Below are 57197 nucleotides of genomic sequence, written 5' to 3' on the forward strand. Positions count from 1 at the left end.
CCCTGCGCGTCGCGGATCGCCACGGCGACCGCGCTGATGCCGTCGATATATTCCCCGTCTTCCACCGCAAAGCCGTGGCGGCGGATCTGCCGCAGGCTCTCGCCCAGTTCCCCCAGCGAGCCGATGCTGCGGCCGTTGAAGGCGGTGAGACCATGTTTGGCGACCACCTCGGCGATGCGCGCCTCGGGCAGCCACGCGAGGATCGCCTTGCCGAGCGCCGAGGCATGCGCCGCCCCGGCGAGCCCTTCGGTATAAGCGGCCAAGGGAATGGCGTTCGGCGTCGCGGGCAGGGCCGAGGCGGTGACAGTCAGATCGCGGCCCTGGAACACCGTGAAAACGCTGGTCAGATCGGTGCTGTCTGACAGCCGCCGCAGCCGCGCCGCCGCCGCGCTTTCCAGATCGAGCCCCGCCGCACCACCGCCGCGCGACAGCCGCGAGAGCCTACGCCCGAGGTAATAGACCTTAGGGTAGGGATTGCGGCGCACGTAGCCGCGCCGCACCAGCGCGTCGAGCAGGTTGAAGCAGGTGGTGGTGCGCAGCCCGGTCTGCTGGGCGATGTCCTTGAGCTTCATCGGAGTGCGGCTGGCGGCGATGGTCTCGAGGATGGCGAAGGCGCGGTCGATGGACTGGATGTGCGAGGGCTCGGCCTCCTCGTCCGGGTCCGGGCCATCGCCGAACAGGCCGCCGAATTGGCCCGCCCGTTCCTGCTCTTCCATGCGGATGATCGTGCGCGCCGGGGTGATGTCCTCGGGTTCGATCCGCCATTCCTTGCGCATGCGTTCCTGCCTTGGCTCCATCCGGTTCAGCGCCGCCCCTGATGGCAGTTGAGCCACAGACCGGCGGCGCAGGCCAGCATTCCCACGAGGCACACGCCGGGCCAGCCGCCCCATGTCCACGCCAGCCCGCCGGTCACCGTGCCCGCCGCCGCGCCGCTGAAGCGCACCACCATATAGACCGTATTGAGCCTGCTGGTGGCGCTCTCGTCCAGTTCCAGCACGCGGGTCATGCTGCTGACGTGGCTGATCTGCATCCCCAGATCGAGCAGGATCACCCCGGGCACGATCCACAGGATCTGCGCCCCGGCCATGGTGAAGACCGGGAAGGCCAGCGCCATCAGCGCGCCCGACAGCGCCAGCGTCGCGCGCAGCGACAGGCGGCGGGTGAGCGGTGCGCTGGCCATGGCCCCCAGCACGCCAAGCGCGCCGACGAGGGCGAAATTGCCGACCATGCTGGCGGTATAGTGCTGCGGCAGCGCGGCGAGATGGAAGGCGAAGGTCGACCAGAACAGGCTGAAGGCGCCGAACTGCAGCGCCGCCGCCAGCGCCAGCCGCCGCAGATCGGCATGGGCGCGCCAAAGCTGCGGCAGGCTGCGCAGCAGGCCAAGGTAGCTGCCGGTGTAATCGGGCGGCATCGCTGGGATGGCGCGGCGCAGCACCAGCAGCAGCCCCAGCATGACCGCTGCGGCCAGCAGATAGACCGCGCGCCAGCCAAGCAGATGCCCCAGCCAGCCGCCGACGAAGCGCGACAGCACGATGCCCAGCAGCAGCCCCGCCATGACCCGCCCGATGGCGCTGGCGCGCTGCTGCGGCGCGACGATCTTGCGCGCCACCGGGGGCATGATCTGCGGCACGATCGAAACCAGCCCGATGGCGAAGCCGGTGATCAGCAGGCCCGGATAGTGCTGCATGGCGGCAAAGCCGAGCAGCGCCGCGCAGGACAGCAGCAGCATCACCGACACCAACCGCCGCCGGTCCATCCGGTCGCCGAGCGGCAGGATCAGCAGCAGCCCAAGCGTATAGCCAAGCTGGGTGAGGCCGGAGATCCAGCTTGCCGCCCAATCGGCGACGCCGAACGCGCCGCCGATCTCGTGCAGCAGCGGCTGCGCATAGTAATTGTTGGCCACCACGATCCCCGCCGCCGCCGCCAGCGCCCAGACCGCGGGCGGCATGGGTGTGGGCATGGGGGTTGTGGCCGCGGTGCCGGAGGCGGGCACGCTTTGGCTCTGCCCGCTCATAGCACGCCGGTCTGCTGGAAGAGCGCGCGCACCTCGTCGACGATCTCTTCGAAGCGCGGATCGCGCCGGGTCTCGCGGCGGCGCGGCTGCGGGAAGTCGATCTGATAGTGCTTGAGTATGCGGCCCGGACGCGGGCTCATCACCACCAGCTGATCGGCCAGCGCCACCGCCTCTTCGATGTCATGGGTGATGAACAGCACGGTCTTGCCCTGCTCGCTGCAGATGCGGTTGAGATCGGCCTGCATCTTCTCGCGGGTCAGCGCGTCGAGCGCGCCAAAGGGCTCGTCCATCAGCAGCACCGCCGGATCGGCCAGCAGCGCGCGACAGATCGAGGCGCGCTGGCGCATCCCGCCCGAAAGCTCGGTGGGATAGGCGCCGCCGAAATCGCCAAGCCCGGTCTGGTCGAGCAGCGCCTGCGCGCGGGCGCGGGCGGCCTGCATGTCCTGCCGCTTGACCTTGGCGGGCAGCAGCACGTTCTCGGTGATCGTCATCCACGGCAGCAGCACGTCGCTCTGGAACACGATGCCCACGTCATGGAAGGCGCCGTCCAGCGGACTGCCGTCGATGGTGACCGTGCCGCGCGTCGGCGCGGCGAGCCCGGCGACCAGCGACAGCAGCGTGCTCTTGCCGCAGCCGCTGGGGCCGAGCACCGAGCAGAAGCTGCCCGCGGGAATGTCGAGCGACACGCCGTCGAGCGCGGTGACCACCGTGTCGCGGCGGCGGAACTCCATGCCGATGCCCTGCAGGCTGATGGCGCCGCTGGGGGCGGAGGGCTGTGCGGGTGTTTGCGCGGGTGTCGGGGATTGCATCAGGGCACTCATTGTTTCGGCTCCTTGTCGTGCAGGGCGCGCAGCGGCGCGGGCAGCAGCAGAAGCTCGAGCGCCACCACGAGGTAATAAATCACCCCGCCCAGCACCGAGAGCATCACGAGGCAGGAGAACAGCAGCGGGATCTGCAGGTTGTTGTTGGCGACCATCTGCAGATAGCCCAGCCCGTCGGTGGCGGCGATGAACTCGCCGACGATGGCACCGACCACGGCGAAGGCCGAAGAGATCTTCAGCCCGGCAAAGATATAGGGGCTCGCCATGGGGATGCGCACGCGCCAGAAGATCTCGGACGGCGAGCTGCCCAGCGAGCGCATCAGCCGGATCATGTCGGGCGGCGTGCGTTCCAGCCCGGCGATGGTGTTCACCACGATCGGAAAGAAGGCGATGGAAAAAGCGATCAGCACTTTGGGCAGCAGACCAAAGCCGAACCACACCACAAAGACCGGCGCCAGCGCCACTTTGGGCACCGCCTGACTGGCCACCAGCAGCGGATAGAGCGTGCGCTCGAGCAGCGGCGAGCAGGTGATCAGCACCGCCAGCGGCAGCCCGATGACGATGCCGAGCACGAAGCCCAGCATCGACTCCCAGAAGGTGACGGCGGTATGGCCCAGTAGAGTGGGCCAGTTCGCATAGGTCGCCACGGCGATTTCGGCGGGCGAGGGCAGCACGAAAGTGGGGATGGCAAACACCACGCAGGCCAGTTGCCACGCGGCGATCAGCACCGCCGCCGCCAGCACCGGCGGTGCCCAGCGGTCGAGTTTCAGGTCGGTCACGCGGCACCCCCGATGCGGCGGGCGGTGCATTCGATCTCGACGTCGTCCCCCTGATTGAGCCCGGCCACCTCAAGGATGGTGCGGGTCGGCAGATGCGCCCCGAAGGCCGTTTCATAAAAGTCGTTCACCGCCGGGCGCAGACCCGCCATATCGGTGACATAGGCGCGGGTCGACAGCACCGATGCAAGATCGCTGCCGTGATGCGCCAGCGTGCGCTGCAGATGATCGAGGATCAGCGCCATGCGCGCCTCTAAGGTGGCCGCGGGCAGGCCGGTCGCGGGGTCGATGCCCCGCAGGCCGGAGATGAAGATCAGCCCGTTCCACTCGACCGCGCGCGCCCAAGGCCCGGTCGCCTCGGGCACGCCGTCGATCTGGAAGGTTCTTTGGATATCAGTCATTTGGGGGATCAGTCGTTGGTCACGAAGGCATTGGTGTAATAGCTGCCGGGGGCCTCGAAGGCGTCGATCACGCCGGTGTCCTTCAGGGTCTCGAGCGTCGCCTGCCAGCCCTCGTCGCTGCCGACGAAAAGTGCCGAGGGCGATCCCTCGGCGAGAAAAGCGTTAAGCGCCTCGACCTGCCCGATGGTCGCCTCGGGCATCAGCTGCTCGGGGTAGGCGGCGACGGCGATCTCGGCGGCATCGGCGGGATTGGCGCTGACGAACTCAAAGCCTTCCTTGGCGGCGTCGAGGAACCGGCGCACCACCTCGGGCTGGCTCTCGATCATCTCGCTGCGCGCGACCAGCGTGTAGCCGATGATCGGAAAGCCGAAATCGCCGACCGCGATGTGATCGAGGCTTTCGCCGGCCTTCGCCTCCAGCACCGGCAGCTCGTTGGTGATGAAGATGTCGGCCAGCACGTCGACCTGACCCGACAGCAGCAGGCCAAAGCGCGCGCCGGGGTTCACCGCCACCACCTCGACTGCGTCCTTGTCGATCTCGTTCTTGGCGGCGAAGGCGTCCCAGATGTTGTTGAAGGTCGAAGAGGCGGCGATCTCGACCTTCTTGCCCTGCAGATCGGCGGGCGTGGCGAGCGTCACGCCGGGGCGGGCGACCATCCCCATCGAGTCGACCTTCGAGACGGTGGCGATCGCCTGGATCGGCATGCCGCCGTTGATCGCCTGGATTACCTGCACCGAGGGGACATAGGCAAAGTCATCCTGCCCGGTGGCGACCGACTGCAGCGCCAGCGTCGCGCCGCTGCCTTCCTTGACTGTGACGTCGAGGTCCTGCTCGGCAAAGAACCCTTTGCTGGCGGCGACGACGAAGGGGGTGAACTCGCCCTTCATCGTCCAGTTGAGGCGCAGCGACAGCGCGTCCTGCGCCATGGCGGCGCTGCCGGTGACCGTGGTGGCCAGCGCCACGGCGGCGCAGCGGGCGGCGCGTCTGATCTTGGTTTTGCGGGTGGATGTTGGCTGTGACATGGAACCTCCGACGTTGCATTTTTTGTTGCGTCGGGGGCAGGCTCGGGCAGGCGGGCAGGCCGCCGCCAGAGAAATTCGGCGGATTTGCGCAGTTTCCGGCGGCGGAAGGAAAAACTATTCCACAATGCTGAACCCTGCCAAAGCTTCGGCAGAGCTGGCGGTTTTGCATGCAGCAAAAATGCGCTGCCCGGAGGTCTTGGGCCTCAGCCGCGCCGCGCCATGGCGCCGATGATCGCCGCCGCGACGCGGAAGCGTCCGCCCAGCGACTGGCCGATCAGCGCGGCGACGCCGGGGTCGGGCCTCAGTTGACGCGCGGAATCACCCAGTCATTGACCGCAGTCATTGCGCGGCCTGCCGGGGGGCGTAGCCTGCGTGGGCAGCTGCGTCAGGGGCGCGAGGCCGCCGCCGCGCATTGTGGCATCGTGCATCCAAGGGGGGAGAGCGCCATGAGTGAGCCATTGACCCATCCCCGACGCCTGAAAAGTCCTGACCTGAAAATCCCCGCCGCGCTGTTGATTGCCGCGCTGCCCTGCGCCGCTGCGGCGCAATTCGTGCCGTCCGAGGAGTCGATCACCGAGCTCTACCACGGCAAAACCTATTCACCCTACGCGCAGCGCGCCTTTCCAAGTCAGGTGTTCTGGGGCGACACCCATCTGCACACCGCGCTCTCGGTCGATGCGGGGCTTTTCGGCAATACGCTGGGGCTCGAGCCCGCTTATCGCTTTACCCGCGGCGAAGAGGTGACCTCGGCCACCGGGCTGCCGGTGAAGCTGGGCCGCCCGCTCGATTGGGTGGTCATCGCCGATCACTCCGACATGATGGGCTTTTCCATCGACCTCGCCGCCGGGGCGCCGAACATCCTTGCGGTGCCCGAGGGGCAGGCGTGGTACGACGGGTTGCAGGCGGGCGGACAGGAGGCCGCCGATGCGGCGCTCGATCTCATCACCACCTTCGCGCAGGCGGAGCTGCCCGAGCAGTTCCTCGAGGATTACGCGCCGGGCTCGAAGGTCTACAACACCGTCTGGGGCGACGTCATCGAGGCCGCCGAGCGGTTCAACGATCCGGGCAATTTCACCGCCTTCATCGGCTATGAGTGGACCTCGCTCGACAGCGGCAACAACCTGCATCGCAACGTGATCTTCCGCGACGGCGGGGCCAAGGCCTCGCAGGTGGTGCCGATGGTCACCCAGCCGCCCTATGGCAGCACCGATCCGCTCGATTTGTATCAATACCTCGAGGATTACGAGGCCAAGACCGGCGGCTCGGTGCTGGCGCTGTCGCACAATGGCAACCTGTCGAACGGCATCATGTTCCCCTTCGAGCAGCAGTTCACCGGCAAGGCGATTGACGAGAATTACGTCGAGAAGCGCGCCAAATGGGAGCCGCTCTATGAGGCGACGCAGATCAAGGGCGACGGCGAGGCGCATCCGCTGCTCAGCCCCGATGACGCTTTCGCAGACTATGAGACATGGGACGTGGGCAACCTCGATCTCAGCGCGGCCAAGACCGACGAGATGCTCAAATACGAGTATGCCCGCGAAGCGCTGAAGATGGGGCTGCAGCTGGAAGAGAAATTCGGCACCAACCCCTATAAGTTCGGCATGGTCGGCTCCACCGACTCGCACACTTCGCTGCCCGCCATCGAAGAAGAGAATTTCTTTGGCAAGGCGGCCTCGGCGGAGCCTTCGCCGACGCGGATGGAGCATCCGTTTGCCAAATCCGACAAGGGCACCTTCGAGGGCTATCAGCTGGTGGCCTCGGGGCTGGCGGCGGTCTGGGCCAAGGAGAACACCCGCGAGGCTATCTTTGACGCGATGGAGCGCAAGGAGGTCTATGCCACCACCGGCCCGCGCATGATGCTGCGTTTCTTCGGCGGCTGGGAGTTCACCGAGGACGACCTGCGCTCGCGCCAGCCCGCCTTTATCGGCTACGAGAAGGGCGTGCCCATGGGCGGCGATCTGCGCGCCGCGCCCGAGGGGGCCGAGGCGCCGACGTTCATGGTCTATGCGCTGCGCGATCCGATCGGCGCCAATCTCGACCGCATCCAGATTGTCAAAGGCTGGATGGATGCCGCGGGGGAGAGCCATGAGAAGGTTTTCGACGTGGCGTGGTCGGACGGGCGCGAGATGGATGCGAACGGCATGCTGCCCGCGGTGGGCAATACCGTCGATATCGCCGCGGCCACTTGGTACAACACCATCGGCGCGTCAGAGCTTGCCACGGTCTGGACCGACCCCGAGTTCGATCCGGCGCAAAAGGCTTTCTACTACGCGCGCGTGCTGGAGATCCCGACGCCGCGCTGGGTGGTCTATGACGCGCAGCGCTTTGGGGTGGAGATCCCCGAGGCCGCTGAGACCACCGGACAGGAACGCGCCTACGGCTCGCCGATCTGGTACACGCCGTAACTTCAGGCTCCCGGCCCTCGGTCCGGAGGTTTCTTTGGTCCGGGGGTTTTCTGGGGCGTCCCGTGTCAGCCGCGGGCGCCCCTTTTTATGCGCGGGTTTATGTGCGGCGAGGGCGGACGGCGGCTCAGCGCAGCGACAGGTCCAGCAGCCCGCCGCCGAACAGCCGGTCGCGCGAATGCTCTAGGTGGATGCGCATCTCGGTGCGGGCGCGCTCGGGGTCCTGCGCGCCGATCGCCTCATAGATGCGGGTGTGCTCGTCCAGCACCTCTTCGAGCCCCTTGCGCCCGTCGTTCATCAGCGACTCGCCGTGCAGCTTCATCCCGACGTTCACATGGTCGCGCAGGGCGCGGAAGGTGGCCTCGAAATACTGGTTGTTCGAGGCGCGGGCGATGCTGCCGTGGAACATGAAATCCGCGTCCTCGCGGTGCTGCAGCGATCCGGTGGCGGCGCGCAGCAGGTCCAGCGCCTTTTCGATCTCGCCCAGAAGCTCGGCATTGCGGCGCTCGGCGGCCAGCGCGGCGGCCTCGGTTTCGAGATTGATGCGGAACTCGTAGCAGCGCTGGATGTCGGCCAGCGTCTCGACCTTGGAAAAGCCCAGCGGGGCCGGGGAGACATTGGCGCGCACGAAGCTGCCCGCGCCCTGACGCGAGACCACCATGCCCTCTTCGCGCAGCTTTTCCAGCGCGCTGCGCAGCACCGGACGCGAGACGCCGAATTCCTCGGCCAGCTGCATTTCGGCGGGGAGTTTTTCGTTGGCGGGATACTCGCCGTTGACGATCCGCGCGTGCAGCGAATGGTACACCTTGTCCGCAAGGGGCATTCGCGTCTTCGTTTTGCCTGTCGCCATCAGCCCTGCCTCGTCCTGAGCGTAAAGGGATTAGTCGCTCGCCAGCATTTTTACAAGTTTGACCAAAGTGTCGGGGGCGCCGAAGCCGCCGGATTTGGTCACTAGTGTGAATGTATCGCCGCTGGCGGGGCGCGAGACCGGCACACCGGGCAGAGCCTCGCCCAAGACGTCCAGTTGTCCGATCCCCAGATCCGCCAGCAGCGCCGCGGCGCTCTCGCCGCCGCAGGCAAACAGCGTGGCGGGCTGCAGATGCGCCTGCGCCGCGGCGATGGTGCGGGCAAAGGCGGCGCCCGCCTCGGCGCCGGGGATCACCGTCTCGCCCGGGGTCATGCGGATCACCAGCAGCGGCGCCTCGGCGGGACCGGGCAGCGTGGGGCTGGCGCCATTGGGCGCGGGCAGCAGCGGCACGTCTTGCAGCGCCTCGAGCTGCGCGCCGGTCACCGGATCGCGCGAGCCGATGGCCAGCAGGGCAGGGCGGGTGAGCGGCAGCGGCGCGGAAGCGGCGGGCGTAGGCGTGTCGGGGTGTGGCCAGAGCCGGGTCGCCAGCGCCTCGGCCAGACCCGCGGCCCCGACCAGAACGGCGCCGTCCAGCGTGTCGGGCAGCTGCGCGTCCAGATCCTCGGCGCTGCGGGTGTCGGGCACGGCGATGGCGCGGCCAAGGCGCGGGGCTATGGGAATGGGCGTGTCCACCCCGGCGCCGGTGACCGCGCCGCCAAGGCAGTGCCGTCCGAGCTTGGGGATCGCCGGGTTGACCACCAGCGGCGCGCCGGGGGCCGCCAGCTCTGCCAGTTCCGCGCCGATATGGCCCTTGAGGCGGCTGTCGATCTTCTTGAAAAGAATGCCGTCTTGGCCCGACAGCGCGCCCGCCACCTGACGCGCGATTTGGATCGCCTCGGCCTCCGGCCCGTCGCGGGTGCCGGTGGCGACGGCGATCACCTCGGCCTCGGAGGCCAGCGCCTCGGGCAGATCGGCAGGGCGGCAGGCGACCCGCACCCGCGCGCCACGCGCCGCGAAAGTGGCGGCGCTGTCGAGCGCGCCGGTCAGGTCGTCGGCGACGATATGCACCCGTTTGCGCATCTCTCCTCCCTCGATGCCCTTGACCCCGCGCCGGTCAGTAGGCGCGGCGGTAAATCTCCTCGATCTCCCCGACCGACAGATCGCGCGGGTTCCAGTCGAGCAGGCGGCGGATCGCATGCGCCTCTTCGGCCATGGACCCCAGATCATCCTCGGCCACCCCATGCGCGCGCAGCCGCATGTCGAGCCCAAGCGCGGCGCAGAAGGCGGTGGCGCCCTCGCGGATCGCGGCCTCGCTGCCCGCTTCGAACCCCAGCGCCTTGGCGATCAGCGCGGTCTTTTCCGGCTGTGCCTCGGCGTTTGCTGCAAGAACATGCGGGAAGATCAGCGCGTTGGCGATCCCGTGCGGCAGTTTGTAGCGGGTGCCGAGCGGGTAGCTGAGCGCGTGGCCCGCGGTGGTGTTCACCGGCCCAAGGCAGATACCGCCATAAAAGGCCGCCAGCGACAGGCCGGCGCGGGCCTCGGTGTCACCGCCGTTCTCGACGGCGCGGCGCAGGTAGCGGCCCACCAGTTCAATCCCCTGCAGCGCATAGCCGTCGATCAGCGGATGGGCGCGCTTCGAGGTGAACGCCTCGGCGCAATGGGCCATGGCGTCGACGCCGGTGGCGGCGGTCACATGGGCGGGCACGCTCATGGTCAGATCGGGGTCGATGATCGCCAGATCGGCCAGCATATGCGGGCTTTCGGTGGCGATCTTGCTGTTGGTGGCGGGGTCGGTGACCAGCGCGCGGGTGCCGACCTCGGACCCGGTGCCCGCGGTGGTGGGGATCTGCACGAGGCCAACCTTGCGCGCGGGGGCGCGGTTGGGGCCGCTGATCTCGGCAAGGCCGAGCGGCTGGCCGACCATCACCGCCACCAGCTTGGCCAGATCCATCGCAGAGCCGCCGCCGAAGCCGATCACCAGATCGGCGCCGCCCGCCGCCGCGACCGCCGCGGCAAGGTTGTCGCTGTCGGGCTCGGGCACCACGGTGCCGAAACAGCCAACCTCGCCCAGACCAAGCACCGAGAGCCGCGCGGCGTTGACCGGATCGGCCACCACGAAAGGCGCCTTATAGCCAGAGGCGGCCACCCACTCGGCGAGCTTTTCCAGCGTGCCGCTGCCGTAGTGGATCAGCGCGGGGCGGCGCAGTTCGATCGGGGTGGTCAGGTCATGCATGGCGGGGTCCTCCTCTGGGTGCGCGGTCGCGCCCTTGATCGTTTGGGGCGCGGGTTTGGTCGTCGTGGCGCGCCCATGTTCTTGCGTGTGGTCTTGCGTGTTCGAGTCGCCGCTGGCGCGGGGCCGCAGGCTCGCTTGGGCTCAGAACTGGCGTAAGTTTTACAAGTTGTCAAATAGTAACTTTGGCGGGATCACGGGCGCGGCGCCCATCCCAAAAGAGCGATCGGTCGCGGAAATGTGAGATAACCAGTGGTTATATCGCGTTTTTACTGTGTGTTTGGGGTCGGGTGACAGCCTGAGATACCCGCCGTCACGGGTGTTTCTGCAGAATTTTCGGTTTATGAATTGACATGTTGTCATCTCGCCTGCATTTTGCCCGACAAGTTCCGGCCATGTTGCAGGCGGGTTCCGACGCGGCCCCACGACCAGGGCCCGCTGTCCAAGGGAGGAGTGGCAGATGATCCTACGCGAGCAAAAGGCAGATCTCTGGATCGGCAGCGGCCTGCTGCTGTTCTGCGGCTTCGCCGGCTGGCGCGCCACCTACATCAAGCAGGGTTTCAACTCGAGCGCCGCTGGGCCGAGCTTTGTGCCGTGGCTGGTGATCGGCCTCGTTTCGGTGCTGTCGGTGCTGCTGATCGTGCGGGCGCTGCGCGCCGAGCATGACCCCGAGACCGACATCACCATGCCTGGCAAGCGCACGCTGGCCGCCATGGCGGGCTTTACCCTGCTGATGATCTGCTACGCCGTCGCCTTCATGCCGGTGGGCTATCTGCCCTCGACGCTGGTTGCCTTCATCGTCGGGCTGATCCTGCTGGGCGAGCGCAACTGGCTGCTCGTCGTGCTGTTTCCCGTCGGCATGACGCTGGCGATCTACTTCGGGTTCACCGAACTGCTGTCGGTCTGGCTGCCCTAGGCGCGACCGGCCAAACACAACCATACTGAAGGGAGGAAGACTTCATGCTCAAGACAACACTCATCGGGGCCGCGCTGGCCACGGCAACTGCGGGTGCGGCGCTGGCCGCGGATTTCCCCAAGCGCCCGGTTCAGGTCGTGGTGCCCTATTCCGCGGGCGGCTCGACCGACCTGTCGATGCGCGTGGTGGCCGATGCCTTCGAGCGTCTGAAAGACGGCCAGATGGTGGTGCGCAACCAGCCCGGCGGCGGCGGCGCGATCGGCTCTTCGGCGGCGATCCACGCCCGCGCTGACGGCTACACCCTTGGCGCAGGCGCGCAGGGTCCGCTGGTGATCAAGCCGCTGATCGGCGGCACCGACTATCAGCTCGACGACGTGGAATTCATCGGTCTTTATGCCCGCTCGCTGCAGGTCATGGTGGCTTGCGCCGATGCGCCCTTCGCCGATTACGACGCCTTCATCGAGTACGCCAAATCGGGCAAGCCGCAGGTCGGCAACTCGGGCGCTGGCGGCGCGAACCAGATCTCGGCCGAAGCTTTTGCCGATGCCGCGGGCATCAGCATCGAGTCGGTGCCGTTCAACGGCTCGTCCGAGGCGCGCACTGCCTGCATCGGCGGCCATATCGACGCGATGGTGGCCTCGCCCGCCGAAGCCAAAGCCGCCTCGGAGTCGGGCCAGATGACGCCGCTCTTCGTCATGGAAGACGAGCGCATCGACCTCTTTCCCGACACGCCCACCGCGGTTGAAAAGGGTGTCGATTTCACCTGGTCGTCGTGGAAAGGCCTGATCGGCCCGAAGGGCATGGACGAGGAAACCCTCGCATGGCTGCGCGGCGCGGTCGAAGAGCTGGCCAATGATGAGGAGTTCAAGAAGACCCTCACCGACATGGGCGAGTTCGTGACCTATGAGGATGGCGAGGCCTTTGAGGCCCGTGCCCGCAAGGACATGGAAACCACCCGCGCCGTGCTTGAGAAGCTCGACATGCTCGGCATGAACAACTGACGCGGCGCCGGGCGCGCCCCGGCACCCGTCCCCGGACCGGGGCATGCTGTGCCCCGGTCCCTGCCTTTCCCAGCCGCCGGCAGCGGCCTATCCACTCAGCCGCCGGCAGCGGCGGACCCACTCAGCTGCAGGGTTGTCATGGACACAATCGCCTTTCTCGCACCTCTCTTCGAGCCGCAGGTCCTGCTGACCATCGCGCTTGGAACCTTCGGCGGTCTGGTCATCGGCGCGCTGCCGGGGCTCACCGCGACGATGGGGGTGGCGCTGCTGATCCCGCTCACCTTCGGCATGACGCCGGTGATGGGTCTCAACATGCTGATCGGCATCTATATCGGCGGCATCTACGGCGGCTGCGTCTCGTCGATCCTGCTGCGCACCCCCGGCACCCCGGCCTCGGCGGCGACGGTGCTGGATGGCTACCCGATGGCGCAAAAGGGCGCGGCGGGCCGGGCACTTGGCATGGCGACCATCGCCTCGACCATCGGCGGGCTGATCGCGGCGGTGGTGCTGGCGACGCTGGCGCCGCAGCTGGCGGGCATCGCGCTGAAGTTTGGCGCGGCGGAATATTTCGCGCTGGCGCTGTTTGGCCTGACGATCATCGCCTCGCTGTCGGGCGATCTGCTGAAGGGGGCGATCTCGGGGCTGCTGGGCATCCTGATCTCGACCGTCGGCGCCGATCCGATCTCGGGCGTCATGCGCTATACGTTCGACATTCAGGGCTTTGCCTCGGGCTTTGCCTTCACCCCGGCGCTGATCGGCCTGTTCGCGCTCTCGGAGGTGTTCACCCAGATGGAGCGGATCGCCGTCGGCGAAGAGCCGATCAAAAGCGCCACCGGCCGTTGGCCGACCCGCGCCGAGATGTCCGAGAGCAAGGGCGCGCTGATCCGCGGCTCGCTCATCGGCACGTTGATCGGCATCGTGCCGGGCACCGGCTCGGGCACCGCCTCGTGGATTTCCTACAATGAGACGCGCCGCGCCTCGAACACCCCCGAGAAATTCGGCACCGGCTACGCCCCCGGCATCGCCGCCACGGAATCGGCCAATAACGCGGTCTGCGCCGCGGCGCTGATCCCGCTGCTGGCGCTTGGCATCCCCGGAGACGTGGTGACCGCCGTGCTGATGGGCGGGCTGCTGATCCAAGGGCTCGCGCCGGGACCGATGCTGTTCCAGACCAACCCCGATGTGGTGGTCGGCATGTTCGGCGGCACCTTTATCGCCACCATCTTCATGTTCATCTTTGGCATGGCGCTGATCCCGGTCTTCAGCCGCATCCTGATGATCCCGCGCCGCCTGCTGGCCATGTCGATCGTGGTGTTCTGCTTCATCGGGGCCTTCTCGATCAACCTCAACCCGGTCGACCTTTACACGATGGTGGGCTTTGGCGTGCTGGGCTGGGGGATGCAGAAATTCGGCTTCAGCCAGGCGGCGCTCTGTATCGCGCTGATCCTCGGGCCGCTGCTGGAATCCAACCTGCGCCGCGGCCTGCTGCAGAACGACGACAATGTGCTCTCGTTCATCTCGACGCCGATCACCCTGCTGTTCCTCGGGCTCACTGTCCTTTCGGCGGCATGGCCCTTCATCTCGCGCGCGATCGTTCGCAAGCGTGCCGCGCAACACCAATAATCAGGAGAACGCATGAGTTCGCAGAAAGAAGCCTTCGTCGCGCTGGTCACCTGCTTCAACGACGATGAGACGATCAATTTTGAGGCCACCCGCGCGCAGGTGCGCCGTCAGGTCGCCGCTGGCAACAACATCATGTGCGCGGGAACCAACGGCGATTTCTCGGCGCTGACCTTCGACGAGAAGGTGAAGCTGACCGAGGAGGTGGTGGCCGAGGTGGATGGCCGCGCCAAGGTCATCGTCAACGCCGGGATGCCCGCAACCTTCGAGACCGTGGCGCTGTCGAAAGAGTTCGACCGGATCGGCGTCGATGGGATCGCGGTGATCACGCCGTTTTTCATCGCCTGCACCCAAGACGGTCTGATCCGCCATTTCACCACCGTCGCCGATGCGGTGAGCACGCCAGTCTATCTTTACGACATCCCCGCGCGCACCCAGAACCACATCGAGCCCGAGACCGCGCGGGCGCTGGCCAAGCACCCCAATATCGCGGGCATCAAGGACAGCGGCGGCGCGCAGGAAACGCTCGAGCAGTATATGGCCGTGGGCCGCGAGGAAGAGGCGTTCGACGTCTATTCCGGCCCCGACCATCTGGTGCATTGGGCGTTCCAGAACGGCGCCAAGGGCGCGATCTCTGGCCTTGGCAACGTCATGCCCGAGGTGCTGGCGCGGATCGTCACTTGCTTCAACGCTGGCGACGAGGCGGGCGCGGCGGCGGCGCAGGACACCTATGGCAGCTTCCGCACCGACCTTTACAAGCTGGGCTATCCGCCCGCGCTGGTGAAGCGCGCGCTGTGGGTGATGGACCCTTCCGTCGGCGCCTCGCGCCAGCCCGCGCTGCTGCCCGATCCCGAGCAGGACAAGCAGATCGAAGCGATCTTGCGCAAATACGAGCTGATCTGATGGCTGGCCCTAAACCCGTTGTCGTCACCACCTCGCCGGGCTTTGGCAAACATGGCCGGGTGCCCGAGCTGATCGCGGCGCGCGGCTGGGAGTTCATCCGCTGCACCGACACCAGCAAGCCCGACGGCGGCCTGTCCGAGCATATCGCCCGCGCCGACGCGCTGGTGGTGGGCCTCGTGCCGGTGAGCGCCGAGACGCTGGCGCAGGGCCAGAACCTGCGCGCGGTGGTCAAACATGGTGTGGGCGTCGACAATATCGACATCCCCGCCTGCACCGCCGCGGGGCTGCCGGTCTGCAACACGCCCGCCGCCAATGCCGACGCGGTGGCCGAGCTTGCGGTGGGGCTGATGTTCTCGATGGCGCGCTGGATCCCGCAGGGCCACGGCTCGGTCACCTCTGGCGGCTGGGAACGGCGCATCGGCACGCAGCTGGGCGGCAAGACGCTCGGCATCGTGGGCCTCGGCAACATCGGCAAGCGGCTGGCCAAGCTGGCGCTGGGTCTGGGGATGACGGTGGTGGCCACCGACAAATACCCCGATGAGGGTTTTGCCGCAGAGCATGGCGTCACTTTCCTGCCGCTTGAGGATCTGCTGGCGCGGGCCGATTATGTCTCGCTGCATGTCTTCGGCGGCGAGGGCAATGCCGCGCTGATCAACGCCGAAACGCTGACGCTGATGAAACCCGGTGCCAAGCTGATCAACCTCGCGCGTGGCGAGGTGGTCGATCTCGACGCGGTGGCCGCAGCGCTGGAGGCCGGAACGCTCGGCGGGGTGGCGATCGACGCCTATGTCTCCGAGCCGCCGGACGTGTCGCACCCGGTGTTCGCGCATCCGAACGCGGTCTTCACGCCGCACTCCGGGGCCGATACCAAGGAGGCGCTGGAAAACGTCGGCCTGATGGTGATCGAAAGCCTCGATGCGCTGTTTGCCGGGGACATGCCGCCGCGCTGTCTCAACACCAAGGAACTGGCCGCCCGCTGAGGCGGCCTGCCCCGAACACTCGCTGGAGGGACGTTATGTCCGACAAACCGATTGTCATCACCATGGGCGACCCTTCCGGGGTTGGCGCCGAGGTCACCGTCAAGGCCATGGCCGGGCTCTCGCCCGCAGAGCGCGCCCGCTACGCCGTGATCGGGGACGAGGACACGCTGCAGCGCGCGATCCGCGCCTGCGATCTCGATCTGGCGCTGCGCCCGCAGGGCAGCGGCCCCGAGGCGGCGCTGCAGGTCATCCATGTGCCCGTGGACGGGCTGCCCGGCAGCTTCGGCGTGCTGTCGGAGGCCTGCGGCGAGGCCTCGTTCCAATACATCAACAAGGCGGTCGAGCTGACCAGTTCGGGCGCGGCGTCCTGCATCGTCACCGCGCCGATCAACAAGGCGGCGCTGAACGCGGCGGGGCACCATTATGACGGGCACACCGGCATGCTGGCGCATCTCACCGGCTGCAAATCGAGCTGGATGCTGCTGGCTTCGCCGACGCTCAACGTGCTGCATGTCTCGACGCATGTGTCGCTGAAGGATGCGATCACCCGCGCCACCCCCGAGCGGGTGCTGGAAACGATCCGCGTTGGCCACAATCACCTGCGCCGCATGGGGCTGGAAAACCCGCGCATCGCGGTCGCCGGGATCAACCCGCATTGCGGCGAGGGCGGGCTTTTTGGCAGCGAGGACGACAAGCAGATCGCCCCCGGTGTCGAGATGGCCAAGGCCGAAGGCATCAACGTGCAGGGGCCGATCTCGGCCGATACGGTCTATCACCGCGCCAACACCGGGGCCTTCGATCTGGTGATTGCGCAGTATCACGATCAGGGCCACATCCCGATCAAGCTGATCGCCTTCGACACGGCGGTGAACGTCTCGCTGGGGCTGCCGATCGACCGGTGCTCGGTGGACCATGGCACCGCCTTCGACATCGCGGGCAGTGGCAAGGCCAACCACGTCAATATGCTCGCCGCGCTGGATTACGCGGGCAAGCTGGCCGCCGCCAAGCGCAAGCTCGCCGCCTGATCTTGTGTCCAAGGCCCGTCGCTGCGCCCGTCACCGGATGGGCGCGGCGGCGGATCAGCGCTTTGCGCCGACGATCCGGAACCAGCGAAAGATCAGCATCAGCGCAAAGGTGGTGACGATCAGCCCGATCAGATCCCCCAGCGCATAGACCGCCAGCACCGCAAAGGAATGATCGGGCAGCATGTCGCCCGAGAACACCAGCGACTGGCCCACCGAATTGATCACCGAAGCCAGCGTGCCCGCCAGCAGCAGCCACTTCCAGTGGATCTCGCGCTGTTGCCGGGCATAAAGCCGGTATCCCGCCAGCGCCAGCCCCTCGAAGGCAAGCAGCGCCGAGGCCGCGCCAACGGCGATCGACAGCAGGATCACCGGGTCGGTGGCGCTGCTGACCTCTGCCGGGGTGAACAGCACTTCCGACAGAAAGGCGCCGATGCACAGCGGCACAAAGGCGATGCGCCCCATCAGCCATGTGGACAGCACGCGCACCCCATGCGGCAGATAGACGAGGCTGGCAAAGACGGTGATGTCCGGCAGCAGCCGCGATTGCAGCGGTGTGATCAGCACCGCCGTGAGCCCATGGGCAAGGATGTAGGCCAGGGCCACAACCGCAATGTTCAGAAGTTTCGTCACGTCCGGGTCTCAGAGGGTAAGCGCGCAGGATGCCAAGGCTCGGTTCACCCTCGGTAAGGCATCGTAAGGTAACGCGCAATTCTCTTTGACTTGGCGGTCGGGACAGGCCGCCTTTGCGCGAATGCGCCGGGCTCGGTCTGAGGAGCAAGGCCTGCGCCTAAGAGCGGTCCCTTAAAGCAGGCCCCTAGAGCCGCGCGTCAAGGAAGCGGCAGGGGCGAGCCCACCAGATCGCTGCGCACTACGTAGGATTTCGCCTTGGTGTCGGCGGCGCGTTCCAGCAACCCGCGTTCCAGCAGCGTGCGGATGGCGCGGTAAAAGGTCGCCTGCGCGGCGGGACGCACCAGCGTATGCTCGCGGATTTGCTCGGAGCTGATGACATCGCCCGGACGCTCGCACAGCCCATGCGCCGCCAGCAGCACGTCGCGCTCGAAGCGGCTGAGATCCTCGAGGCCGACATCGCGCTCGAGTTGCCGAAGCATTTCACGCAGTTGCAGAATTGAGCTGAGCTTGTCCATGGCGCCATTGTTCCTACAGCCCGCGCGCGACGTCAACAAATGTCACGGTCGGGCCGGAACTGAATTTATCAAAATGATAATCTCTTGGCGAGCCTGCCCACCCATGCTACCGGTAGAACGCGGCGTCCTTTAGTCAGTGTTTTGTTAAATGGTTTCCGGAGTGGGAAGCGCCGCACCCTATTTCAGGACCTTTCGCCTTGGCGGCCGAGCGGCGCCAAGGCGTTTTGTCGTCTGGGCGCGGCTTGCGTCACCGGCGGCGGGCTGCCGCGTAAGGCAGCCCTCCATCACATTCTCCATGATCGCATGACATCGGCTTCGGCGGTTTCAACCCAGAGGCGCGGTGGAACGGGAGTGCCGTTGCGGCGCGCCCGCTAAGGGCGTGCTCTGCCCAATTTTGCGCCGAAGCTCCTGCTTGCGGCGAAGGGGTGGCAACTTTGTAGAGTTTTACCTTGCAAATTTATGCCTGCATAAGTGACGAAGAAATTGCTGACAATCATGACAACAAAAATGGCGGCGACTTTGCAAAGTCTTTTCCGCCCATCCGACAGGAGATTAAAGTGAGCAAATACATTGCATTGGCAAGTTTTGCGGCCGCTGCCGTAACGCTGAGCGCGAGCTTCGCCCAAGCGGAAGACCTCGCGTATTTCGAAGAGCAGATTGCCCCCTATGCGGGCAAGCCGAGCTTCGAGGCACCGGGGCCGACCTTTGATGCAAAATCCTGCATGGCGGACAAGAAGGTCTTCAGCATCCCTCAATCGAGCGCCAACCCCTTCACCTCGAACATCGAGCAGGCGATGGCTGGCGTCGCCGAGAAAGTCGGTTTCGAGTTCACCACTTGGGAAAACCAAGGGCAGGTCTCGCAATGGGCGCAGGGCATCGAGACCGCGATCAATCAGGGCGTCGATCTCATCGACCTTCTGGGCGGCGTCGACCCGCGCGTGCTGAAACCGCAGATCGAAGCGGCACAGGCGGCCGGGATCAAGGTGGTGGCCTCGCACAACAACGGCATGGAGCAATCGGAAGAGATCCGCGAGATCGCCGACAGCGACGTGCCGATCGACTACTACAAAGCCGGCGCGCTGCTGGTCGATCACGCGGTGGTCAGCACCGAGGGCGATCTCAACGCGCTCGTGCTGATCTCGAGCGGCCCTCTGTCGACCGACTCCATGGTTTCGGGGATCAAGGCCGAGCTCGAGAAATGCGAGACATGCAAGGCTCAGTTCCTCGACTATATCGGCACCGACTGGGCGACCCGCATCACCCCCGGCGTGCAATCGGCGCTGATGTCGAACCCCGAAGTGAACTACATCATCGTCATCTATGACAGCATGTCGCAATTCGTGCTGCCCGCTGTGACCATCACCGGCTCGCAGGACCGGCTGAACATCAACGCCTTCAACGGCACTCCCTTCGTTCTGGGTATGGTTCAGAAGGGGCAGGTCGAGATGGACATCGGCGAGAACCTCGACTGGATCGCGCACTCGGTCATGGACTCGGAGATGCGTCTGCTCTGCGGTGAAGAAGAGATCGATGATCCGAAGATCCCCTTCATGATGTTCACCGAAGCCAACGCCATGGACGCGGGGTCGCCGCCGGAGCTGTCGAAAGGCTATGGCGACGCCTACCAAGCCGGTTTTGACGAGCTGTGGCAGCTGAACTGATGCTGCAGGCCGTCAGCGATCCGACCCCGGTGCTGCGCTGCGAGGGGGTCTCCAAGACCTTCGGCGGGCACCGGGCGCTCGACCGGGCCGCCTTGTCGATTGCTCCGGGCGAAGTGCACGGGCTGCTGGGGCAGAACGGGTCGGGGAAATCGACGCTGATCAAGGTTCTGGCGGGGTTTCACCCGCCGGATCCCGGCGGCAGCCTCTGGGTGAACGGGCGCGAGGTGGAGCTGACGCAGGCGGCGCTTGCCAGCCTGCCGATCAGCTTCGTGCACCAGCATCTGGGGCTGATCCCCTCGCTCACCGTCACCGAGAACATGCTGATCAAGGAACTCGCGCTGCAAAACCGCCTTGCCGTGAACTGGCGGCATGAGACGCGGCGCATACGCGCGTTGCTGCAGCGCTACGAGGTGGATGTCGATCCCGGCACCGAAGTCTCGAAGCTCTCGCCGGTGCAGCGCGCGCTCATCGCGATCGTCCGCGCCTCTGCCGAGGTGATTGAAGGGCATGGCGCGGGCGGCGGGCTGCTGATCCTCGACGAGCCGACGCCCTTCCTTCCGCAGCGCGACGTCGAGCAACTGTTCGGGCTGGTGCGCACCGTGGTGCGCGCGGGATCCAGCGTGATCTTCGTGTCGCATGACGTCGACGAGGTGATGGAGATCACCGACCGCGCGACAATTCTCAAGAACGGCGCGGTCTCGGCGCGGCTGACCACCGCCGAAGCGAACCGCGAGGATTTCATCACCGCGATCGTCGGGCGCAAGCTGGAACTGGCGGCACCGCCGTCGCAGTTGAGCGGCGCGCGCACTGAGCGGGCATCGGTCAGCGGGCTGAGCGGCGAGACGGTCAGCGGGCTCGATTTCTCGGTTGCCGCCGGCGAAGTGCTGGGTCTGACCGGGCTGATCGGCTCGGGCTATGACGAGGTGCCCTATCTGGTCTATGGCGCCAAGGCGGGGACGGGCGAACTGGTTCTGGACGGCAGAACCATGGACGTCGCGGCCATCTCCCCGGCCGCCGCGATCGACGCCGGCATTGTGCTGATCCCCTCGGACCGGCCCAAGGCAGGCGCCATCGGAGCGCTGCCGATCACCGACAATATCACCATGCCCCGGCTCGGGCGCGATCTGGGCACATGGTGGCTGCGGCGGCGCTCGATGCGCGGCAGCGCCCGTGCGCTGATGACCGAGTACGACGTGCGCCCAGCAGGCGATCCGGCATTGCCGATGGCCTCGCTCAGTGGCGGCAACGCGCAGAAGGTGGTGCTCGCCAAATGGCTGCAGATGAACCCCGGGCTGGTCTTGCTCGACGAACCGACGCAGGGCGTGGACGTCGGCGCAAGGCAGACCGTGTTCAACCGTATCCAATCCATTGCCTCGGGCGGGGCGGCGGTCGCCTGCGCCAGTTCCGATTACGAGCAGCTGGCCGCCATCTGCCACCGCGTCCTCATCTTCTCGCGAGGCCGCATCGTCAGAACGCTGGTGGGCGGCGAGATCGACAAGCAGTCGATCGCCGAAGCCAGCCTTAACGCATCCAACATGTGAGACCCGCCATGACACTGCAAAGCATAGACGGGGCGGAGACGTCCCAACAGTCCCGGACCCGCAGCCTCGTCCGGTTTCTAGAGCGGTTCGGGCTGCTGATCGTCTGGTTCGCGATGATCGCATGGTTCGGCTACCTGCGCCCCGAGACCTTCCTGACCTGGGGCAACATCTCGACCATCCTTGGCTCGCAGGCGGTTCTTGTGGTCATGGCTCTGGGGCTGCTGCTGCCGCTCTCGGCCAATGATTTCGACATGTCTGCCGCCTATACAATGACGCTTTCGGCGATGACCATCGCCGTGCTCAACGTGAACCACGGGGTCGGCATCGGCTGGGCCATCCTGATCGCGCTGGCTGTCGGCACGCTGGTCGGCTTCATCAACGGCATGATCATGACGGTGTTCCGCATCCATTCGCTGATCGTCACGCTGGGCAGCGGAACCTTCCTGCATGGTGTGACGCTCTGGGTCAGCAATTCGATGACCATCAGCGGCATCGACCAGAAGCTGGTCAACGCTGTGATCGTCACCCGGCTCTTCGGCATCCCGTTGGAGTTCTACTACGCGATCGCGCTGGCCGCGGTGCTTTGGTACTGCTTCGAGTTCACTTCGTTCGGGCGGCGCATCCTCTTTGTCGGGCGGGGGCGCGACGTGGCCCGGCTTTCGGGGATCAACACCGACCGGACGCGGGTGCTCTGTCTGATGAGTTCGGGCTTCTTCGCCGCCTTTGCCGGGGTGCTCTACACCGGCACCCAAGGCGCGGCGGACCCGGTTTCAGGCGTCAGCTATCAGCTTCCGGCCTTTGCCGCGGCCTTCTTGGGATCAACCTCGATCATGCCAGGACGCTTCAACCCGTGGGGCACTACGCTGGCGGTCTATTTCCTCGTGACCGGGATCACCGGCCTCGTGTTCCTCGGTTACGGCTCGTTCATCCAAGAAATGTTCTACGGCGGCGCGCTCGTCATCGCGGTCTGCCTGTCGCAGTTGGTGCGTGGACGCCAGCAGCAAGACTTCTGAAAATTATAAGAAAGACGGATCAAGATCATGCTCAACAGCCTTGAACGCGATTTCATCGGCTATGGCGAACACCCGCCTCAGGCGGAGTGGCCGAATGGTGCGAAGCTCGCGCTGAATTTCGTGCTGAATTATGAGGAAGGCTCGGAATACGCGCTCGATCTCGGCGACGGGCTCAGCGATGCCGGGCTGACCGAGGCACCAAGCTCGGTGCCGCAGGGCGCGCGCGACCTCGCAGCGGAATCCATGTTCGAATACGGCAGCCGGGTCGGATTCTGGCGCCTGCACCGACTGTTCCAGTCGCGCGGGCTGCCGATGACCATCTACGCCTGCGCGCTGGCGCTGGAACGCAACCCCGACGCGGCGCGCGCGATTGCTGCCGCCGATTACGACATCTGCTGTCACGGCTGGCGCTGGGTCGAGCACTACAAACTGAGCGAGGCCGAAGAGCGCGCGCATATCGCGCGGGCTGTCACCAGCCTGCAAAAGACGGTCGGCAAGGCACCCGATGGCTGGTACTGCCGCTATGGCCCAAGCGTGAACACCCGGCGCCTCGTTACCGAGCATGGCGGCTTTCTCTACGACAGCGACAGCTACGCCGATGAATTGCCGTTCTACGTCGAGCAGGATGGCGCGCCACGCCTCGTCGTGCCCTACACGCTGACCAACAACGATCTGAAATGGTCGACCGGCAATCTCAGCGACGGGGAAAGCTTTTACCGCAGTCTCAAGGAATCCTTCGACATGTTGCTCGAAGAGGGCGCCACGACGCCGAAGATGATGAACGTCGGGCTGCACATGCGCCTTGTCGGTCATCCGGGCCGGGCATCCGGCCTTGCGCGCTTCCTCGACTACGCTCGCTCGAAGCCGGAGGTCTGGATCTGCAAGCGCGTGGATATTGCCCGGCACTGGCTGCAACGCCATCCGCCGGAGGCGGCGGCGTGATTGTCGTCATCGAGCCCTTCGAGCCCGAGGCCTTTGCCGAGTTTGGCGCGAGCTTCGCGCTGCCGGAGCAGCCCGGCCAACGGCTGGGTTGGAGCCCGCAGTTAACCAACGGGCGCGGCGCTGGCGCGCAGCCCCGGCTCGACGTGGTGATGGCGGCACCGGCAGCGTTGCCGCTGGACCTGCCGAAGATGGAGCGGCATCCGCAGTCCTCGCAGTCCTTCATTCCACTCGACGGGGCGGACTATGTGATCGCGGTTGCGCGAGACGGTGGAGACGGTGCCCCCGATCCCAAGACACTGCGCGCTTGGCGTGTGCCCGGCACGGTGGCGCTGATTTATCATGCCGGCAGTTGGCACGCGCCACTGGCGGTCCCGGAGAAGGCTGGCCGTTTCGCGGTATTCATGTACACGGCGGGGCAGGAGGGGGCTGCGGGCCCCGGCGACGAGGAATGGTCCGAGCTACCGCCCGGCATTTCCCTTGCTGCGAAATAGGATGCGCCTCGCGAAGGGGGCGGCTAGACTGCTGTCCGGGGCCGGATGGCGAAAATTGGGGAAGTCCGGAAAATTGGGGAAGTCCGCATGAAGGAAACGACGACGCTCGAGACGCCGGAGGCAGACGGCAATGGCACGGGCGCCGACAAACAGGCGATCGAGCAAAGGATCTACGACCGGATCGTCGACGCCATCATCGACAAGCAACTGCGTCCCGGCGCGCATCTCAACGAGGTGCAGATCGCCCGCAGCTTTGGTGTGCCCCGCACACGGCTGCGGCGCGTGCTTGAGCGGCTTGAGGCGGAGCACGTCGTGGTCTTTGAACGCAATCGCGGGGCCTTCGTCGGCCTGCCGACGGTGAAGGAAGCGATGGACGTCTTCGAGACGCGTCGGTTGCTGGAGGCGGTGGTGATCGAACTGGCCTGCATGCGCGCCACCGAGACCGACATCGCCGAGTTGCGCGACCATGTGCGGCGCCAGCGCGAGGTGATCGAGACGCGGTCGAACGAGGTGAATCGGATCGGCGCGGATTTCCACATGATGCTGACAGAGCTGACCGGAAATGAGGTGCTGGTGCAGACGATGAGCGGGCTGATGCGCCGCCTGTCGTTGATTCAGTCGCTCTATGAAAAGAGCGACAGCGTGTGCCTTGCGCATGAGCATGAGGCACTTGTCGAGGCCATGGCGCGCAAGGATGCCGCCGCCTGCGTACGCATCAGCCTCGAACATTGCGCCCACATAGAAGCCTCGCTGGAGATCAGCGAACGCAAGCGGCAGTCGTATTTCACGCTCTGAGCCCGCCGCCGTGCATGACATGAGCGCGGCGGGTGTCGCCAACGGCGTGACGCCGACGAGCGGCCTTTTCAACCATTGAGCAGCTGCCGCGTCTCACTAGGCTCCTTTTGGTATCAGACCACAAAAAGATCGTCGAAGGGTTGCGCGAAATCGATGAGTTTCGCCTGCATAAGGATCTTTTCTTCCGCGGCACCGAGCTCTCCGTCGATCTCTAGAGCCACTGCGATTTCGTGAAGCTCCTCTGTAAAGGTAAGCGGTTCGGAGGTGATCGGCTCCGCCCCGCCCGCCATCGCCAGAGCCAGATCGCCCGTCGGTGCGGCCTCGGCGCCCTCCGGCAGCACGAAGGTCAGATAGCTGACGGCCCATGCGGCGCCGGGGGCGGTGGGGCGGAATTCGCGCCAGATCGGGGTCTCGCTTTCGCTCCACGTGGTGTAGGCGGCATACCAGACCCCATCGGCCCCGCGATCCTCATAGCCGATACCGGGAATGGAATGATCGGTGATCCCATCGCCGTTGCTGTCAACGGTCATGGCGACGGGGCGGCCCGCGTCGATCTCGGCCACATATTCCTCCCAGAGGCTGCCCCCGGGTTCGCCGGTATCCGAATTGTAGAGCGTGTGGGAAGAGAAGGCGCTTCCGGTAAGCGCAGGATAGCCACGGTAGGCGCCGTCAAAATTACTGACATAGGTCGAGCCATAGCCCAGCGGATCAACGGATGTCCCCATGAAGTCCGCGATAGACGTGTAGGGAGGCACCGGAAGCGTCGGATTGTCCGGCGTAGGGTCGTATTTCGCGTTGTGGGCCGGGCTGGAGATCTGGTCCTGCACCGAGGGTGTGGTACTGATCTGCTCCCAGCCCTCGGCATCGAAGAGATCGGGATAGCCGTTGAGATCCCAGTACCCGATAATACTGCCGCCCGTGGTTGGCGAGCAGCCGTGATACCAGTTGTAGGCAGGGACATCCTGCAGCATCCCAAAGAGACCGAGTTCTTTTTCCGCCACGCTCAGCACGTAGTCTCCGGTGCCGTAGTCGCCGAAGGCGCGGGCCGAGGCAAAGACCAACTCATCGCTGTCGGGGGTATATTGGTAGCTGGAGTTCAGGCTGTCGCCGGTGTCATCGTTGGCACCGATTAATTCGCCTTCAGCATCGTAGAGATAAAAATATGGGTCCCAAAGCGGGCTGTCGGATCCCGTCTCTGCGCTAAGATAGAAGCGGTACGTTGTGCCGCCCCGCAACTCGACGCGGAACCAGTCGTCGTCCCCTGGGTAATCGATGCGCCCGTGGGCTGCGCCGCCGACCTCGATTTCCGCGGTCGTGCTTTCATCGCCGGGGACCGCGTCAAAGTCGGCTGCCTCCGCGAGGGACAGCACGTAGCCGCCTTCGTAAGCGTCCGCATAGGCACCGGCTGCGGCGAAGACCCGTGCGTCCTCGGTCGGAGTGTAGAAGAGCTGGGAATTGAGACTGCTGTAGTCATCGTTTGCGGCAAGCAGTTGTCCCTCGGCGTCGTAGAGACGGAAATAGGGATCGGGCAGCGGATTGCTTGACGCCTCATCCCGCACGAGGTCGAACCGGTAGGTGACGCCTGCTCTCAACTCGACCCCGAACCAGTCCCGGTCTTCGAGGAAATCGAGCGTACCCCGCACTTCGCTTCCGACGTCGAGCGTGTAGAGCGTGGAGGCATCGCCCGGCACTTCGGGCTGGAGCAACTCGGCGAGTGTTGCGCCTTCGCGGTAGGCGTTGGGGATGAAGGCGAGTTTGGTCCAGCACCCGTCGACCGATGCCATCAAGCGCCATTTGTTCAAACTCAGATCGTCCGGCGTGATCCCCTCTATGTCAATGACGAGCGTGTCCACGCCGATATCGAAATCATAGAGCTTATCGAACCCTCGGAGGTCTGAAATCACGACGGTGTCTGCGCCAGCCCCCGTGTAGATCACATCCCGTCCAGACCCGCCGTCGATGAAGTCGTCGCCATCGCCGGCACGGATCGTGTCGCGTCCCGCGCCGCCGAAGATGCGGTCATCGCCGGCCAGCGCTGTGATCCTGTCGCGTCCTCCGAGGCCGAGGATGAGTTCGGCATCATCGGTGCCGACGAGCCGGTCACGGCAGTCCGTGCCAGTGATCACCGGCAGGATTGCCCGCAGAACGGAGGGCCCCATGGTTGGGTCGCCCTGCATGGTCATTCCGTAGTGCCAGTCGACCTTCCAGTCGAGCGCTGGCTCATCCGTTGCCGCGGCATGCATCTCGAACCAGTCCAGGAACGACTGGCCCAGCGTCAGCCCTGCGGATTGCGGCCGGTAGAAATCGGCGAAATTGAGCATCGATCCGGTCTTTGTACTGCCGACCGTATTGAGGACGCCGTCACTCAGGAACACGTAAGTGGAGGCGAGGTTGGACCACTGCGTGAAATCGGCGGACGAGCAATTGAACAGGTTAATGAAGGCCGGCTGGGCGTTCAGGTCGACGACGTCCGCAGAGAAGACCAATCCGCCCCCCGGACTAGAAATGGAGAGCCCCGAACTCCAAGCGTGGATTTGCTGGATCAAAGTCTCGACGTCTTCCTGTAGCGCGGCCTCATAGTTTGCGACGGTGGTTTCATCGAGGGCGCGGATGTCGGTCACCTCGGAATAAAGCCCCGTCAGGGACTCGAGATCGCCAGTGTATGGCGCCCAGTCGTTGTCGGCGAACCAGATGGCACGCTCCTGATATTGCCGTCCCGCCGCCCTGACCTCATGCAGCTTTGCAAAATAGGAATTGATCAATTCCGTCTCGCTGGAGCTACTCAGCCCGCCAAGCTGACTGGCTGCCAAGCGTGACACGTAGATTTCCGGGGCGACGTCTCCGTCGCCATCCACGTGGGCGTCGGCCCCGCTCGCGTTGAAAGAATAGCTGCCATCCAGATCCATGAAGTAGAGGTCATGCGGATAGCGCACGAGCTGACCGTCGGCGTCATAGCCATCGTAGGATTTGAAATATTGAACCGGCAGGTCGCCGACGAACAGCGCCCCTTCGAGCCCGTCATTGAGCCATCTCGCTTCCAGTTCCGACCGCAACTCTTCGGCAGAGCCGTCAAACTCGACCACCCGGACCTGGTAGCCCTCCAGCTCGATGTCGGAAATATATTGCTCGAGAGCGCTGCGGATCCCTGGAAGCAGCCCATCTTCGACAAAGATGTCGAGCACCCCCGACCCAGCTTCTCCGGGCGGCGCCGGAGACGCGGACTCGCTTCCGATCTCGCGGCCGCTCTCGTCCAGCACGCCGCGTTCGATAAGGTTTCTCAGACTGTTTGCGCCATTGCCATTCGTAGCGCTCTCGGATGCCGCGATCTCTTGCTGCGCCAAAACGTCAAGGTCATCGAAATCGGCTGCCATAATCTTCGCTCCCGTTGAGTGGTGTCGGCGTGTTTCTCCCAAGGGTAGTGCCGACGGATTGGGAGCGATTGACCGCTATCAATGCAGAGTGCGTGCGACGCAGTCGCAGGCGAAAAGCCGCCGCTGCGCGCGTTGGAACGCGAGGTAGCAGATCGCATGCGCTCATGGTTTCGCGAATTATATCAGTGCCGTAGATGCGACCTGCCAGCAGGATGCCCGTTTCGAGCGGCGAGGCGCCAGGTGTCCGAGGCGGAGAAAGACCTGTGATCGGACGGCGGTCAGAGCGGTTGTTGCGGTGCCGGATCCTCGCCCCGATCCGGGGCCGACAATGACGGTCGTCAAGAAGCGATCGTGCGTATTATGCGAGGCTGGGACCGGCTCCCGGCGCGAGTCCATTCTATAATGCGCTGCGCCAAAGGCTCTTAACCCAGACCGGGAGGGTCAGAGATGGCTCAAGGAACAGAGCGTTTCGTCGATCGCGCAGAGGCCGGGCGCAAACTTGGTGCTCGCCTTGCGTCGATGGCGCTGGAGCAGCCGGTTGTCTACGCCTTGCCGCGCGGGGGTGTGCCGGTGGCGCTGGAGGTCGCACGGGCGTTGAAGGCGCCGCTGGATCTTATCTTCGTGCGCAAGATCGGCGCGCCGGGCGCGCCCGAGGTCGCGCTCGGGGCCATCGTCGACGGCGCGGCGCCGCAGATGGTGATCAACGAGGAGGTCATGCGCAGCTTTGGCAGCGACGCTGACTATCTGGAAAAGGCGCGGGCGCGGGAACTCGTGGAACTCGAACGGCGCCGCACGCGCTACCTCGGCGACCGGCCGCAAGTGTCGGCGGCGGACAGGACAGCGGTGATCGTCGACGACGGTTTGGCCACTGGCGCCACCATGAAGGCGGCGATCATCGCCATGCGCAGGCAGGGCGCGCGCAGCATCTGCGTTGCCGTCCCCGTGGCGCCGTCCGAAGTGGCGCGGGAGTTTGCCGCGCTGGCCGACACGGTGGTCTGCCTGAACCCCGCGCCGCGCTTTTACGGTGTCGGCGGCTTTTACGACGACTTCCATCAACTCAGCGACGAAGAGACCGTCGGCCTTCTGCGGCAGGCATGGGCCGAGGACACCGAGCCGCACCACGCGCCGTCGCGCCGCAATGTCGCCGTGCCGCCGCTGGCTCTGGCCGGTGAGTTGGTTGTGCCCGAGGATCCGCGCGGGCTGATTATCTTCGCTCATGGCAGCGGCTCAAGTCGGCTCAGCCCGCGCAACCGTGCCGTCGCCGAGGTGCTGAACGAGCGGGGCTTTGCCACGCTGCTGTTTGATTTGCTGACTCCGCAAGAGGCGCAGGACAGGCGCAACGTGTTTGATATTCCGCTTCTGGCCGAACGGGTTGCCGAAGCTGTGGGCTATGTGGCTGGCGAGCCCGATGTCGCCGATCTTGCGATCGGTCTCTTCGGGGCGAGCACCGGGGCCGGGGCAGCGCTGGTCGCGGCGGCGAACCTGAAGGGGCGCATCGGCGCTGTCGTCTCGCGCGGGGGCAGGCCCGACCTTGCCGGAGCGCATTTGGCGCAGGTGACCGCGCCGACACTGCTGATCGTCGGAGGGCATGACGAACACGTGCTGACGCTGAACCGGCAGGCGCTCTTCGCCCTCGAAAGCGAGAAGATGCTGAAGATCGTGCCCGGCGCGAGTCATCTTTTCGAGGAGCCGGGGGCGCTGGAGATGGCGACCGAGATCGCCTGCAACTGGTTCGAGCACTACCTGCAGGTGCTTCCCGACACGGTGCACCCAGAGCCCGAACACCATCTGCAGGGGCCCGCCGAGATCGTCGCCGCCCTGCGCAGCGCCGTGATCCCCTTGCCCGAGCCCGAGGAGTCGTCCTTTGGGGCTGCCTTCGATGACTACGGAAGCGCGCGGGTTGTTCTGCTGGGCGAGGCCTCGCACGGAACCTCCGAGTTCTACCGGGCGCGCGCGGCGATCACCATGCGGCTCGTCGAGAGGCATGGCTTTACCCTTGTCGCCGCCGAGGCCGACTGGCCGGATGCGGCGATGATCGACCGCTACATCCGCCACAGACCCGGCGCCTCGTCGCGGCGGCTGCCGTTCTCGCGCTTCCCGACGTGGATGTGGCGCAATCGCGAGGTCGACGATTTCGTCGCCAGCCTGCGCGACCACAATGCGAAGGTGGAACCCGACGAACAGGTGCGGTTCCATGGGCTCGACCTTTACAGCATGACCGCCTCCATCGCCGCGGTGTTGGAGTATCTCGACCGGGTCGATCCGGCGGCGGCACGGGAGGCGCGACAGCGCTATGGCTGTATCGACCCGTGGTCGCAGGAGCTTGCGGCCTATGGGCGTGCCTCGCTCAGCCGCGGCTATGCGCTCTGCGAGGCGCCGGTGATGCGCACGCTGCTTGATCTGCTGCAGAGTGAGTTGCTCTACGCCGCCCGCGATGGGGACGAGTTCTTCGACGCGGTGCAGAACGCGCGGCTCGTCGCCAATGCAGAGCGCTACTACCGGGTGATGTACTACGGCTCGCATGAATCGTGGAACCTGCGCGACAGCCACATGTTCGAGACGCTCAAGCATGTGCTGGACCGCGGCGGCCCCGACACCAAGGCAGTGGTCTGGGCGCATAATTCCCACATTGGTGATGCGCGCTTCACCGATATGGGCAGCGCCCGCGGCGAATTGAACATCGGGCAGCTTTGTCGCGAGGAGTTCGGCAGACAAGCGGTGCTGATCGGCTTCGGGACCCATAGCGGGACGGTGGCCGCCGCTTCGGAATGGGATGCGCCAATGGAAGTGAAGACCGTGCGCCCCTCGCGGCCCGACAGCTACGAGGCGCTCTGCCATGGCGTCGGGGAAAAGCGGTTCCTGCTCGACATGAGGCAGGACATGGACCCGGCGCTGCGCCGCGCGCTCCGCGATCCCCGGCTCGAGCGTTATATCGGCGTGATCTATCGTCCCGAGACAGAGCGTTGGAGCCATTACTCCCACGCCACGCTGCCCGACGAATATGACGCGTTCGTCTGGTTTGACGAGACCCGCGCCGTCACCCCCGTGCCGACGCGCGTGATCGCGGGGGAGGATGAGACGTATCCCTTCGGGCTCTGAACCGGCGGCAGTTTGCCCGCGCCGCGAAGGGCCCGGAAGGCCACATAGATTTAAGCGATTTTGAACAGATCATTGGAGGGTAGGGTCATGGCGACGCAACTGAAGGTGGTATCGGTCGATTTGGTTTCCACAGACAGCGATGGGGTGCAGGGCGATGGGGCCAGCAGCCAAGGACACCTGAGCGCGGATGGCACATGGCTCATCTTTCAAAGCTCGTCGAAGCTGGTGCCCGAAGACGTCAACATCTACGGCGACATCTACCTCAAGAACCTGACCACCGGGGCCGTCGAACGGATCACCGTCGATCCCAGTGTCGCCGCCAGCGAAGAAGGCGGCTGGAACCCGGCGATTTCTGCCGATGCCACGCGGGTCGCCTTTGGCGTCACCTACCGCTACCCGCCGGGCAGCACAGTCGTCGCGGATGAGGCGGTGGCCTTCAAAGACCTGCTGACCGGGGAGAGCATGCTCATTTCGTCAGATGCGCAGGGCGTGGCTGGCGAAGGGACCAGCTATGGCGCGCGGTTCTCGCCCGACGGGACGCAGGTCGCCTTTTTCAGCACCGCAAAAAATCTTCTGCCGGGCGTCGACTTCACGGGATACGGGGTGTTTCTCAAGGATATCGCCAGCGGCGCAGTGTCGCTGATCTCGAGCAATGCAGCGGGCGAGGGGGCCAATGGCTCCAGCGGTGTGTCTTCCTTCTCGCCGGACGGAGCCACCTTCGCCTTCTCCAGCCGCGGTGACAATCTTGTCGTCGGCGATGGCAATGGTGTCGGAGATGTCTTCATCAAGGACCTTACCACCGCCGTCGTCACGCGCGCCTCGGTGACCGCGGACGGCACAGAGGGCAATGGTGAAAGCTCCGGCGGGGCCTTCTCGCCAGATGGCACGAAGCTGCTCTTTGCGAGCCGCGCGACCAATCTCGTGGCGCATGATGGCAATGGCTCGCAGGACCTCTTCATCAAGGATCTGATCACCGGCGCGGTCGAGATGGTCTCTACCGACGCTTTCGGCAACCAGTGGATCGGCGACAGCTATGGCGGCGTGTTCTCGCCCGACGGCACCAAGATCGCCTTTTACAGCGACACCACCAGCCTCTCGGTGCGCGACAGCAACGGCGAATGGGATATTTTCATCAAGGACCTGATCAGCGGGACGGTGACGGCGGTCTCGACCGATGTCGCGGGCGAGATCGGAGATGGAATGAGTTTCTGGCCCGAGTTTCTGCCGGACGGTTCGGGGATCGTCTTCACCAGCGGCGCCTCGAACCTCGTGGCGGACGACACCAATGGCGGTTGGGACGTCTTCATCTCCACCTTCGAGGAGCAGGAGTTGGGCGAGATCGTGCAATGGTCCGAGGCCGAGGGCGGCAACGGGCACTGGTATCACTATGTCGAAGGGCCGCTGACTTGGGCCGAGGCGAAAGCCGAGGCCGAGAGCCGCAGCCACCTCGGTCTGCCAGGCTACCTCGCCACGATCACCTCGGCCGAGGAGAATGACTTCATCCTCGCGATGACCCCGCCGAACGTCTGGGCCGGTGGCACCGACGAACGGGTCGAGGGCGTCTGGGAATGGGCGACTGGGCCCGAGGCCGGGGACGTCTTCTGGACACGCTCTTCCGGCGCTTTGACCTATGCCGACTGGGGCGGGTCCGAGCCGAACAACGCGTGGTCCGAGCCGCCGGGAGAGGACTATCTGACGGTGCATTCGCTTTACGCCACCGGCACATGGGCCGACAATGGCGTGCCGCCCAACCCGAACCAGGCCTTTGGCTATGTGGTCGAATACAGCGACCTCACCCGCCCGCCCAGCGAGATCGGCCTTGGCCGCACAGAGGCAGAAGACCTCGATCTCGGCAACGGCTTTGCGGTGCAGCACAACCCGTGGGCGTCCGAAGACGCCTACGTGCAGGCCACCGGCAGCGGCGCGGCGGCGGCGTCGAGCAGCTTCGCGGGGCCGGGCGGCGTTTACAGCGTCATCATCGGCTATTTCGATGAAGCGGACGGCGCGAGCAGCCTGCGGTTCGAGGTGAATGGCGAGACGCTGGACGCATGGGTCTGGGATGCCGATCCCGCCGGGAACATCGTCACCGGGGCCGCCGCGATGAAGCGGGTGATCCCCTTCGTCACGCTAAACGCGGGCGATATGCTGACACTGGCGGGCACGGCGGATGGCGGCGAGCCGCTGCGCACCGATTACATCGACATCCGGCCCGCGCCCGCAGCGAGCGCGCCGTTCACCGTCGAGGCCGAAACGCTGGAGATCACCAAGGATTTTCAGGTCGTCACCAATCCGCATGCCTCCGGCGGCGCCTATCTGCAGGCGGGCGGCGGGCCAGATCAGCGCGCGCTCTACGATTTTGACGGCGCGGCGGGGCTTTACGATCTGACCATCGGCTATTTCGACGAAAGCGACGGTGTCAGTCGGATGAGCCTATGGCTCAACGGCGCGGAGGTGGACAGCTGGCTGTGGGATGGCACCTTCGGCGATGCCATCGTCACCCCCGCCGGGGCCGCGCAGCATAGGCTATATGGCCTCGATCTCGCCCCCGGTGACAGGATCGAACTGATCGGGCAGCCCGATGGCGGCGAGCCGCTGCGCACGGACTACCTGCATTTCGACCCGCTGAGCCTCGCCTCTGGCGCGGATGCCTTCCTGTTCAGCTAAGCGCGGCGCGGCGTGCCGACTATTAGTATCAACACCCTCAAACAAGCTTCGACGGGCTCACCCCGTGGGAGTATCGCCAACGCTCAGTAGAGTACGGCACACTGAACAGAACTACCTTATAGAGCTGGCTCTACGGCGCGCAGATCACAACCCATCATCAAAGCGCAGTTGCGTCGCCTGCGCTACCAGCCTCCCGGAGCGTTCTCAGCGGCGAGAGCCGCGCTCGCAGCGCGGGCCCAGCAGAAGCATCTCGTCATGCGCGGTGCCGACAGCGATTTCGCGCGGCGGCAAGCCCATGAGCCGTCTGGGAATATCGCTCACCATCGGCACTGCTGTCTGCAGATCGAGCCCGACCTCGCCCACCAGATTGGCAAGGCTCTGACGCAGGTCCACATGCGCGCCCGCCAGCGCGCCTTCGGCATTGACCAGCCGGCCTTGCTCGACGTGGATCTCCTGCCCGTAGAGCGTGAAGTGATCCGGCCCGCCGACGGTTGCCATCGCGTCACTGACCGCAAAGCTCAGCCCGCTGGCAGGACGGGCGGCAAGCGCAATGCGCAGCATCGTCCAGTCGACATGGATGCCGTCGCAGATCATTCCGCACATGACATCAGAGTCGATCGCGGCCCCCAAAAGGCCGGGGGCGCGGGACTGCATCTGGTCCATCGCGTTGAAGAGATGGGTGACGCAGGAAACGCCGCGCCCGAAGGCCACGCGCGCCTCGTCGGCGGTGGCACTGCTGTGCCCGGCCGAAACCACCGCGCCGCTGTCGACGAGTGCCGCCAGCAGCGCGGGGTCCGCACGCTCTGGGGCGAGGGTGATCATCACCGGCATGCCTGCGGACCGGAGCCGTTCGACCAGCGTCACGGTGCGGCGGTCGAGCGGGCGCAGGTATCTCTCGGCGTGGGTGCCACGGCGGGCGGGTGAGAAATGCGGGCCCTCGATATGCAGGCCAAGGATGCCGGTGCTGCCGTAGCACTCGAGCGCGGCGTCGCCGGCGGCTTCGATCACCTCGGGGCGGTCGGTGATCACCGTGGGCAGGATGTCCCCGGTGCCAAGAGCGAGGTGGGCCTGCGCGATATGCGCCAGCCCCTCGGGTGTGGGATCGCCGTTGACCATCGTCCCGCCGCCGCCGTTGACCTGCAGATCGGTGAGCAGCGGCATGGCAAGATGAACCTCCGTCGCCGGTGCGGTGCCGCGCGGGCGGATCGCGGCGACCTTGCCGCCCACGAGCGCGATTTCCTGATCCTGCAGGAGCGTGCCGTTGCTCCAGAGGTAGCGCGTGGCGAGGAGCTCTTCAGAGGTCATGCCGTCACCGCATTGCCTGCGATCAGCGCGTTTCCGTCGGCATCAAAGAAGGTGCAATCGGCGTCAGAGAAATCGAGCGAAATGGCCGCGCCTTCCTGATGGCGCCTCATGCCGGTGGTGCGGACCACGACGCGTTCGCCAGAGGCGAGGTCCACGTGCAGGCAAAGGTCGGCGCCGAGGTATTCCTGAAAGGCCAGCGTCCCGGCGAGGCGACCGGTTCCCGGATCACAGGGGCGCAACGCTTCGCCGCGCAGGCCGATGCGGGCGGTCCCAATTGGCGGCGGGACGGAAAACCGCAGCGCGGCGCCGCCCGCCTGCAGATCGCCGGTTTCGGTCGCCCGTGCGGCGACAAGGTTCATTCCCGGATTTCCGAGGAACTGCGCGACGAAGGCATTCGCGGGGTTCGAGTAGAGCTCTTCGGGCGTGCCGACCTGCATGATCTTACCCTTGTTCAGCACCACGATCCGATCAGCGAGGGTCATCGCTTCGACCTGATCGTGGGTAACATAGAGCATGGTCGCGCCCAATTGCTTGTGCAACGCAGCGATTTCGATGCGGGTGTCGGTGCGCAGCGCGGCATCGAGGTTCGACAGCGGCTCGTCGAAGAGGAAGGCGCGCGGCTTGCGCACGATGGCACGGCCGATGGCGACGCGCTGACGCTGCCCGCCCGAGAGCGCCTTGGGCCTGCGGTCGAGATAATCCTCTATGCGAAGCGCGCGGGCGGCTTCTGCGACCCGGGCGGCAATCTCGTCTTTCGAGAGTTTTTCGTTGTGCAGCGCGAAAGCGATGTTCTCGCGCACGGTCATATGCGGATAAAGCGCGTAGGATTGGAACACCATCGACAGCCCACGCGCCTGCGGCTCGGCGCGGGTCACATCGGTGCCGTCGATGCGGATTGTCCCGCCGCTGGTCTCTTCAAGGCCGGCGATCATTCGCAGCAGGGTGGACTTGCCGCAGCCCGAGGGGCCGACAAAGACGATGAACTCGCCGCTTTCGATGGCGAGCGAGAGATCGCGGAAGATCTCGGTGCCGCCATAGGTCTTTGCGAGGGACGACAGCTCGATCGTGCTCATGTCCTTGTCCTTTCCAGCCCCTTGGGCGCGGTGATTGCGGGCTCGGTGCCGCCCGGGTGCACGGTTTCGTAATAGTCGCGAAGCTGCAAGCGGGCCGCGGCCTCTTCGTCGCAGATCACCGTCGCGCGCGGATGCATCTGTAGCGCCGAGGCCGGGCAGGCCGCGCTGAGCGGACCCTCGACCATCGCCGCCACCGCTTCGGCCTTTGCGCCGCCGGTGGCCAGCAGCAAGGCCTCGCGGCTTTCCAGAATGGTGCCAATGCCGATGGTGATGGCAAGCGAGGGCACCTGCTCGTCCGGGCCGAAGAAACGGCGGTTGGCCTCGACGGTGCCGCGGGTCAGGGTCTTTATCCGGGTGCGCGATGCGAGCGAAGAGGTGGGCTCGTTGAACCCGATGTGGCCGTTGTTGCCGATCCCCAGCAATTGCAGGTCGATGCCGCCTTCGGCGGCGATCTCGGCCTCGTAGCGGCGGGCTTCCTCGGCCGGGTCGGGGGCATCCCCGCGCGGCAGCCGCGCTTGCGCCGCGGGCAGGCCGATGGCGTCAAAGAGGTGGCGGTTCATGTAGTGCCGGTAGCTTTGCGGATGATCCCCCGCCAGCCCGACATATTCGTCGAGGTTGAAGCTGGTAAACCGCCGCCCGTCACAGTCGCCGCGGGCCACGGCAGCGGCCAGCGCGGCATAGACCGGCTCCATCGTGCCGCCGGTGGCGAGGCCGAGCACCGCGTCGGGTTTGGCCACCAGCTGCGCGACGATGCGGCGGGCGGTCTCGCGCGCGGCGGCCTCGGCGTCGGGAAAGATGAGGATCTTCATGGTCTATCCCTTCACGGCGCCCGAGGTCATCGAGCCGCCGATATGTTTGTACATGAACATGCCCAGCAGCGCAGGCGGCAGTGCCGAGATCACGATGATCGCCGCGGCATTGCCCCATTGCACGCCGCCCCCCGCCGAGGCGAAGAAATACGAGGCGCCCACGGTCACCGGCACGGCGTCGCGGGTGGTCAGCATGAGCCCGAAGAGGAACTCGTTCCATGCCGTGATGAAGCCAAAGATGAACACGGTGACCAGCGCCGGGCGGCAGAGCGGCAGCACCACCTTGAAGAGCAGCGTGCGCAGCGAGGCGCCATCCATCCGGGCCGCCTCTTCCAGTTCGAGGGGCAGGGCGCGGATGGTGTTGACGAGGATCAGCAGCGCCAAGGGCAGGTTTACCACCGACAGGATCAGCCCCAGTCCGAGCCTCGTGTCGAGCAGCCCCAGCCCCTGATACATGAGGTAGAGCGGAATGGCGAAGATGATCAGCGGCAGCGCCCGCAGGTTCACCACCAGCGGCATCAGCGAGCGTGCGCCGACCCCGTGCCGCGCCGCCGCCCAAGCGGCGGGAAAGCACAGCGCCATCGGCAGCAGCGTACCCAGAAGCGAGACGGCGAGGCTGTTCCACAGATAGAGCCAGACGTTGTAGTCCGCACCGGCCCCCAGCACCGAGGCGTAGTTCTCGAGCGTGGGCGCCTTGATCCAGAGGCTGGGGTTCGAGGCGATCTCGGCGCGCGACTTCAGCGAGGTGACCAGCGTGGTGATCACCGGGAAGTTCAGCACCAGCACGGCGATGCCGAAGACCAGCCAGCGCGAGACCTGCAGCAGGCGTTTCATGCGGCACCTCCCTTGCGGCGTCCGGTGGCCAGAAGCAGCACTATGAACATGGCGACAAAGACGAGGATCGAGGCGGCGATGGCCTTGCCGATGTCGCCCGAGCGGAAAAAGGCCACATAGACGTAGATCGCCAGCGAGGTGGTGCTGCCGCCGGGGCCGGTGCCGACCAGCGTCCAGACGTTGTCGAAGATGCGAAAGCCGTCGATGAAGCGGATGAAGAGCGCCACCGCCACCGTCGGCATCATCAGCGGCAGCTTGATCCGGGTGAGGATGCGCCACGGCGGGGTGCCGTCCACCGCGGCGGCTTCGGTCAGGTCCTCGGGGATCGACTCATAGGCCATGTGGAACAGCAGCAGCGCGAAGGGGGTCCACTGCAGCGTCTCGATCACGCTGATCGTGGTGAAGGCATTCTTGGCGGTCAGAAAGCCGACCGACAGACCGAACTGGTTGTAAAGGAAATTGGGCAGCGGGCCGATGAACTCGTGCAGGACCAGCCGGTACATCAGACCCATCATTGCAGGGGCGATGACCATCGGCAGGATCAAGAAGGCCAGCAGCCACGGACGGGCGCGCAGCAGCGGCGAAAGATGGACGGCAAGAAACAGCCCCAGCGCGCATTCCGCCACTGCGGTGATCACGGCAAAGCGCAGCGAGAACCAGCTGGCGCGCCAGAAGGCGGGATCGGCGAGAACCTCGGCGAAGTTCGACAGACCGCTGAAGCTGGGCGCGCGGATGGTCTCGAAGCTGACGTCCGAGAGCGCGTAGACGATATCGAGCACGGTTGGAAAGCCGAGCATGACCAGCAGAAAAAAGACCAGCGGTCCGGTCAGAAGCGCGGTGTCCCTGCGCGGCAGCGATTGCATGGGTGGGTCCTCGGAACTTCGGGGTGTTCAGGGCAGGGGGCCGGGCGCGCAGAGCGAAGCGCGCGCCCGGCGGTCTGGTTTACTCGGAGAGCAGATCTTCCATACCGGTGGCGGTCTGTTCGAGCGCCTCGTCGAGCGACAGCGTGCCGCCCCAGTAGCCGGTGAATTTCTCCGCCTGCAGCGCGTAGATCGACAGCGCGTTGGCCGAGGTCGCGCCGTTCATCACGTAGCCGTAGTTCGAGGCGAACTCACCCAGCGGCACGAGGTCGGGACGTTCGTCGGCCACGGCGTCGATCGCCGCACCGGCAAGGCCCGGCGCACCGCCTGCCTTGGCGTAGTCGACAGCGGCCTCCTGCGACGACAGCCACGCGAGGAAGGCCTTGGCGCCTTCGGGGTTCTGCGCGTTGGCGTTGAGCCCCAGCCCGAGGCCGTGAATGTGGGTGAAGCGGCCTTCGGGTCCGGTCGGCGGAGCAACGGTTTTGGTCGTCTCGGCGGTGGCCGGCGCGCTTTCGGGGTCGGTCAGCTCACCCGCCGCGCCGTTCCACTGCAGCATCATCGCCACCTGCCCGGACGTGAAGGCGGCATTGGCTTCGGGGAACTCGTAGGACAGCGAGTCCGTCGGCGTGGCGCCAGCGTCGTAGAGCATCTTGTACATCTCGAGGCCGGTCCGATACGCCTCGCTGTCGACGGTGACGGTGCCGTCGGCATCCATCCAGTCGGCGCCATAGGCGCGCGGCAGGGATTGGAAGACCATCATGTTGAACAGCAGGTTTTTCATCTGCAGCACCGTGCCGTAGCGCACCGGGCTGTCCGAGTTCACCGCCCGCGAGAAGTAGAGCGCGGTGGCTGCGAAATCTTCCCATGTCCAGTCGTCGGGCATCTTGGGCTCGAGCGCCTCGCCGAGGTATTCCTCGGAAATCTCGGCGTATTTGGCTTTGGCGTCCGCATCGGACATCAGCGCGTCGATCAGGTCTTCGCGGTAATAAAGGAAGTGCAGCGACAGGTCGGTGGGCACGCCGTATTGCTTGCCCTCATACTGCATCGTGCCCAGAACGCTGTCGCCGAAGGTCTCGGCGGCATCATCGGCAAGCTCGATCGGCTCCATATAGGGCGCGTAGCGACCGATGGAGTAGGTTGCCAGCAGGTTCACGTCGAAGGCGTCGGTGCCTGCGGCGAGATCGGACTGCAGCTTGTCGAAAAAGCCGTCGCGGCTGAAGAACAGCAACTCAACCTTGTCTTCCTCGGCCACATCCGGCAGCGCGTTGTAGGTCTCGACGACGCTGCGCAATGCCTGTTCCTCGGGACCACCGGGCCAGCCAAGGACGGTGACTTCGGCCTGCGCGGCGGCGGCGGAGAGCGCTAGGCCGGCGGTTAGGATCGGGGCGGTATATTTCATTTGTGATCTCCTGTTGGTATTTGATTTCTTTTTTAATTCAGATCGTTGGTCCGGTTTGCGCCGCGATGTCGGCGGCTCCGATCACGCCTGCCTCGGCGCCGAGCCGAGCGGCCACCAGTTCAGGGCGCAGTACCGGTGCCAGCTCCGCGAGATGCGCGCAGAGGTCCGGCAGGAAGCCCTCGGAAAGGCCGATGCCGCCGCCGATCACGATGAGGTCCGGATCGAAGGTCAGCTGGATGTCGCGGCAGAGCGCGGCGACTTGCGTCAGACACTCGCGGCGCAGGCTGCCCGCCCAGTCCTCGCCACGGCGCGCGGCCTCGAACACAGCGCTGGCGTCGGAGGCATGGCCCGTCTTGGCGGCGGCCTCGGCAAGCCAGCGTCCGGCAACCCGGCTTTCCAGCCGGCTGTCCGCGCCGCCGCGGGTCTGCCCGAAGTGTCCGGCCAGCCCCGAGCGTCCGCTCAGCAGGCGCCCGCCAAAGACCGCGCCGCCACCGATGCCGGTGGAGATGGTGAGAAAGACCAGATCATGCCCGACCCCGGCGCCGAAACGGTGCTCGGCCCATGCGGCCGCCTGCGCATCGTTCAGCGCCTGCGCTGGAACACCGAAGCGCGCCTGCGCCATCTTGGTAAGCGGCGTGCCGGGCGGAATGTCCAGCGTCGCACGATTGAGCGCAGACCAGCGGCCCTGCTTGTCGACCAGTCCGGTGACCGCGATGCCCATGCGATCAAAGCGCCCGATCCAGTCGCCACACAGTTCGTACGCGGCATCGAGCCAGGCTGTCGGTCCGCCGGCGCGGTCGGTGGCGATGCGCCGGGCCTCAAGGACATTGCCGCCTTCGACGAGCGCCGCCATCAGCTTGGTGCCACCGATATCGAGAGCAAGCAGGCTCATGCGGCGGCCCCGGCGCCTGCGCGTTCGATCGCCGCGCTGAACCAGCCGGTCACATGTTCGAGGCGGGTCAGCGCGGACCCGACGGTCACGCAGTCGGCGCCAGCCCGCATGGCGTCTGCGGCGAGCGCCGGGCTGTTGTAGCGACCCTCGGCGACGATGAACCCGCCAAGGGCCCGCATCTCGCGCAGCAGATCAAAGTCCGGAGCTTCGGGCACCGGCCCGCCGAGATATCCGGACAGCGTAGAGCCCAGCAGATCAAAGCCCATCGCCTTGGCACGCCGGGCATCTTCGATGCTGGAACAGTCGGCCATCGCCAGTTTGCCCCCGTCCTTGATTACCGCCAGCAGCGTTTCAAGCGGGGCCGGGCGGGGCCGTGTGGTCGCATCCACCGCGACGATATCCGCGCCTGCTTCGATCAGAGCTTCGACATCAGCGACAAGCGGGGTGATCCGCACCGGCGAGGCATCAAGGTCGCGCTTGACGATGCCGATGATCGGCGCGTCGGTCGCTCTGCGCGCGGCGCGCAGGTTGTCGATCCCCTCGATCCGCAGCGCAGCGGCACCGCCATTCACGGCAGCCTGCGCCATTGCGGCGACGATCTCGGGCCTGTCCATCGGGCCGTCGTCGACGGGTTGGCAGGACGCGATCAAGCGGTTGCGCAGGGTTTCCAGCATGGGGCCTCTCGACTCGTGGTTCGAGGAGCAGGAAACCACCACATCAACTGGTACGCAAGTGGTTTTATTTTTGGTACTGTGTCAGCCGCGGTGTTTCTGGGTCAGCCGCCGATGCCGGTCACGAAGTCGTAGTATTCCGCGTGATAGCGCGTCTGGGTGAATTCGATCGCCTGACCGGTCTCGAGCAGGCATCGGCGCTCGATGATCAGCAGCGCCGCGCCGGGACGCGCCTTGAGCATCTCGGCTTCCTCCGCGGTCATCAGGCCAGCGCGAATGCGTTGCGTGCCACGCACAGGGCGCAAGCCGCGGCGTTGAAGCTCGGAGTAGAGGCTGTTGCCCTCGAAGTCGGCGGAGGGCAGAAGCGCCTGCGGGATGGCGCAATGTTCGATGGCAATGGGGCGGTTATCGGCGAGGCGGATGCGACGCAGCCGTACGACCTTTTCCTCGGGGGCCAACCCCAGCGCCATTGCCTCGGCCGGAGAGGCCCGGGTGATTTCCTTTTCAATCCAGCGCACTCCGGGCTCCATATCGCGCGAACGGATGTCTTCGCTGAAGCTTGAGAGCGCCGAGAGCTGCTTTTCGACCCGTGGCGCGACGGTGGTGCGTGCGCCATGGCGACGTTGTAGCAGGCCGCGGTCGACAAGATCGCCAATCGCACGGCGTACGGTGACCCTCGACAGGCCGAGCCCGGTGCTGAGCGCGCGTTCGCTGGGCAGGCTCTTGCCTGCTTCGATCTCACCGCTCTCGATCGACGCGGTGATGGCACGGCCGAGCGCCGCGTGGCGCGGTTCGGAGGCATTATCCTCTCGATAATGCTCTGCGATATGCCGGGTGAGAACGTCCATGTTCATGTGGCCTTGCACTGGTATTATTCGACGCGAGTGTGGGCGCATACTGGACTAGTGGCGCGTCGAGGTCAAAGTATAGGCTCAGACTTATTGGTTTCAGGCAGTCATCCTGATCCAGCCTCCGCAAGGAGACGATTAACATGAGCAGCCTTTCTGGCTCACAGAAGTGCAGATGGAGGCCTGCGGCCCTTCTTTCCGAAGATCGGCGGCAGGCCATGCGTCGATGTGCGGCGCGTCATGATTGGAATTATCTTAATCAACCGCAATGGCTTACGGCGGCGCGACGCGTCGGCAGCTTATGGTCCCCAAAAGGCGCTCTACAACCGCTGGAAGCGGTGGAGCAAGAGGGGTGCGTTCGCTCGAATGTTCGAGGGGCTGGCAGCGGAGGCCTCCGAAACGACGACGATCATGACGGACGCCAACTATCTTAATGCCCACCGCACGGCGTCGAGCCTGCGGGTTATGAAGGGGCGCGGTCGACTGATCGGACGCACCAAGGATGGCATGAGCACCCAGCTGCACGCCATCGCCGATGTCGAGTAACGGCTTTTCATGATCGCGGGCCAGATCAGCGGCTACGCCGGCGCAAGGGCGCTGCTGAGCAGCTTGCCAAAGGCACGATGGCTCCTTGGCGACCGTGGCTATGATGCAAACTGGTTCGGAGAAGAGCTGAAAGACAAGGGATTGAGGGCTTGCATTCCGACGGGAGGGGTCGAAAGAACCACGGTTTGATACAATCGCTGCCGCGACAAGCGACGCAGCCGCATCGAGATCATGTTCGGCAGGCTCAAGGACTGGCGCCGCGTCGCAACCCGCTACGACCGATGCCCGAAGGTCTTCCTCTCAGCCATTGCACTCGCCGCAACCATCATCTTCTGGCTTGAAGAGCAATGAGTCTGGAACCTAGGGGGAGATCCAAGCGCGACCACGACATTGAAGTAGAGATAAGTACATTCGGGCGCGCCGCCGTTCCAAGCGTAAAGCTGAGTATTCCTGTCAGCAATATTTGTTGACTGATATAGTCGAAAATATTAGGCGGGCGCAAAGTCCCTATTGCTGATTGGAGATCTTATGATGCACCGCCTTGCCGGTTCCGCGGCCCTGATCGCCACGCTTTGCGCTGGTGCCGCGCTGGCCGATCCTGTGACCTTCACTGACATCGCAGGACGCGAGGTGACCGTCGACGCGCCGGTCGAGCGGATCATCCTCGGCGAGGGGCGGCAAGTGTATCTGCTGGGCATTCTCGACCGCGAGGATCCCTTCGAGCGGGTCGTCGGCTGGCGTCAGGACCTGCTGGAGGCGGATCCCGACAGCTACCACATCTACGCTGAGAAATTCCCGCAGCTGAAGGATCTGCCCACCTTCGGCGGGTTCAAGGACGGCACCTTTGACGTTGAACAGGCCGCCGCGCTGAAACCAGAACTGGTGCTGATGAACCTCGAGTCCAAGGCGGCGACCGAGGACGCGGGCTATGACGAGAAACTCGCCAAGCTGGGCATCTCGATTGCCTATGTCGACTTCCGCGAGGATCCGATGGCGCACAGCGTCGAATCCATGCGCATCATGGGCAAGGTCACCGGCAAGGAAGATCAGGCCGAAGAGTACATCGACTTTGTCGAGGCGCAGATGGCGCGGGTGACCGACACGCTTGCCGGTGCCGAATTCGACCGGCCCAAGGTCTTCGTCGACCGCGCGGGCGGCTATTCGGACGATTGCTGCATGACCTTTGGTCCCGGCAACTTCGGCGAATACGTCGAAATCGCCGGTGGCATCAATATCGCAGGAGACATCCTGCCCTCGACTTTCGGCACGCTGAATCCCGAGCAGATCATCGCTGCTAACCCCGACCAGGTCATCGTTACCGGTGGCCAGTGGGACGCCTATGTGCCCGGCGGCAACTGGGTCGGCATGGGGCCTGGCTCGGACATGGACGTGGCGCGCGGCAAGCTGGAGGCGCTGACCCAGCGCACTGCGATGACCGGGATCAATGCGGTGGAGGCCGGTCAGTTTCACGCCATCTGGCACCAGTTCTACGACAATCCGTACTACTTCGTCGCCGTGCAGAAGATCGCCACCTGGCTGCATCCCGAGCTCTTTGCCGATCTCGATCCCGAAGCGACTTTGAAAGAGCTTCACACGCGGTTCCTGCCGGTGGACTACAAGCCCGGCTATTGGGTGTCGCTGAGCGATGACTGACATTGGATCTGCAACCGGATCGAACACGGGGCGCGATTTCTATCGCGCCCTCGTGCTTCGCAGGCAGCTGATCCTGCTGGGCCTTGGGCTGGCGCTCTTGCTGGCCTTCTGCGCCGATCTCGCGCTCGGTCCTGCGAGCTACTCGCTGAGCGAGGTGGCCCGCACGCTGGTGATGCCGGGCACCGTGGACGAGCGGATGAAGGTCATCGTCTGGGACATCCGTATGCCCGTGGCCCTAATGGCGCTGGTGGTTGGGGCAAGCCTGTCGATCGCCGGCACGCAGATGCAGAGCATCCTCAATAATCCGCTCGCCAGCCCCTTCACGCTGGGCATCTCGGCGGGGGCCGGCTTTGGCGCCGCGCTGGCGCTGGCCTTCGGGGTGGCGCTTTTCCCCTTTGCCGTTGATTACATCATCCCGGTCAATGCCTTCCTTATGGCGATGCTAACGGCGCTGGCGATCTATGCGCTCAGTCTGCGGCGCGGGGTGACCAGCGAGACGATCATCCTGCTGGGCATCGCGCTGGTCTTCATCTTCAACGCGCTGATGTCGCTGATCCAGTTCTTCGCAAGCCAGCAGGCGGTGGCCGCGGTGGTGTTCTGGACCATGGGTAGCCTCACCAAGGCCACTTGGCCTAAGCTCGTTATCGCCTGCGCCGCGTTGGCGCTCTCGCTGCCGCTGCTGGCGCGGCGGGGCTGGGCACTGACCGCGATGCGGCTCGGTGACGCCAAGGCCGAGAGCATGGGCGTGCGCCCGGGCAGGGTGCGGCTGGAGGTGCTGATGATCGTCAGCCTGCTGGCGGCGATCTCGGTCTCCTTTGTTGGCACCATCGGCTTCGTTGGTCTTGTCGGCCCGCATATCGCGCGGATGCTGGTGGGCGAGGATCAGCGCTTCCTGCTGCCCGGCGCGGCGCTTTCCGGGGCGCTGATCCTGTCGGTGGGCTCCGTCCTGTCGAAGATGGCTATCCCGGGAACGGTGATCCCCATCGGCATCGTCACGGCGATCGTCGGCATTCCTTTCTTCCTTTACCTCATCCTCAGCCGGAGGGGCAGCGCATGGTAAGCCTCGAACTGCGCGATCTGTCGGCCTGCTACGGTGGCCGTGAGGTGCTCGCGGGCATTACCACCCCAAAGCTGAACGGCGGGCAGGTGGTCTCGCTGCTGGGGCCGAACGGGGCGGGTAAATCTACGCTGTTCAAGCGCATCTTCGGTCTGCTCAAAGGTGCGGGCGAGGTTCGGATCGAGGGCGCCGAGACGCCGCGCCCTATCGCCTATATGCCGCAGGACGATGGCACGCGCCCGGCGCTCTCGGTCTACGAGGCGGTGCTGCTCTCGCGGATGCAGGGGCGGCGGCTGCAGGTCTCGACCGAAGATCACGCCGAGGTCGACCGAGTGGTCGCCCTGCTCGATATGGGGCCCCTGCGCGGACGCTCTGTGGGTGATCTGAGCGGCGGGCAGCGGCAGATCGTCAGCGTGGCGCAGGCGCTGGTGCAGCGCCCGCAGATCGTGCTGATGGACGAGCCGACCTCGGCGCTGGACCTCTCGCGGCAGATCGGGCTGCAGACGCTGATGCGGAGCCTCGCGCGCGAGCAGGGGCTGCTGGTGATGATCGCACAGCACGATCTCGGCCACGCGCTGCGGTTCACCGACGCCTGCCTGGTGATCGCACAGGGCGGCCTTGCGGCCTGCGGGGCGACCGGCGAGGTGATCACGCCCTCGCTGTTGGGCGATATTTTCGAGGTCGAGGCGCGGGTCGAGTGCTGCTCCAAGGGTATTCCGCAGCTTATGGTTGATCGTTGCCTTACGGAAGGCGCCGAGGACGGGGTCAACGGAGAGACACGCGCCCCGGGACTCGCGCTCTGCTGAGATCTCGTCCATGAGAGCGTTGCCGCCGCGCCGCGAGAACGGCAGAAACTTCGGACAGAGGGCGCGATACGGCAGATCTTTTCACGCGATCCGTTAGATAAACGGGATGAGCGGTCCGTCCGTGAGCCACCCTGTCAGGCTGCCGGCCAGCAACGGAAAGAAGTGAGCATGAGCGTCCAAGACCAGTCCGATCTCGCACTGCCGCCCGGCAGCGCCGAACTGATGCCGCCCGAGGCTCTGGCCCGCCACCGCGCCTTCATGCGTCGCGAGGCACCGAAGGTGGAAAGCGACTGGATGCAGGTCGACACCTTTAAGGCGCGGATCGAGCCGGTGGATGCCTCAATGATCGACCGGCTGCACGAGTTGACGGTCAGCGTCTTCTGGCCGCATCGCGCCTCGGACATCGAATTGGTCCTGTCGCTCGGCACCGGCTATCTGGCGCTGGACGAGATCGGGCGCCCGCTGAGCTCGGTCATGGGCTTTCCGAGCGACGATGACTTCACGATGCTGGGGATGATGGTCACCACGCCGAGGCTGCAGTCGCAGGGCACTGGCGGGCGGCTGCTGCGGCGGGTGATGACCGAGCAGGCGGGGCGCGATCTGCGGCTTTCGGCGACTCGGCAGGGGTACCGGCTCTACGAAGGCGCGGGGTTCACACCGGTTAGACTGGTCTACCAGCACCAGGGCGTCGCCAGGTCGATCCGTCCGCCCGAGCCGGTGCAGGGCGTGTCGGTGCGCCCGATGGAGCAAGGCGACCTTGCGGCGATCCGTGCGCTCGATGCGCATGCCTACGGCGCTGCGCGCACGGCGATCCTCGACGCGCTGCTGGCGGTCTCCGAGGTCATCGTCTCAGAGCGTGGTGGCGAGATCGAGGGCTACGCGATGATCCGCAACTTCGGCAAGGGCCGGGTCATCGGCCCGCTTGTTGCCGAGCAGGACGGCGTCGCGATGCAATTGGCCGCCGAGTTCATCATGGCCAATGAGGGCGTGTTCCTGCGTCTCGACACGATCATCGAAAGCGAGCGTTTCGAGGCCTTCGTCTCGGCCGCAGGGCTCGGCGTCTACGACACGGTCACCGACATGCGCTATGGACGCCTGCGCCGGGCGGAAAGCGGGCCGATGACCTACGGGCTGGCGATGCAGTCACTGGGATGAGGGAGGGGGCCATCCGCCCCCTTCGCGTTTCAGGAAATCCGGTCCTTCAGGCCGAAATACATGCCCACCAGCGGCAGGAACCACGGTTTGCCCGAATGCAGCGGCACCTTGGGCCAGTCGAGCCCCTGCAGCGGGTTGGTGTCGGTCCGGCCCATGGCCATATCCGCAAGAACCTGCCCCATCAGCGTCGAGATCTGCGCGCCGTGGCCCGAGTAGCCCATGCCGTAGAGCATGCCGTCGGCCTCTCCGGTGCGCGGGAAGCGGTCCTTGGTCATGCCGACCATGCCGCCCCAGCAATAGTCCAGCTCGACCTTGGCCAACTGCGGGAATATCTGCGAGAGCGCCGCGCGCAGCACTTTGCCGGACTTGGCGTCCGAGCTCTGGTCAGAGGTCGCCGAGAACCGCGCCCGCCCGCCGAAGATCATTCGCTTGTCCGGCGACAGGCGGAAGTAGTTGCCGATGTTCATCGAGGTGACATAGGTGCGGTTGCCCGGCAGCGTTGCAGCGATCTCGGCATCGCTGAGCGGGCGGGTGGCCACAATGAAGGAGCCGACCGAGATGATCCGCTTCTTGAAGAACCCCAGCGGGGCCTTCTCGACACTGTTCGAATAGGCGTTGGTCGCGGCGATCACCCGCTCGGCGCGGATCGACCCCTTCGGGGTCTCGATCAGCCAGCCGCTGCCCTCGCGTCTGCGCCCGGTGACCGGGGCGTCTTCCCAGATCTTGGCACCATGGCGGTGGGCGGCATCCGCCAGCCCGGTCACGTAGCGGCCCATGTGCATCATCGCCGACTTGCCGTAGAGCATTCCGCCGTGGAACTGCTCCGAGCCGACCTCATCCGCCAACTCGTGCTTTTCCAGGAAGCGGGTATCGGCGTCCACCTCGCGGTGGATCGTTTCGAAATTGGAACGCAGCCCCGCGACATGGCTGACCTTGGAGGCGAGCTTGAGCTTGCCGCAGCGGCGGAAGTCGCAGGCGATGCCTTCCTCCGCGATCACGTCTTCGATCATGTCGATCGACCGGTCGTAGGCCTGCCAGAGCGTTTTGGCGCGCTCTTCGCCAAGATGCGCCTTGGCCTCGCCGTAGCCATGCGCCATGCCGTTGTTGAGATGGCCGCCGTTGCGGCCTGAGCCGCCGAAGCCGACGTGACAGGCTTCGAGCACCGCAACGCTCACACCCTCGCGGGCCAGCTTGCGGGCGGCGTTGAGGCCGGTGAACCCGGCCCCGATGACGACCACGTCGACCTTGCCCTCGACCGGACCCGGCTGGGCCGAGGCAAAGGGGGTCGAGGTGGCGTGCCAGTAGGACTGATATTGCATCGCGGTGCTTTCGTTTCAGCGGTGATTACAGGCCGACGACGCCGGGAAGCCCGGAGATGTCCTTGATCTCGGTATAGCCGTAGAAAGGGTTCGCCGGTTCGTGGCCGCGGTTGACCCAAACCTTTTGTTTGATCCCCAGATCATGCGCGGTCATCAGGTCGTAGCGGAAGGAGGAGGAGACGTGCAGCACGTCTTCCGGCCCGCAGCCCAGTTCGTCGAACATGTATTCGAAGGCGCGCATCTGCGGTTTGTAGGCCTGCGCGCTCTCGGCGGTAAACACATGCGCGATCGGCGCGCCGAGCTTGGCGATATTGTGCGGGATCTGGCTGTTCATCGAGTTGGTGAGCGCCACCAGCGGGATGTGCGGGGCGATCTTGGCAAGACCGGCGGGGACGTCGGGGTTCGGGCCCCAGGTCGGCACGCGATCATAAATCTTCGCCGCGATCTCGGGGTCAAAGGAGACGCCGTTGCGCTTGCAGGTGCGCTCCAGAGCGTTGTGCACCACCTCGGCATAGGGCTTCCACGCGCCCAGCACCTCGTCGAGCCGGTAGGCAGAGAAGTCGCGGATGAAGACTTCGATCTTCTCGGCCCCAAGCTGCTCGCCGTAGAAGTCGCGCGCTGCGCCGGCCATGTCGAAATAGATCATCGTGCCGTGACAATCGAAGGTGATGAATTTGGGGCGGAAGGTCATGTCAGTCTCCGGGGTGCGTGATACCGGCATCTTGACCCGCCCGCCACGACAGCGCCTGCCGCGTTTCGCGCTCTCAGCGCAGGAAATTGCGTTTGTCGCGCAGGTCGCGGCACGGACTGCCGCGCCGCGCGCGCTTTCGGTGACTGGCGCGCGGCGCGGCGCGGCATTCTGTTTCCAATGCACTTGAGACCACTACCGGAGACTCCCATGGCCCTGCTCGTACCTGTTGAAACCGCTCCCACTTTTGCCCCTAAGGAGGGCACCGCCGCACCCGACCGCCTGATCGAGGGCGCGCCCGCCTACAAGACATGGGAGCTTGACACCGCGCTGGCTGAAGCCGCCCACTGGGGCAAGATCCGCACCGGCGTCTGGGAGGCCACCGAAGGCAAGACCATCTCGATCAAGGGTGAGACGTTCGAGTTCTGCCACATCCTCTCGGGGCGCTGCGAGATCGCCGAGGATGGCGGCGAGAGCCATGTTTTCGGCCCCGGCGACAGCTTCATCATGAAGCCTGGCTTCACCGGCACCTGGAACACGCTCGAGACGGTGCGCAAGATCTTCGTGATCGCCTCCTGATGCGGGCAGCGGAGATCCTCGAAAGGCTCGTCGCCTTTCCCAGTGTCGTCGGCACCTCGAACACGGCGCTGATGGATTACGTCGCGCACTATCTTTCGGGGCACGGCGCGCGGGTCACCCGCTTGGTTGGCCCCGAGGGCGACCGCGAGAACCTCTTTGCCACGATCGGCGATCCGTCGGTGCCCGGCTACATCCTGTCGGGTCATGTTGACGTGGTGCCGGCGCAGGAGCCGGGCTGGCTGGGCGATCCCTTCGTGCTGCGGCGGGATGGCGCGCGGCTTATCGGCCGCGGCGCCTGCGACATGAAAGGGTTCGATGCTGCCGTGCTCGCTGCGGTGCCGGAGCTTGCTGCGATGCCGCTGAAGGCGCCGGTCCACATCGCGCTTTCCTACGACGAGGAGGCGGGCTGCCGCGGCGTGCGGCACCTGCTGGCGAAACTGCCGGAGCTTTGCGCCGCACCGCTCGGTTGCATCGTCGGCGAACCCTCGGGGCTGGTGCCGGTGCTCGCGCACAAGGGCAAGGCCGCGCTGCGGCTGGTGGCGACGGGCGTTTCGGGACATTCGTCGCGGCCCGACCTGGGCAACAATGCTATCCATGCGCTCGCGCCGGCGCTTTCTGCCGCTGTCGTGCTGGCCGAGAGCCTGAAGTCGGGCCCGCAGGACGCACGCTTCGCACCCTCCCATTCGACGGTGCAGATCGGCACCGTGTCGGGCGGGCAGGCGCTCAACATCATCCCGGACCGGGCCGAGGCCTGCATAGAGGCGCGCGCCATCCCCGGCGTCGATCCGCGGCAGGTGCTCGCGCCACTGCTGGAGGTTCCGGGGGGAATCGACGCCGAATGGCTGTCTGACTATCCGGCGCTGGCGCTCGACGCGGACCATCCGCTTGCGGCCCTCGCCTCCGAGATCTCGGGTCATGCGCCGCTGCAGGCCGTGTCCTACGGAACCGAAGCGGGGCTTTTCCAGCAGGCGGGCGTTCCCTCGATCGTCTGTGGTCCGGGTGACATAGCGCGGGCGCACAAGCCCGAGGAATACCTGACCGAGGCCGAACTGGCGGGCGCAACCGAGATGGTCCTGTCGTTCGGCCGGAGCCTCTGCTGAGCGCGGCATATCCTGCGGCGGCCGGAGGTCGCCGCGGGGAAAACTGCTGTGCGCGCAGCGGATCAGGCCGAACCTGCCGCCTGTCGTACACTAGCCTGAGCCCGACACGACAAGACACAGAGACACCCGATGACCGCTGCCTTCCCACTCGCGGCCGATGCGCCCGAGATCATCCTCGCCCCGTTTTCGCCCGACCACCTGACCGGTGCCCTGCGCCTCTCGCGCGAGGCCGGCTGGCCGCACCGTGCGGTGGACTGGGATCTGACGCTCTCGGTCTCGAAGGGTGTCGTGGCAGTGCAGGGGGGCGAGGTGGTGGGCACCGCGCTCTGCTCGCTTTTCGGAGAAGTGGCGGCGATTAACATGATCATCGTCGATGCGCGGATGCGGGGCAGGGGTCTCGGTCGCAAGCTCATGCAGGCGGTGCTCGAGATCGGTGGTACCCGCGAATTGCGCCTAACCGCCACCGCCGACGGGCTGCCGCTTTACGAGAAGCTGGGCTTCGAAGCGACGGGCGAGATCTTCCAGCATCAGGGCATCGCCAAGGCCACCGCGCCCGAGCTGCCGGTTCAGGTGGCGGCCAAGGTCGATGCGACCGCGTTGGCCGCTATGGATCGCGCCGCCAGCGGCCTTGACCGGGCAGGCCTGCTGGCCACCATCGCCGAACGCGGCGAGCTGCTGCGTGCCGAGCGCGGCTTTGCCCTCTTGCGCGAGTTTGGACGCGGCAAGGTGCTGGGCCCGGTGGTGGCGCAGGATGCCGAGACCGCGCGCGCGCTTCTGGCGGCTGGGGCGACGCGCTGCGCAGGAGAATTCCTGCGCGTGGATCTCACCGATGCCGCGCTGGCGCCCCATGCCGAGAGCCTCGGCCTCGGCCATGCGGGCGGTGGCACAGCGATGAAGAAGGCGGCCCGCGCCGCCACCGACAGCGAATATACAACCTACGCCCTCACCTCGCAGGCTTTGGGCTGACCTTCCGGAGATCAAAATGCTGACCAATTCCCTTGTCGAGCTGGACCGCCAGCACCTTGTCCATCCCGTCTCGTCCTTCCGAGGCCATGAGGCGCGCGGCGTGCGCGTGCTGCGGTCGGCATCCGGCGCCACCGTCACCGACGCCGAGGGTCGCGAGCTGATCGACGGTTTCGCGGGCCTGTGGTGCGTCAACGCTGGCTACGGCCACGAGAGCGTCGTCGAGGCCGCCGCTGATCAGATGCGCAAGCTGCCCTATGCCACCGGCTATTTCGATCTGGGTGCCGAGGCGCCGATTCGCCTTGCCGCCGAACTGGCCGAGCGCAGCCCGGGCGATCTCAACCACATCTACTTCAGCCTCGGCGGCTCGGACGCGGTGGACAGCACGATCCGCTTCATCCGCTACTACTGGCACGCGAAGGGCCAGCCGCAGCGCGACCAGTTCATCTCGGTCGAACAGGGCTACCACGGCTCCACCACCATGGGCGCTGGCCTCACCGCGCTGCCCGGCTTCCACGAGGGCTTTGGCGTGCCCTACCAGTGGCAGCACAAGATCTCGTCGCATTACATCTACCGCAACCCGCTTAAGACCGAGCAGGAGATCATCGACGCCTCCGTCGCCGAGCTGAAGGCCAAGGTTGCCGCCATCGGTGAAGACAAGGTCGCCGCCTTCTACGTCGAGCCCATCCAGGGCTCGGGCGGGGTGCTGGTGCCGCCGAAGGGCTGGATCAAGGCGATGCGCGACGCCTGCGCCGAGATGGACATCCTGTTTGTCGCGGACGAGGTGATCACTGGCTTTGGCCGTACCGGTCCGCTGTTCGCCAGCGAAGAGGAAAGCATCGTGCCCGACCTCATGACCACCGCCAAGGGCCTCACCTCGGGCTATGTGCCGATGGGCGCCGTCTTCATGCGCGATCATGTCTATGAGACCATCGCCGAGGGCGCGGGGGCCAAGGCGGTGGGTCACGGCTTTACCTACTCGGCGCATCCGGTCTCTGCCGCCGTCGCGCTGGAGGTGCTGCGTCTCTACGAAGGCGGGCTGCTGGAGAATGGCCGCAAGGCCGGGGCACGCCTGATGGCGGGGCTCGAGACGCTGCGCGATCACCCGCTGGTCGGCGATGTGCGCGGGCGCGGCATGCTGGCGGCCGTCGAGTTGGTCACCGACAAGGAAAAGAAAACGCCGCTGCCCGCCGCCGTGCAGCCCGCCACCCGTCTCTTTGATCGGGCATGGGAACAAGGGCTTATCGTGCGCAGCTTCGCGCAGGGCATCTTTGGCTACGCGCCGCCGCTCTGCTGCACCGAGGCCGAGATCGACGCCATCGTCGAGCGTACCCGCACCGTGCTCGACCTGACGCTGGAAGACCCGGAAATCCGCGCGGTTCTCGCCTGATGGCGCTGCTCTTTCTCTCCATGCCCGAGCGCGCCGCGGTCTGGCAGCCGCTGTTCGAGGCGGCGGGGGTCGAGATGATCGTGGGCGAGGCGGCGGTGACCGACCCCGCCGCGATCACCCATCTGGTGTGCTGGGTGCCGCCGCAGGATCTGCGGCGCTACCCGAACCTGCAGGTGGTGATCTCGACCGGCGCGGGGGTCGATCACATGCCCCCGATGCCCGAGGGCGTGCAGCTTGCCCGCACGCTGGCGCCGGGGATCGAGGAGATGGTGCGCGACTGGGTGGTGATGGCAACGCTGATGCTGCACCGCGAGATGCCGATCTATCTGGGTCAGCAGCGCGAAGGCCGCTGGCAGAACCGCCCGGTGCCGCTGGCGCGGGGCACGCGGGTCGGGATCATGGGCATGGGGCGGATCGGGCAACTGGCCGCTGAAACCCTGCGCGGCATGGGCTTTGACGTGGCGGGCTGGTCGCGCTCTGGCCGCGCCGTGGCCGGGGTCGAGGTCTTTGGCGCGACTGGCATGGAGGACTTCCTTGCCCGCAGCGAGATTCTCATCTGCCTGCTGCCGCTTACCGCCGAGACGCGCGGCCTGATGGACGCGAGCTTTTTCGCGAAGCTGCCCCAGGGCGCGAAGCTGGTCCACGCGGGGCGCGGCGCGCAGCTCGATATGGCGGCTCTGAAAGAGGCGCTCGACGCGGGCCAGCTTGCGTCTGCGATGCTCGACGTCACCGACCCCGAGCCGCTGCCCGAAGACCATTGGGCCTGGGACGATCCGCGCATCGTCATCACCCCGCATGTGGCCGCCAGCACTGATGCGCGCGAGGGCGCGCAGCACGCGCTCGCCGTGGTCCGCGCGTCCCGCGAGGGCACGGAAATCCCCGGTCTCGTGGATCAGACACGGGGCTACTGAGCCGCCTCTGCGGGGTGCGGAGGGAAATGCCGCGTGCCGCAGGAATACAGAAGAATATGCCGCCCCCCGCACTGCTTTCGGAGTTTCCGAAACACCGTTTCAGGGGAAGCTCAATGCAACAGGGACGCGACGCCAGCCGGTACTACGCACGATTCTCCCACGAAACTGGGGAAAACCGACGGAAATCGGAGAGCGAGGCCCAAAACCGCAGGCTCAGCAGAAGATGCTGCGACAGGCCCGCGTCCCGGCACGGATCACGGCGCATCTCCCGCGCCGTCGCACCCAAGAAAGGACTGCCGAGATGGCAACGACCACTGCCGTGAAACCCCTCACCGCCTTCAGCTACGTCACCTTCGACGTGGTCGGCACGCTGATCGACTTCGAGGGGGCTATTAAGGAAGGCCTTGCGACCATCGCCGCCAAGGAAGGCGTGGACGTGGACGGCGAGGCGGCGCTCTCGGTATACCGCGACGCGCGCTACGAGCCGGGCGCGGGCCTCTTCCCCGACGATCTGGGCCGCTGCTATTCGCGCATCGCCGCCGCCTTCGGTCTGCCCGACACCGAAGACTACCGCCAGCTGATGATCGACACGGTGGGCGAGGCGCAACCCTTCCCCGACAGCGCCGAGGCGATGGCCAAGCTCAAGGCCCGCTACAAGCTGATCGCGATGACCAACGCCCGCCGCTGGGCCTTCGAGAAATATGCCGAAAAGCTGGGTCAGCCGTTCTGGGCCGGTTTCACCACCGACGACACCGGCTGCGAGAAGCCGAACCCCGAGTATTTCCAGCAGGTGTTCGACTATGTGGCCAAGGACGGCGGCTCCAAGGACGACATCCTGCACACCGCGCAGAGCCAGTACCACGATATCGGCATCTCGCGCGAGCTGGGCATGACCAACGCCTGGATCCAGCGGCGCCACGCGCAGAACGGCTATGGCGGGACCATCGAGCCGAAGGAATTCACCGAGCCCGACTACCATTTCCACGCGCTGATCGAACTGGCCCTCGCGGCAGAAGACGCCTTTGGCGCGTGACATAACCCGGCCCGAGGCGGCATGAAGACCGCCCGGGCCAGCACAACCATCACAACAGGGAAGCACGACATGACCAAGACCCCGACGAACTGGACCGGCCGCGACGACGCGATGGTCGAGAACATGATCCGCCGCGGTGCCTCGCGCCGCGAGCTGCTGAAGATGCTGATGTCTTCGGGCGTTGCCGCCGCCGCCGGTGGCTCGCTGCTGATGCGCGCCGGTGCGGCTGTCGCCGCGACGCCGGTCACGGGCGGCACGCTCAAGGCCGCGGGCTGGTCGTCGTCGACCGCTGATACGCTGGACCCGGCGAAGGCCTCGCTCTCGACCGACTATGTGCGCTGCTGCGCCTTCTACAACCGCCTGACCTTCCTCGACGAAGCCGGGCAGGTGCAGATGGAGCTGGCCGACAGCGTTGCCTCGGACGACGCGCAGACCTGGGAAGTGAAGCTGAAGTCGGGCGTGACCTTCCACGACGGCAAGACGCTCTCGGCCGATGACGTGGTCTACTCGCTCAAGCGCCACCTCGACGAGGCCGTCGGCTCCAAGGTGAACTCGATCGCCAAGCAGATGACCGAGATCTCCAAGGTCGACGACCTGACCGTGAAGATCGTGCTGGCCGCGCCCAACGCCGACCTGCCGACCATCCTCGCGCTGCACCACTTCATGATTATCGCCGATGGGACTACGGATTTCTCCAAGGCCAACGGCACCGGCGCCTTCATCTGCGAAGCCTTCGAGCCCGGCGTGCGCTCGGTCGCGGTGAAGAACCCGAACTACTTCAAGGCCGAGGGCCCGTATCTCGACAGCTTCGAGTTCTTCGCGATCCCCGACAACAACGCCCGCGTCAACGCACTGCTGTCGGGTGATATCCAACTCGCGGCATCGGTGAACCCGCGCTCGATGCGGATGCTCGAGGGGCAGGACTCGGTTGTGACCTCGGTGACCACCGCGGGCAACTACACCAACCTCAACATCCGCCTCGACCTCGAGCCCGGTGCCAAGGCCGATTTCGTCGAGGGCATGAAGTACCTGGTGAACCGCGAGATGATCCAGAAGTCGGTGCTGCGCGGCTTTGCCGAGATCGGCAACGACCAGCCCGTGTCGGCGGCAAACCGCTACCACAACCCGAACCTCGCGCCGCGCGCCTTCGATCCGGAAAAAGCCAAGTACCATTTCGAGAAGGCCGGTCTGCTGGGCACCGAGATCCCGATGGTCGCCTCCGACGCCGCCTCCTCGTCGGTCGATATGGCGACCGTGGTGCAGCAGGCGGGCAGCGAGATCGGCATGAACCTCAAGGTCGACCGCGTGCCCTCCGACGGCTACTGGTCGAACTACTGGCTGAAGGCGCCGGTCCACTTCGGCAACATCAACCCGCGCCCGACGCCGGACATCCTCTTCTCGCTGCTCTACGCCTCGGACGCACCGTGGAACGAGAGCCAGTTCAAGTCCGAGAAGTTCGACAGCATGATGGTCGAGGCGCGCGGTGCCCTCGACGAGGAGAAGCGGACCTCGATCTACTGGGACATGCAGGAGATGATCGCCAACGAAGCTGGCACCATCATCCCCGCCTACATCTCCAACGTCGACGCCGTGTCGAGCAAGCTGGGCGGTCTCAAGGCCAACCCG

At 65.7% G+C, this 57197-nt stretch carries 49 protein-coding genes and 1 pseudogene (2 of these 50 running past the window's edge); 27 read left to right on the forward strand and 23 right to left on the reverse strand.

Going from position 1 to position 57197, the window contains the following annotated elements:
- The 6 genes in view from AYJ57_RS24550 to AYJ57_RS24575 are tightly spaced (at most 26 nt apart) and all read right to left on the reverse strand, a layout consistent with a single transcriptional unit that may run on beyond the window.
- Positions 1 to 776 carry the 5' portion of an IclR family transcriptional regulator gene (locus tag AYJ57_RS24550; protein ID WP_157374397.1) on the reverse strand. It extends 118 nt beyond the left edge of the window, so 776 of the gene's 894 nt are visible here — the first part of the coding sequence; its start codon is at positions 774 to 776; its stop codon lies beyond the left edge, outside the window.
- Positions 777 to 802: 26 nt separating this feature from the next.
- Complete coding sequence (locus tag AYJ57_RS24555) at positions 803 to 2014, reverse strand: MFS transporter (RefSeq protein ID WP_083191535.1); 1212 nt, start codon at positions 2012 to 2014, stop codon at positions 803 to 805.
- Positions 2011 to 2835, reverse strand: coding sequence for an ABC transporter ATP-binding protein (locus AYJ57_RS24560; RefSeq protein ID WP_066112093.1), 825 nt, complete (start codon positions 2833 to 2835; stop codon positions 2011 to 2013). Before AYJ57_RS24560 ends, AYJ57_RS24555 begins: the two co-directional genes overlap by 4 nt.
- Entirely contained in the window at positions 2832 to 3614 is a 783-nt protein-coding gene (locus AYJ57_RS24565; RefSeq protein ID WP_066112462.1) for an ABC transporter permease, read from the reverse strand. Before AYJ57_RS24565 ends, AYJ57_RS24560 begins: the two co-directional genes overlap by 4 nt.
- The gene (locus tag AYJ57_RS24570) at positions 3611 to 4012 is read right to left on the reverse strand and encodes a RidA family protein (RefSeq protein WP_066112096.1); all 402 of its coding nucleotides are present in this window, start codon (positions 4010 to 4012) and stop codon (positions 3611 to 3613) included. The genes AYJ57_RS24565 and AYJ57_RS24570 overlap by 4 nt, the downstream gene beginning before the upstream one ends.
- An 8-nt stretch (positions 4013 to 4020) precedes the next feature.
- The gene (locus AYJ57_RS24575) at positions 4021 to 5034 is read right to left on the reverse strand and encodes an ABC transporter substrate-binding protein (protein ID WP_066112099.1); all 1014 of its coding nucleotides are present in this window, start codon (positions 5032 to 5034) and stop codon (positions 4021 to 4023) included.
- A 446-nt stretch (positions 5035 to 5480) separates the two neighbouring features.
- Between AYJ57_RS24575 and AYJ57_RS24580 the strand changes: the two genes are divergently transcribed.
- Positions 5481 to 7439, forward strand: a complete 1959-nt coding sequence (locus AYJ57_RS24580; RefSeq protein WP_066112102.1) for a DUF3604 domain-containing protein — start codon at positions 5481 to 5483, stop codon at positions 7437 to 7439.
- A 124-nt stretch (positions 7440 to 7563) separates the two neighbouring features.
- Here the strand turns inward: AYJ57_RS24580 and AYJ57_RS24585 are convergent, their stop codons facing one another.
- The 3 genes from AYJ57_RS24585 to AYJ57_RS24595 are packed head-to-tail and all read right to left on the reverse strand — an operon-like array spanning position 7564 to position 10516.
- Positions 7564 to 8286: a FadR/GntR family transcriptional regulator gene (locus tag AYJ57_RS24585; protein ID WP_066112105.1), complete on the reverse strand. Its 723-nt coding sequence runs from the start codon at positions 8284 to 8286 to the stop codon at positions 7564 to 7566.
- Between the two features lie 30 nt (positions 8287 to 8316).
- Positions 8317 to 9363: a four-carbon acid sugar kinase family protein gene (locus AYJ57_RS24590; protein ID WP_066112108.1), complete on the reverse strand. Its 1047-nt coding sequence runs from the start codon at positions 9361 to 9363 to the stop codon at positions 8317 to 8319.
- Positions 9364 to 9397: 34 nt separating this feature from the next.
- Complete coding sequence (locus AYJ57_RS24595; protein WP_066112110.1) at positions 9398 to 10516, reverse strand: iron-containing alcohol dehydrogenase family protein; 1119 nt, start codon at positions 10514 to 10516, stop codon at positions 9398 to 9400.
- A gap of 457 nt (positions 10517 to 10973) precedes the next feature.
- Here AYJ57_RS24595 and AYJ57_RS24600 point away from each other — a divergent pair, with 457 nt between their 5' ends.
- The 6 genes from AYJ57_RS24600 to pdxA all read left to right on the forward strand — a co-directional run bounded on the left by AYJ57_RS24600 (position 10974) and on the right by pdxA (position 16958).
- Positions 10974 to 11429, forward strand: coding sequence for a tripartite tricarboxylate transporter TctB family protein (locus tag AYJ57_RS24600; protein WP_066112113.1), 456 nt, complete (start codon positions 10974 to 10976; stop codon positions 11427 to 11429).
- A 44-nt stretch (positions 11430 to 11473) separates the two neighbouring features.
- A complete protein-coding gene (locus AYJ57_RS24605) occupies positions 11474 to 12430 on the forward strand; it encodes a tripartite tricarboxylate transporter substrate binding protein (RefSeq protein WP_066112116.1) in 957 nt (318 codons plus the stop codon).
- A 138-nt stretch (positions 12431 to 12568) separates the two neighbouring features.
- A complete protein-coding gene (locus tag AYJ57_RS24610; protein ID WP_066112119.1) occupies positions 12569 to 14053 on the forward strand; it encodes a tripartite tricarboxylate transporter permease in 1485 nt (494 codons plus the stop codon).
- 12 nt (positions 14054 to 14065) lie between these two features.
- The gene (locus AYJ57_RS24615) at positions 14066 to 14953 is read left to right on the forward strand and encodes a dihydrodipicolinate synthase family protein (protein WP_066112122.1); all 888 of its coding nucleotides are present in this window, start codon (positions 14066 to 14068) and stop codon (positions 14951 to 14953) included.
- Positions 14953 to 15933 carry a phosphoglycerate dehydrogenase gene (locus AYJ57_RS24620; protein ID WP_066112125.1) on the forward strand — a complete coding sequence of 327 codons (981 nt, stop codon included), beginning with the start codon at positions 14953 to 14955 and terminating at the stop codon, positions 15931 to 15933. Before AYJ57_RS24615 ends, AYJ57_RS24620 begins: the two co-directional genes overlap by 1 nt.
- Positions 15934 to 15968: 35 nt before the next feature.
- On the forward strand, positions 15969 to 16958 hold the full coding sequence (pdxA, locus tag AYJ57_RS24625) for a 4-hydroxythreonine-4-phosphate dehydrogenase PdxA (RefSeq protein ID WP_066112128.1): 990 nt from the start codon (positions 15969 to 15971) through the stop codon (positions 16956 to 16958).
- 54 nt (positions 16959 to 17012) lie between these two features.
- Here pdxA and AYJ57_RS24630 read toward each other — a convergent pair whose 3' ends face one another.
- A complete protein-coding gene (locus tag AYJ57_RS24630) occupies positions 17013 to 17588 on the reverse strand; it encodes a hypothetical protein (RefSeq protein WP_066112131.1) in 576 nt (191 codons plus the stop codon).
- Positions 17589 to 17785: 197 nt separating this feature from the next.
- On the reverse strand, positions 17786 to 18103 hold the full coding sequence (locus AYJ57_RS24635) for a hypothetical protein (RefSeq protein WP_066112134.1): 318 nt from the start codon (positions 18101 to 18103) through the stop codon (positions 17786 to 17788).
- A gap of 557 nt (positions 18104 to 18660) precedes the next feature.
- Here AYJ57_RS24635 and AYJ57_RS24640 point away from each other — a divergent pair.
- From AYJ57_RS24640 to AYJ57_RS24665, 6 genes are all read left to right on the forward strand, one after another.
- Positions 18661 to 19764 carry a sugar ABC transporter substrate-binding protein gene (locus AYJ57_RS24640; protein WP_066112137.1) on the forward strand — a complete coding sequence of 368 codons (1104 nt, stop codon included), beginning with the start codon at positions 18661 to 18663 and terminating at the stop codon, positions 19762 to 19764.
- Entirely contained in the window at positions 19764 to 21305 is a 1542-nt protein-coding gene (locus AYJ57_RS24645; protein ID WP_066112140.1) for a sugar ABC transporter ATP-binding protein, read from the forward strand. Before AYJ57_RS24640 ends, AYJ57_RS24645 begins: the two co-directional genes overlap by 1 nt.
- A gap of 8 nt (positions 21306 to 21313) precedes the next feature.
- The gene (locus AYJ57_RS24650; protein WP_066112143.1) at positions 21314 to 22318 is read left to right on the forward strand and encodes an ABC transporter permease; all 1005 of its coding nucleotides are present in this window, start codon (positions 21314 to 21316) and stop codon (positions 22316 to 22318) included.
- A gap of 27 nt (positions 22319 to 22345) precedes the next feature.
- The gene (locus AYJ57_RS24655) at positions 22346 to 23260 is read left to right on the forward strand and encodes an allantoinase PuuE (RefSeq protein ID WP_066112146.1); all 915 of its coding nucleotides are present in this window, start codon (positions 22346 to 22348) and stop codon (positions 23258 to 23260) included.
- Positions 23257 to 23751: an ureidoglycolate lyase gene (locus AYJ57_RS24660; protein WP_066112149.1), complete on the forward strand. Its 495-nt coding sequence runs from the start codon at positions 23257 to 23259 to the stop codon at positions 23749 to 23751. The genes AYJ57_RS24655 and AYJ57_RS24660 overlap by 4 nt, the downstream gene beginning before the upstream one ends.
- Positions 23752 to 23838: 87 nt before the next feature.
- Positions 23839 to 24546, forward strand: a complete 708-nt coding sequence (locus AYJ57_RS24665) for a GntR family transcriptional regulator (RefSeq protein ID WP_066112153.1) — start codon at positions 23839 to 23841, stop codon at positions 24544 to 24546.
- A gap of 113 nt (positions 24547 to 24659) precedes the next feature.
- Here the strand turns inward: AYJ57_RS24665 and AYJ57_RS24670 are convergent, their stop codons facing one another.
- On the reverse strand, positions 24660 to 27917 hold the full coding sequence (locus tag AYJ57_RS24670; protein ID WP_066112156.1) for a hypothetical protein: 3258 nt from the start codon (positions 27915 to 27917) through the stop codon (positions 24660 to 24662).
- Positions 27918 to 28364: 447 nt separating this feature from the next.
- Here AYJ57_RS24670 and AYJ57_RS24675 point away from each other — a divergent pair, with 447 nt between their 5' ends.
- A complete protein-coding gene (locus tag AYJ57_RS24675; protein ID WP_066112159.1) occupies positions 28365 to 31016 on the forward strand; it encodes an alpha/beta family hydrolase in 2652 nt (883 codons plus the stop codon).
- An 87-nt stretch (positions 31017 to 31103) separates the two neighbouring features.
- Positions 31104 to 33680: a PD40 domain-containing protein gene (locus AYJ57_RS24680; RefSeq protein ID WP_066112162.1), complete on the forward strand. Its 2577-nt coding sequence runs from the start codon at positions 31104 to 31106 to the stop codon at positions 33678 to 33680.
- 204 nt (positions 33681 to 33884) lie between these two features.
- On the opposite strand, the gene AYJ57_RS24685 is transcribed toward AYJ57_RS24680, so the two are convergent.
- The 9 genes from AYJ57_RS24685 to AYJ57_RS24725 all read right to left on the reverse strand — a co-directional run bounded on the left by AYJ57_RS24685 (position 33885) and on the right by AYJ57_RS24725 (position 42371).
- Positions 33885 to 34985 (reverse strand): N-acetylglucosamine-6-phosphate deacetylase, encoded by a 1101-nt coding sequence (locus tag AYJ57_RS24685; protein ID WP_066112166.1) that lies wholly within the window; start codon positions 34983 to 34985, stop codon positions 33885 to 33887.
- Positions 34982 to 36058, reverse strand: a complete 1077-nt coding sequence (locus AYJ57_RS24690) for an ABC transporter ATP-binding protein (RefSeq protein ID WP_066112169.1) — start codon at positions 36056 to 36058, stop codon at positions 34982 to 34984. The genes AYJ57_RS24685 and AYJ57_RS24690 overlap by 4 nt, the downstream gene beginning before the upstream one ends.
- Positions 36055 to 36867, reverse strand: a complete 813-nt coding sequence (gene nagB, locus AYJ57_RS24695) for a glucosamine-6-phosphate deaminase (protein WP_066112171.1) — start codon at positions 36865 to 36867, stop codon at positions 36055 to 36057. The genes AYJ57_RS24690 and nagB overlap by 4 nt, the downstream gene beginning before the upstream one ends.
- A gap of 3 nt (positions 36868 to 36870) precedes the next feature.
- Positions 36871 to 37701 carry a carbohydrate ABC transporter permease gene (locus AYJ57_RS24700; protein ID WP_224905286.1) on the reverse strand — a complete coding sequence of 277 codons (831 nt, stop codon included), beginning with the start codon at positions 37699 to 37701 and terminating at the stop codon, positions 36871 to 36873.
- On the reverse strand, positions 37698 to 38564 hold the full coding sequence (locus AYJ57_RS24705) for a carbohydrate ABC transporter permease (RefSeq protein ID WP_066112173.1): 867 nt from the start codon (positions 38562 to 38564) through the stop codon (positions 37698 to 37700). Before AYJ57_RS24705 ends, AYJ57_RS24700 begins: the two co-directional genes overlap by 4 nt.
- 79 nt (positions 38565 to 38643) lie before the next feature.
- Positions 38644 to 39960: an extracellular solute-binding protein gene (locus AYJ57_RS24710; RefSeq protein WP_066112176.1), complete on the reverse strand. Its 1317-nt coding sequence runs from the start codon at positions 39958 to 39960 to the stop codon at positions 38644 to 38646.
- A gap of 37 nt (positions 39961 to 39997) precedes the next feature.
- Positions 39998 to 40852 carry an ROK family protein gene (locus AYJ57_RS24715; protein WP_066112179.1) on the reverse strand — a complete coding sequence of 285 codons (855 nt, stop codon included), beginning with the start codon at positions 40850 to 40852 and terminating at the stop codon, positions 39998 to 40000.
- Positions 40849 to 41526, reverse strand: coding sequence for an N-acetylmannosamine-6-phosphate 2-epimerase (locus AYJ57_RS24720; RefSeq protein ID WP_066112182.1), 678 nt, complete (start codon positions 41524 to 41526; stop codon positions 40849 to 40851). The genes AYJ57_RS24715 and AYJ57_RS24720 overlap by 4 nt, the downstream gene beginning before the upstream one ends.
- Positions 41527 to 41627: 101 nt before the next feature.
- A complete protein-coding gene (locus AYJ57_RS24725; RefSeq protein ID WP_066112185.1) occupies positions 41628 to 42371 on the reverse strand; it encodes a GntR family transcriptional regulator in 744 nt (247 codons plus the stop codon).
- 175 nt (positions 42372 to 42546) lie between these two features.
- Here AYJ57_RS24725 and AYJ57_RS25740 point away from each other — a divergent pair.
- The 5 genes and pseudogenes from AYJ57_RS25740 (at position 42547) to AYJ57_RS24750 (ending at position 47588) form a co-directional block, all read left to right on the forward strand.
- Positions 42547 to 43268, forward strand: a pseudogene (locus tag AYJ57_RS25740) (IS5 family transposase).
- Positions 43269 to 43445: 177 nt separating this feature from the next.
- The gene (locus AYJ57_RS24735; RefSeq protein ID WP_157374399.1) at positions 43446 to 44570 is read left to right on the forward strand and encodes an ABC transporter substrate-binding protein; all 1125 of its coding nucleotides are present in this window, start codon (positions 43446 to 43448) and stop codon (positions 44568 to 44570) included.
- On the forward strand, positions 44563 to 45630 hold the full coding sequence (locus tag AYJ57_RS24740; RefSeq protein WP_066112187.1) for a FecCD family ABC transporter permease: 1068 nt from the start codon (positions 44563 to 44565) through the stop codon (positions 45628 to 45630). The genes AYJ57_RS24735 and AYJ57_RS24740 overlap by 8 nt, the downstream gene beginning before the upstream one ends.
- The gene (locus AYJ57_RS24745; RefSeq protein WP_066112189.1) at positions 45624 to 46433 is read left to right on the forward strand and encodes an ABC transporter ATP-binding protein; all 810 of its coding nucleotides are present in this window, start codon (positions 45624 to 45626) and stop codon (positions 46431 to 46433) included. Before AYJ57_RS24740 ends, AYJ57_RS24745 begins: the two co-directional genes overlap by 7 nt.
- A 168-nt stretch (positions 46434 to 46601) precedes the next feature.
- Positions 46602 to 47588, forward strand: coding sequence for a GNAT family N-acetyltransferase (locus AYJ57_RS24750; protein ID WP_083191539.1), 987 nt, complete (start codon positions 46602 to 46604; stop codon positions 47586 to 47588).
- Positions 47589 to 47617: 29 nt separating this feature from the next.
- Here AYJ57_RS24750 and AYJ57_RS24755 read toward each other — a convergent pair whose 3' ends face one another.
- Positions 47618 to 48907 carry an NAD(P)/FAD-dependent oxidoreductase gene (locus AYJ57_RS24755; RefSeq protein ID WP_066112192.1) on the reverse strand — a complete coding sequence of 430 codons (1290 nt, stop codon included), beginning with the start codon at positions 48905 to 48907 and terminating at the stop codon, positions 47618 to 47620.
- Positions 48908 to 48932: 25 nt separating this feature from the next.
- Positions 48933 to 49598, reverse strand: a complete 666-nt coding sequence (locus AYJ57_RS24760) for a haloacid dehalogenase type II (protein WP_066112195.1) — start codon at positions 49596 to 49598, stop codon at positions 48933 to 48935.
- A gap of 207 nt (positions 49599 to 49805) precedes the next feature.
- Between AYJ57_RS24760 and AYJ57_RS24765 the strand changes: the two genes are divergently transcribed.
- The 7 genes from AYJ57_RS24765 to AYJ57_RS24795 all read left to right on the forward strand — a co-directional run.
- Positions 49806 to 50174, forward strand: coding sequence for a cupin domain-containing protein (locus AYJ57_RS24765; RefSeq protein WP_066112197.1), 369 nt, complete (start codon positions 49806 to 49808; stop codon positions 50172 to 50174).
- Positions 50174 to 51274, forward strand: coding sequence for an acetylornithine deacetylase (gene argE, locus AYJ57_RS24770; RefSeq protein WP_066112200.1), 1101 nt, complete (start codon positions 50174 to 50176; stop codon positions 51272 to 51274). Before AYJ57_RS24765 ends, argE begins: the two co-directional genes overlap by 1 nt.
- Positions 51275 to 51403: 129 nt before the next feature.
- On the forward strand, positions 51404 to 52240 hold the full coding sequence (locus tag AYJ57_RS24775; protein WP_066112203.1) for a GNAT family N-acetyltransferase: 837 nt from the start codon (positions 51404 to 51406) through the stop codon (positions 52238 to 52240).
- A 16-nt stretch (positions 52241 to 52256) separates the two neighbouring features.
- Positions 52257 to 53627, forward strand: a complete 1371-nt coding sequence (locus tag AYJ57_RS24780) for an aspartate aminotransferase family protein (RefSeq protein WP_066112206.1) — start codon at positions 52257 to 52259, stop codon at positions 53625 to 53627.
- Positions 53627 to 54538 carry a 2-hydroxyacid dehydrogenase gene (locus AYJ57_RS24785; RefSeq protein ID WP_066112208.1) on the forward strand — a complete coding sequence of 304 codons (912 nt, stop codon included), beginning with the start codon at positions 53627 to 53629 and terminating at the stop codon, positions 54536 to 54538. Before AYJ57_RS24780 ends, AYJ57_RS24785 begins: the two co-directional genes overlap by 1 nt.
- Positions 54539 to 54839: 301 nt before the next feature.
- The gene (locus tag AYJ57_RS24790) at positions 54840 to 55571 is read left to right on the forward strand and encodes an HAD-IA family hydrolase (RefSeq protein WP_066112211.1); all 732 of its coding nucleotides are present in this window, start codon (positions 54840 to 54842) and stop codon (positions 55569 to 55571) included.
- Between the two features lie 69 nt (positions 55572 to 55640).
- A protein-coding gene (locus AYJ57_RS24795; protein ID WP_066112213.1) for an ABC transporter substrate-binding protein crosses the window boundary here: on the forward strand, positions 55641 to 57197 show its 5' portion. The gene runs 54 nt beyond the window's last position; the window shows 1557 of its 1611 coding nt (coding positions 1-1557); the start codon lies at positions 55641 to 55643; the stop codon falls past the right edge of the window.

The sequence above is a fragment of the Salipiger sp. CCB-MM3 genome (assembly GCF_001687105.1).
Classification (GTDB): Bacteria; Pseudomonadota; Alphaproteobacteria; order Rhodobacterales; family Rhodobacteraceae; genus Salipiger.

Bases quoted from the DNA above. Each gene is read 5' to 3' on its own strand.
- AYJ57_RS24620 (WP_066112125.1), top strand. From the start codon at position 14,953: ATGGCTGGCCCTAAACCCGTTGTCGTCACCACCTCGCCGGGCTTTGGC.
- AYJ57_RS24650 (WP_066112143.1), top strand. From the start codon at position 21,314: ATGACACTGCAAAGCATAGACGGGGCGGAGACGTCCCAACAGTCCCGG.
- nagB (WP_066112171.1), bottom strand. From the start codon at position 36,867: ATGAAGATCCTCATCTTTCCCGACGCCGAGGCCGCCGCGCGCGAGACC.
- AYJ57_RS24760 (WP_066112195.1), bottom strand. From the start codon at position 49,598: ATGACCTTCCGCCCCAAATTCATCACCTTCGATTGTCACGGCACGATG.
- AYJ57_RS24785 (WP_066112208.1), top strand. From the start codon at position 53,627: ATGGCGCTGCTCTTTCTCTCCATGCCCGAGCGCGCCGCGGTCTGGCAG.
- AYJ57_RS24600 (WP_066112113.1), top strand. From the start codon at position 10,974: ATGATCCTACGCGAGCAAAAGGCAGATCTCTGGATCGGCAGCGGCCTG.
- AYJ57_RS24740 (WP_066112187.1), top strand. From the start codon at position 44,563: ATGACTGACATTGGATCTGCAACCGGATCGAACACGGGGCGCGATTTC.
- AYJ57_RS24790 (WP_066112211.1), top strand. From the start codon at position 54,840: ATGGCAACGACCACTGCCGTGAAACCCCTCACCGCCTTCAGCTACGTC.
- AYJ57_RS24605 (WP_066112116.1), top strand. From the start codon at position 11,474: ATGCTCAAGACAACACTCATCGGGGCCGCGCTGGCCACGGCAACTGCG.
- AYJ57_RS24555 (WP_083191535.1), bottom strand. From the start codon at position 2,014: ATGAGCGGGCAGAGCCAAAGCGTGCCCGCCTCCGGCACCGCGGCCACA.
- AYJ57_RS24775 (WP_066112203.1), top strand. From the start codon at position 51,404: ATGACCGCTGCCTTCCCACTCGCGGCCGATGCGCCCGAGATCATCCTC.
- AYJ57_RS24580 (WP_066112102.1), top strand. From the start codon at position 5,481: ATGAGTGAGCCATTGACCCATCCCCGACGCCTGAAAAGTCCTGACCTG.
- AYJ57_RS24725 (WP_066112185.1), bottom strand. From the start codon at position 42,371: ATGGACGTTCTCACCCGGCATATCGCAGAGCATTATCGAGAGGATAAT.
- pdxA (WP_066112128.1), top strand. From the start codon at position 15,969: ATGTCCGACAAACCGATTGTCATCACCATGGGCGACCCTTCCGGGGTT.
- AYJ57_RS24645 (WP_066112140.1), top strand. From the start codon at position 19,764: ATGCTGCAGGCCGTCAGCGATCCGACCCCGGTGCTGCGCTGCGAGGGG.
- AYJ57_RS24570 (WP_066112096.1), bottom strand. From the start codon at position 4,012: ATGACTGATATCCAAAGAACCTTCCAGATCGACGGCGTGCCCGAGGCG.
- AYJ57_RS24615 (WP_066112122.1), top strand. From the start codon at position 14,066: ATGAGTTCGCAGAAAGAAGCCTTCGTCGCGCTGGTCACCTGCTTCAAC.
- AYJ57_RS24635 (WP_066112134.1), bottom strand. From the start codon at position 18,103: ATGGACAAGCTCAGCTCAATTCTGCAACTGCGTGAAATGCTTCGGCAA.
- AYJ57_RS24780 (WP_066112206.1), top strand. From the start codon at position 52,257: ATGCTGACCAATTCCCTTGTCGAGCTGGACCGCCAGCACCTTGTCCAT.
- AYJ57_RS24560 (WP_066112093.1), bottom strand. From the start codon at position 2,835: ATGAGTGCCCTGATGCAATCCCCGACACCCGCGCAAACACCCGCACAG.
- AYJ57_RS24705 (WP_066112173.1), bottom strand. From the start codon at position 38,564: ATGCAATCGCTGCCGCGCAGGGACACCGCGCTTCTGACCGGACCGCTG.
- AYJ57_RS24680 (WP_066112162.1), top strand. From the start codon at position 31,104: ATGGCGACGCAACTGAAGGTGGTATCGGTCGATTTGGTTTCCACAGAC.
- AYJ57_RS24720 (WP_066112182.1), bottom strand. From the start codon at position 41,526: ATGCTGGAAACCCTGCGCAACCGCTTGATCGCGTCCTGCCAACCCGTC.
- AYJ57_RS24655 (WP_066112146.1), top strand. From the start codon at position 22,346: ATGCTCAACAGCCTTGAACGCGATTTCATCGGCTATGGCGAACACCCG.
- AYJ57_RS24745 (WP_066112189.1), top strand. From the start codon at position 45,624: ATGGTAAGCCTCGAACTGCGCGATCTGTCGGCCTGCTACGGTGGCCGT.
- AYJ57_RS24710 (WP_066112176.1), bottom strand. From the start codon at position 39,960: ATGAAATATACCGCCCCGATCCTAACCGCCGGCCTAGCGCTCTCCGCC.
- AYJ57_RS24715 (WP_066112179.1), bottom strand. From the start codon at position 40,852: ATGAGCCTGCTTGCTCTCGATATCGGTGGCACCAAGCTGATGGCGGCG.
- AYJ57_RS24690 (WP_066112169.1), bottom strand. From the start codon at position 36,058: ATGAGCACGATCGAGCTGTCGTCCCTCGCAAAGACCTATGGCGGCACC.
- AYJ57_RS24700 (WP_224905286.1), bottom strand. From the start codon at position 37,701: ATGAAACGCCTGCTGCAGGTCTCGCGCTGGCTGGTCTTCGGCATCGCC.
- AYJ57_RS24675 (WP_066112159.1), top strand. From the start codon at position 28,365: ATGGCTCAAGGAACAGAGCGTTTCGTCGATCGCGCAGAGGCCGGGCGC.
- AYJ57_RS24665 (WP_066112153.1), top strand. From the start codon at position 23,839: ATGAAGGAAACGACGACGCTCGAGACGCCGGAGGCAGACGGCAATGGC.
- AYJ57_RS24735 (WP_157374399.1), top strand. From the start codon at position 43,446: ATGATGCACCGCCTTGCCGGTTCCGCGGCCCTGATCGCCACGCTTTGC.
- AYJ57_RS24575 (WP_066112099.1), bottom strand. From the start codon at position 5,034: ATGTCACAGCCAACATCCACCCGCAAAACCAAGATCAGACGCGCCGCC.
- AYJ57_RS24750 (WP_083191539.1), top strand. From the start codon at position 46,602: ATGAGCGTCCAAGACCAGTCCGATCTCGCACTGCCGCCCGGCAGCGCC.
- AYJ57_RS24670 (WP_066112156.1), bottom strand. From the start codon at position 27,917: ATGGCAGCCGATTTCGATGACCTTGACGTTTTGGCGCAGCAAGAGATC.
- AYJ57_RS24755 (WP_066112192.1), bottom strand. From the start codon at position 48,907: ATGCAATATCAGTCCTACTGGCACGCCACCTCGACCCCCTTTGCCTCG.
- AYJ57_RS24585 (WP_066112105.1), bottom strand. From the start codon at position 8,286: ATGGCGACAGGCAAAACGAAGACGCGAATGCCCCTTGCGGACAAGGTG.
- argE (WP_066112200.1), top strand. From the start codon at position 50,174: ATGCGGGCAGCGGAGATCCTCGAAAGGCTCGTCGCCTTTCCCAGTGTC.
- AYJ57_RS24610 (WP_066112119.1), top strand. From the start codon at position 12,569: ATGGACACAATCGCCTTTCTCGCACCTCTCTTCGAGCCGCAGGTCCTG.
- AYJ57_RS24765 (WP_066112197.1), top strand. From the start codon at position 49,806: ATGGCCCTGCTCGTACCTGTTGAAACCGCTCCCACTTTTGCCCCTAAG.
- AYJ57_RS24685 (WP_066112166.1), bottom strand. From the start codon at position 34,985: ATGACCTCTGAAGAGCTCCTCGCCACGCGCTACCTCTGGAGCAACGGC.
- AYJ57_RS24595 (WP_066112110.1), bottom strand. From the start codon at position 10,516: ATGCATGACCTGACCACCCCGATCGAACTGCGCCGCCCCGCGCTGATC.
- AYJ57_RS24590 (WP_066112108.1), bottom strand. From the start codon at position 9,363: ATGCGCAAACGGGTGCATATCGTCGCCGACGACCTGACCGGCGCGCTC.